49 protein-coding genes and 1 pseudogene (1 of these 50 running past the window's edge) are annotated in these 57,671 nt (G+C 65.8%); 25 read left to right on the forward strand and 25 right to left on the reverse strand.

The window, feature by feature from the left end:
* Positions 1-241: 241 nt before the first annotated feature.
* The 4 genes from AC07VS_RS25175 to AC07VS_RS25190 are packed head-to-tail and all read right to left on the reverse strand — an operon-like array spanning position 242 to position 3,688.
* Entirely contained in the window at positions 242-568 is a 327-nt protein-coding gene (locus AC07VS_RS25175; protein ID WP_492348714.1) for a helix-turn-helix transcriptional regulator, read from the reverse strand.
* A gap of 37 nt (positions 569-605) precedes the next feature.
* On the reverse strand, positions 606-1,907 hold the full coding sequence (locus AC07VS_RS25180) for a mechanosensitive ion channel family protein (RefSeq protein ID WP_494752334.1): 1,302 nt from the start codon (positions 1,905-1,907) through the stop codon (positions 606-608).
* A gap of 7 nt (positions 1,908-1,914) precedes the next feature.
* A complete protein-coding gene (locus AC07VS_RS25185; protein WP_494752335.1) occupies positions 1,915-2,718 on the reverse strand; it encodes an enoyl-CoA hydratase in 804 nt (267 codons plus the stop codon).
* A 16-nt stretch (positions 2,719-2,734) separates the two neighbouring features.
* A complete protein-coding gene (locus AC07VS_RS25190) occupies positions 2,735-3,688 on the reverse strand; it encodes a histone deacetylase family protein (protein WP_492348711.1) in 954 nt (317 codons plus the stop codon).
* Positions 3,689-3,733: 45 nt separating this feature from the next.
* Between AC07VS_RS25190 and AC07VS_RS25195 the strand changes: the two genes are divergently transcribed.
* The 4 genes from AC07VS_RS25195 to mltB all read left to right on the forward strand — a co-directional run bounded on the left by AC07VS_RS25195 (position 3,734) and on the right by mltB (position 8,935).
* Positions 3,734-4,654, forward strand: coding sequence for an AAA family ATPase (locus tag AC07VS_RS25195; RefSeq protein ID WP_492348710.1), 921 nt, complete (start codon positions 3,734-3,736; stop codon positions 4,652-4,654).
* Positions 4,651-5,664 carry a DUF58 domain-containing protein gene (locus AC07VS_RS25200; protein WP_492348709.1) on the forward strand — a complete coding sequence of 338 codons (1,014 nt, stop codon included), beginning with the start codon at positions 4,651-4,653 and terminating at the stop codon, positions 5,662-5,664. Before AC07VS_RS25195 ends, AC07VS_RS25200 begins: the two co-directional genes overlap by 4 nt.
* A gap of 14 nt (positions 5,665-5,678) precedes the next feature.
* Entirely contained in the window at positions 5,679-7,712 is a 2,034-nt protein-coding gene (locus AC07VS_RS25205) for a transglutaminase TgpA family protein (protein ID WP_494752336.1), read from the forward strand.
* Between the two features lie 80 nt (positions 7,713-7,792).
* On the forward strand, positions 7,793-8,935 hold the full coding sequence (gene mltB / locus AC07VS_RS25210; protein WP_494752363.1) for a lytic murein transglycosylase B: 1,143 nt from the start codon (positions 7,793-7,795) through the stop codon (positions 8,933-8,935).
* A gap of 35 nt (positions 8,936-8,970) precedes the next feature.
* On the opposite strand, the gene AC07VS_RS25215 is transcribed toward mltB, so the two are convergent.
* From AC07VS_RS25215 to AC07VS_RS25230, 4 genes are all read right to left on the reverse strand, one after another.
* Complete coding sequence (locus tag AC07VS_RS25215) at positions 8,971-9,852, reverse strand: pirin family protein (RefSeq protein WP_492348707.1); 882 nt, start codon at positions 9,850-9,852, stop codon at positions 8,971-8,973.
* Between the two features lie 57 nt (positions 9,853-9,909).
* Positions 9,910-10,233 (reverse strand): putative quinol monooxygenase, encoded by a 324-nt coding sequence (locus AC07VS_RS25220; RefSeq protein WP_492348706.1) that lies wholly within the window; start codon positions 10,231-10,233, stop codon positions 9,910-9,912.
* Positions 10,233-10,979 carry an SDR family NAD(P)-dependent oxidoreductase gene (locus AC07VS_RS25225; RefSeq protein ID WP_494658452.1) on the reverse strand — a complete coding sequence of 249 codons (747 nt, stop codon included), beginning with the start codon at positions 10,977-10,979 and terminating at the stop codon, positions 10,233-10,235. The genes AC07VS_RS25220 and AC07VS_RS25225 overlap by 1 nt, the downstream gene beginning before the upstream one ends.
* A 66-nt stretch (positions 10,980-11,045) precedes the next feature.
* Complete coding sequence (locus tag AC07VS_RS25230) at positions 11,046-11,807, reverse strand: isochorismatase family protein (protein ID WP_492348704.1); 762 nt, start codon at positions 11,805-11,807, stop codon at positions 11,046-11,048.
* Positions 11,808-11,993: 186 nt separating this feature from the next.
* Here AC07VS_RS25230 and AC07VS_RS25235 point away from each other — a divergent pair, with 186 nt between their 5' ends.
* Complete coding sequence (locus AC07VS_RS25235) at positions 11,994-12,929, forward strand: LysR substrate-binding domain-containing protein (RefSeq protein WP_492348703.1); 936 nt, start codon at positions 11,994-11,996, stop codon at positions 12,927-12,929.
* Here AC07VS_RS25235 and AC07VS_RS25240 read toward each other — a convergent pair.
* The 6 genes and pseudogenes from AC07VS_RS25240 to AC07VS_RS25265 form a co-directional block, all read right to left on the reverse strand.
* Entirely contained in the window at positions 12,914-16,141 is a 3,228-nt protein-coding gene (locus AC07VS_RS25240; protein ID WP_494658451.1) for an EAL domain-containing protein, read from the reverse strand. The two genes, AC07VS_RS25235 and AC07VS_RS25240, sit on opposite strands and share 16 nt — an antisense overlap.
* 118 nt (positions 16,142-16,259) lie before the next feature.
* Positions 16,260-17,219, reverse strand: a complete 960-nt coding sequence (locus AC07VS_RS25245) for an alpha-E domain-containing protein (protein WP_492348701.1) — start codon at positions 17,217-17,219, stop codon at positions 16,260-16,262.
* 17 nt (positions 17,220-17,236) lie between these two features.
* Positions 17,237-17,359, reverse strand: coding sequence for an alpha-E domain-containing protein (locus AC07VS_RS25250; protein ID WP_494658450.1), 123 nt, complete (start codon positions 17,357-17,359; stop codon positions 17,237-17,239).
* A 71-nt stretch (positions 17,360-17,430) separates the two neighbouring features.
* A pseudogene (locus AC07VS_RS25255) lies at positions 17,431-17,499 on the reverse strand (alpha-E domain-containing protein); the annotation flags it as partial.
* A 13-nt stretch (positions 17,500-17,512) separates the two neighbouring features.
* Positions 17,513-18,958 carry a circularly permuted type 2 ATP-grasp protein gene (locus AC07VS_RS25260; protein WP_492348700.1) on the reverse strand — a complete coding sequence of 482 codons (1,446 nt, stop codon included), beginning with the start codon at positions 18,956-18,958 and terminating at the stop codon, positions 17,513-17,515.
* 91 nt (positions 18,959-19,049) lie between these two features.
* On the reverse strand, positions 19,050-21,641 hold the full coding sequence (locus tag AC07VS_RS25265) for a DNA internalization-related competence protein ComEC/Rec2 (protein ID WP_494752337.1): 2,592 nt from the start codon (positions 21,639-21,641) through the stop codon (positions 19,050-19,052).
* 315 nt (positions 21,642-21,956) lie between these two features.
* Between AC07VS_RS25265 and AC07VS_RS25270 the strand changes: the two genes are divergently transcribed.
* From AC07VS_RS25270 to AC07VS_RS25285, 4 genes are all read left to right on the forward strand, one after another.
* Complete coding sequence (locus AC07VS_RS25270; protein WP_494752338.1) at positions 21,957-25,469, forward strand: transglutaminase family protein; 3,513 nt, start codon at positions 21,957-21,959, stop codon at positions 25,467-25,469.
* An 88-nt stretch (positions 25,470-25,557) separates the two neighbouring features.
* Positions 25,558-28,188, forward strand: coding sequence for a circularly permuted type 2 ATP-grasp protein (locus AC07VS_RS25275; RefSeq protein ID WP_494752339.1), 2,631 nt, complete (start codon positions 25,558-25,560; stop codon positions 28,186-28,188).
* A gap of 4 nt (positions 28,189-28,192) precedes the next feature.
* Positions 28,193-29,107, forward strand: coding sequence for a transglutaminase family protein (locus tag AC07VS_RS25280; RefSeq protein ID WP_492348696.1), 915 nt, complete (start codon positions 28,193-28,195; stop codon positions 29,105-29,107).
* A 153-nt stretch (positions 29,108-29,260) separates the two neighbouring features.
* The gene (locus AC07VS_RS25285; protein ID WP_492348695.1) at positions 29,261-29,719 is read left to right on the forward strand and encodes a RidA family protein; all 459 of its coding nucleotides are present in this window, start codon (positions 29,261-29,263) and stop codon (positions 29,717-29,719) included.
* A gap of 93 nt (positions 29,720-29,812) precedes the next feature.
* Here the strand turns inward: AC07VS_RS25285 and AC07VS_RS25290 are convergent, their stop codons facing one another.
* The 4 genes from AC07VS_RS25290 to AC07VS_RS25305 all read right to left on the reverse strand — a co-directional run bounded on the left by AC07VS_RS25290 (position 29,813) and on the right by AC07VS_RS25305 (position 36,879).
* On the reverse strand, positions 29,813-31,555 hold the full coding sequence (locus AC07VS_RS25290) for a methyl-accepting chemotaxis protein (RefSeq protein ID WP_494752340.1): 1,743 nt from the start codon (positions 31,553-31,555) through the stop codon (positions 29,813-29,815).
* 155 nt (positions 31,556-31,710) lie between these two features.
* Complete coding sequence (parC, locus tag AC07VS_RS25295; protein ID WP_492348693.1) at positions 31,711-34,053, reverse strand: DNA topoisomerase IV subunit A; 2,343 nt, start codon at positions 34,051-34,053, stop codon at positions 31,711-31,713.
* Positions 34,050-34,922: a lytic transglycosylase domain-containing protein gene (locus tag AC07VS_RS25300; protein WP_494658443.1), complete on the reverse strand. Its 873-nt coding sequence runs from the start codon at positions 34,920-34,922 to the stop codon at positions 34,050-34,052. Before AC07VS_RS25300 ends, parC begins: the two co-directional genes overlap by 4 nt.
* Entirely contained in the window at positions 34,900-36,879 is a 1,980-nt protein-coding gene (locus AC07VS_RS25305; protein ID WP_494658442.1) for a DNA topoisomerase IV subunit B, read from the reverse strand. Before AC07VS_RS25305 ends, AC07VS_RS25300 begins: the two co-directional genes overlap by 23 nt.
* A gap of 121 nt (positions 36,880-37,000) precedes the next feature.
* On the opposite strand from AC07VS_RS25305, the gene AC07VS_RS25310 reads away from it, so the two are divergent.
* From AC07VS_RS25310 to AC07VS_RS25340, 7 genes are all read left to right on the forward strand, one after another.
* A complete protein-coding gene (locus AC07VS_RS25310) occupies positions 37,001-38,221 on the forward strand; it encodes an MFS transporter (protein WP_494752341.1) in 1,221 nt (406 codons plus the stop codon).
* A gap of 10 nt (positions 38,222-38,231) precedes the next feature.
* Positions 38,232-38,399, forward strand: a complete 168-nt coding sequence (locus AC07VS_RS25315; RefSeq protein ID WP_494658441.1) for a hypothetical protein — start codon at positions 38,232-38,234, stop codon at positions 38,397-38,399.
* 55 nt (positions 38,400-38,454) lie between these two features.
* Positions 38,455-39,270, forward strand: coding sequence for an SDR family oxidoreductase (locus tag AC07VS_RS25320; protein WP_494752342.1), 816 nt, complete (start codon positions 38,455-38,457; stop codon positions 39,268-39,270).
* Between the two features lie 3 nt (positions 39,271-39,273).
* Positions 39,274-39,840, forward strand: coding sequence for a class I SAM-dependent methyltransferase (locus AC07VS_RS25325; RefSeq protein WP_492348687.1), 567 nt, complete (start codon positions 39,274-39,276; stop codon positions 39,838-39,840).
* A gap of 67 nt (positions 39,841-39,907) precedes the next feature.
* On the forward strand, positions 39,908-40,804 hold the full coding sequence (gene dapA, locus AC07VS_RS25330; RefSeq protein ID WP_492348686.1) for a 4-hydroxy-tetrahydrodipicolinate synthase: 897 nt from the start codon (positions 39,908-39,910) through the stop codon (positions 40,802-40,804).
* Positions 40,805-40,848: 44 nt separating this feature from the next.
* The gene (gene bamC, locus AC07VS_RS25335; RefSeq protein ID WP_492348685.1) at positions 40,849-41,967 is read left to right on the forward strand and encodes an NlpB/DapX family lipoprotein; all 1,119 of its coding nucleotides are present in this window, start codon (positions 40,849-40,851) and stop codon (positions 41,965-41,967) included.
* A gap of 116 nt (positions 41,968-42,083) precedes the next feature.
* Positions 42,084-42,857, forward strand: a complete 774-nt coding sequence (locus AC07VS_RS25340; protein ID WP_494752343.1) for an MBL fold metallo-hydrolase — start codon at positions 42,084-42,086, stop codon at positions 42,855-42,857.
* A gap of 88 nt (positions 42,858-42,945) precedes the next feature.
* On the opposite strand, the gene AC07VS_RS25345 is transcribed toward AC07VS_RS25340, so the two are convergent.
* The 4 genes from AC07VS_RS25345 to AC07VS_RS25360 form a co-directional block, all read right to left on the reverse strand.
* A complete protein-coding gene (locus AC07VS_RS25345) occupies positions 42,946-43,203 on the reverse strand; it encodes a hypothetical protein (RefSeq protein WP_494752344.1) in 258 nt (85 codons plus the stop codon).
* Positions 43,204-43,459: 256 nt separating this feature from the next.
* Complete coding sequence (locus AC07VS_RS25350; RefSeq protein WP_494752345.1) at positions 43,460-43,972, reverse strand: hypothetical protein; 513 nt, start codon at positions 43,970-43,972, stop codon at positions 43,460-43,462.
* Positions 43,973-43,977: 5 nt separating this feature from the next.
* Positions 43,978-45,111 carry a JmjC domain-containing protein gene (locus tag AC07VS_RS25355; RefSeq protein WP_492348681.1) on the reverse strand — a complete coding sequence of 378 codons (1,134 nt, stop codon included), beginning with the start codon at positions 45,109-45,111 and terminating at the stop codon, positions 43,978-43,980.
* 108 nt (positions 45,112-45,219) lie between these two features.
* Positions 45,220-46,899, reverse strand: a complete 1,680-nt coding sequence (locus AC07VS_RS25360) for a diguanylate cyclase domain-containing protein (RefSeq protein WP_494752346.1) — start codon at positions 46,897-46,899, stop codon at positions 45,220-45,222.
* A 366-nt stretch (positions 46,900-47,265) separates the two neighbouring features.
* On the opposite strand from AC07VS_RS25360, the gene AC07VS_RS25365 reads away from it, so the two are divergent.
* Positions 47,266-47,790 carry an FKBP-type peptidyl-prolyl cis-trans isomerase gene (locus AC07VS_RS25365; RefSeq protein WP_492348679.1) on the forward strand — a complete coding sequence of 175 codons (525 nt, stop codon included), beginning with the start codon at positions 47,266-47,268 and terminating at the stop codon, positions 47,788-47,790.
* Positions 47,791-47,864: 74 nt separating this feature from the next.
* On the opposite strand, the gene dut is transcribed toward AC07VS_RS25365, so the two are convergent.
* From dut to AC07VS_RS25380, 3 genes are all read right to left on the reverse strand, one after another.
* On the reverse strand, positions 47,865-48,311 hold the full coding sequence (dut, locus tag AC07VS_RS25370; RefSeq protein ID WP_492348678.1) for a dUTP diphosphatase: 447 nt from the start codon (positions 48,309-48,311) through the stop codon (positions 47,865-47,867).
* Between the two features lie 29 nt (positions 48,312-48,340).
* Positions 48,341-49,552 (reverse strand): bifunctional phosphopantothenoylcysteine decarboxylase/phosphopantothenate--cysteine ligase CoaBC, encoded by a 1,212-nt coding sequence (gene coaBC, locus AC07VS_RS25375; protein ID WP_494752347.1) that lies wholly within the window; start codon positions 49,550-49,552, stop codon positions 48,341-48,343.
* Positions 49,553-49,724: 172 nt separating this feature from the next.
* Positions 49,725-51,248 carry a CoA-acylating methylmalonate-semialdehyde dehydrogenase gene (locus AC07VS_RS25380; RefSeq protein WP_494752348.1) on the reverse strand — a complete coding sequence of 508 codons (1,524 nt, stop codon included), beginning with the start codon at positions 51,246-51,248 and terminating at the stop codon, positions 49,725-49,727.
* A 111-nt stretch (positions 51,249-51,359) separates the two neighbouring features.
* Between AC07VS_RS25380 and AC07VS_RS25385 the strand changes: the two genes are divergently transcribed.
* The 8 genes in view from AC07VS_RS25385 to AC07VS_RS25420 are tightly spaced (at most 47 nt apart) and all read left to right on the forward strand, a layout consistent with a single transcriptional unit that may run on beyond the window.
* On the forward strand, positions 51,360-52,367 hold the full coding sequence (locus AC07VS_RS25385) for a LysR family transcriptional regulator (protein WP_494658433.1): 1,008 nt from the start codon (positions 51,360-51,362) through the stop codon (positions 52,365-52,367).
* Between the two features lie 45 nt (positions 52,368-52,412).
* Positions 52,413-54,059: a CTP synthase gene (pyrG, locus tag AC07VS_RS25390; protein ID WP_492348674.1), complete on the forward strand. Its 1,647-nt coding sequence runs from the start codon at positions 52,413-52,415 to the stop codon at positions 54,057-54,059.
* Between the two features lie 17 nt (positions 54,060-54,076).
* Entirely contained in the window at positions 54,077-54,931 is an 855-nt protein-coding gene (kdsA, locus tag AC07VS_RS25395; RefSeq protein ID WP_494752349.1) for a 3-deoxy-8-phosphooctulonate synthase, read from the forward strand.
* The gene (locus AC07VS_RS25400) at positions 54,928-55,215 is read left to right on the forward strand and encodes a DUF1330 domain-containing protein (RefSeq protein ID WP_494658432.1); all 288 of its coding nucleotides are present in this window, start codon (positions 54,928-54,930) and stop codon (positions 55,213-55,215) included. Before kdsA ends, AC07VS_RS25400 begins: the two co-directional genes overlap by 4 nt.
* A gap of 47 nt (positions 55,216-55,262) precedes the next feature.
* Entirely contained in the window at positions 55,263-56,546 is a 1,284-nt protein-coding gene (gene eno, locus AC07VS_RS25405) for a phosphopyruvate hydratase (protein ID WP_492348671.1), read from the forward strand.
* A 31-nt stretch (positions 56,547-56,577) separates the two neighbouring features.
* On the forward strand, positions 56,578-56,853 hold the full coding sequence (gene ftsB / locus AC07VS_RS25410) for a cell division protein FtsB (protein WP_492348670.1): 276 nt from the start codon (positions 56,578-56,580) through the stop codon (positions 56,851-56,853).
* A 34-nt stretch (positions 56,854-56,887) separates the two neighbouring features.
* Positions 56,888-57,535: a nicotinamide riboside transporter PnuC gene (pnuC, locus tag AC07VS_RS25415; protein WP_494752350.1), complete on the forward strand. Its 648-nt coding sequence runs from the start codon at positions 56,888-56,890 to the stop codon at positions 57,533-57,535.
* Positions 57,528-57,671, forward strand: partial view of an AAA family ATPase gene (locus AC07VS_RS25420; protein WP_494752351.1) — the 5' portion only. It continues 537 nt past the right edge of the window; 144 of the gene's 681 nt are visible here — the first part of the coding sequence; it begins with the start codon at positions 57,528-57,530; its stop codon lies beyond the right edge, outside the window. Before pnuC ends, AC07VS_RS25420 begins: the two co-directional genes overlap by 8 nt.

Below are 57,671 nucleotides of genomic sequence, written 5' to 3' on the forward strand. Positions count from 1 at the left end.
CAAAACCTTCATTGCTGCGGCTCCAAATTGATTAGTTGAATTGACGTGCACGTAAACCAGATGATTCTATGCGGCACAACGTCGATTGACAGAGATGGTCCTCGAATTCGAGACACCATCGCGGCAAGCACAAAAAAGTACGACCGTGCTTTTTTCGGATTATACAAGGGGAAGATTGACGTTACGTCAATCACCAGCGCAAATTGAAGGGGCTTTCAGAAGGAGGCCTGGCAGGCCCCGATCAATGGGATGGGGTCGCCGTGGCCTGGGCGGCGGCGGCTTCGATGGCCCGGCGGCCGGTTTCGTCTGCTGCATCAAATTGCCTCAGCAAGGCCTGCTGACGCGGGCCTGGCATCGAGTCTTTTTGCGGCAGGCGCTCGCCAGTGACCACATACAACACGTCCAGGCCCGAGCGAGCCCAGACCGCCAGGGCTTCGGTAGCCACATGGCCCGCCCCCGACTCCCAGTTGAACATGGTCTTGCGGGTGACCGGCACCAGGGCGGCAAAGTCGTTCTGGCTGAAGCCCAGCCGTTCGCGCTCTTCGCGCAGGCGTTGACCTGAGTTCATGAGAAACCTCCTGATGGATCCAGTGCCCGCGATGGGCTCAACCCCCAGACACCGGCGCTGGCGCCGCCGCAGCAACGGGCACCAGCGCGGCGACCTCGGGGCCTTGCACCCGCAGCACCCGCTGCGGATAGGGAATATCGACCTGCGCCGCGCGCAGACCCGCCAGCATGGCCAGGTTGACGGCGGAGCGGACATTGACCTGCCCGCTGGCCGGATCATTGATCCAGAAGTGCAGGCTGAACTCCAGCCCGTCAGGCACGAAATTGACCAGATACGCCACGGGCGCCGGATCGGCCAGCACCCGAGGCTGTGCCTTGGCCGCATCGCACAGGATCTGTTGCACCAGGCTCACGTCGCTGTCATAGCCCACCACCACATTGGTCGTGATGTTGAACCGCAGGTCGGCCGCCGACAGGTTCTCGACCCGCTGCGACACCATGGTTTCGTTGGGGACGATGGATTCGCGTCCATTGGTGGCGCGCAGCAAGGTGTAGCGGGTTTTGATGTCGGTGATCTTGCCCTCGAAGCTGTCGACCCGCACGTTGTCACCGATGCGCAGCGAGCGCTCCAGCAGGATCACAAAGCCGCTCACGTAGTTGGCCGCCAGCTTCTGCAGGCCGAAGCCCAGCCCCACCCCCACCGCACCGCCCAGCACCGACAGCGCCGTCAGGTCGACCCCCACGGCCGACAAGGCGAACAGCAAGCCCATGAGCAGCAGCACCGCCCGCATGGCATTGACGGCCACCCGCCGCATCGACAGGTCGCTGATGGCATGGCTCAACACCTTGCGCTCCAGGGTGGACGAGACCCACAGGGCCACCACCAGCACCAGACCCGAGCTCAGGCAGCCCTCGATCAGGGTGCGCAGACTGATCGAGGTCTTGCCAAAGGCCAGGTGGATGGCGTCCAGTTCTTCGAGTACCGAAGGCAGCAGATCAACAATCCAAAGCACCGCGGCCAACCAGGCCACCCACGAAAACAGTCGCTCGACCAGGCGCATGGCCCCCGACTCCGGGAAGGCAGCCGACAGCACCCGGGCAAAAAAGCGGATCACGGCCAGCGAGACCAGCACCGGGATCGCGATCTTGAGCAGAAAAACGCTTTGATGGTGGGCCACCACGGCCTTGGCCGCGTAGACCAGGGCCAGCGCCAGCGCAGGGAAGAGCAGACCGTCCAGGGTGCGGCGGCCAAACCAGACGGAGTCACCGGTGCCCCGCGCCCGCCGGCCGGCCCAGAATGAAATTCCAAAGGCCACGACCAGGCTGCCCAGCAGACAGGCCAATTCGATCCAGGCACGCGAGGTCTGGAACTCGGCCTGCAGGTTGTCCAATAAATCCATCAACGCTTCAATCTCCCTGTGGTGCCCAGCGGGGCACCCGTTTCTCGGCAAAAGCCCGTGCGCCCTCCTGGGCATCCGGGTCCATCATGTTGAGGGCCATGGTCTGGGCCGCCAACTGGTAGGCGGCCTCGACACCGGCTTCGCGCTGGCGATAGAACAAGGCCTTGCCCATGGCCAGCGCGGCCCGCGGCTTTTGCAGCAGGCCTTGCACCAGAGTCTCCAAAACCGCATCGAGTTCCGCTGGCGCGGCCACCCGATTGAGCAAGCCCTGGGCCAAGGCCTCGCGGGCGTCGATGAAATCACCAGTGAACAGCATCTCCAGCGCCTTCTTGGCCGACACGTTGCGTGCCAGCGGCACACTGGGGGTGGCACAGAACAGGCCGTAGCGGATGCCGCTGGTGGCAAAACTGGCCTCGGTGCTGGCCACCGCCAGATCGCATTGAGCCACCAACTGGCAGCCCGCCGCCGTGGCCATGCCCTGCACCCGCGCCAGCACGGGCACCGGCAAGCGCTGCAAAGACAGCATGAAGCGGCTGCAGCGGTCGAACAAGGCCTGGTGGTCAGCCTGCGCCAGGCCGGGTGCCGCCATGGCCTTGAGGTCATGGCCCGCGCAAAAGGCCCGGCCAGTGGCCGCCAGCACCAGCACACGCAGGCCTTCGTCGGCAGCGGCCGCGTCCACCGCGGCCTGCAAAGCGATCAGCATCGGCTCACTGAGCACATTGAAGCGCTCCGGCTGGTTCAGGGTCAGGGTCAGCACACCGCGGGCATCGCGCCGGGTGAGCAGCAGGTCGGGCTGCGGGGTGTCAGGCATGTGATGGGCCCCAGGCTCAGAGGTCAGCCAGCACGCGCACGTGCGCCTCGACGCTGCGCGCCAGGGCGGCCGGGTTGTAGCCCCCCTCCAGACAGGACACGATCCGGCCCTTGGAGAAGCGGCGCGCGATGTCCTTGACCCGCAGGGTGATCCAGGCAAAGTCTTGCTCGGTCAGGCCCAGTTGGCCCATGTCGTCCTCACGGTGGGCGTCAAACCCGGCGCTGATGAAGATCATTTCGGGCTTGAAGGCCTCCAGCCGCGGAATCCACATCATCTCGATGATCTCGCGCAGGTCCATGCCGCGGGTGTAGGCCGGCACGGGGATGTTGAGCATGTTCTCGGCCGGGTGCTGGTCTCCCGAATAGGGGTAGAACGGGTGCTGGAAGAAGCTCACCATCAGGGCCCGCGGGTCACCGGAGAGGATGTTTTCGGTGCCATTGCCATGGTGCACATCAAAGTCGACGATGGCCACGCGCTGCAGTCGGTAGCGCTCCAAGGCGTAACGGGCCGCGATGGCCACATTGTTGAAGAAGCAGAAGCCCATGGCCTTGTCGCGGCAGGCGTGGTGGCCCGGCGGGCGCACGGCGCAGAAGGCGTTTTCGAGCTCGCCGGCCATGATGGCGTCGGTGGCCGCCAGGGCGGCACCAGCCGAGCGCAAGGCGGCTTGCCAGGTGAAGGCATTGATGCTGGTGTCCTGGTCCAGTTGGGCGTGCGGCGGGCCCCCGGCCTGGATTTCGTCGACCAGGCGATCGGTCAGCCCCCGCAAGGCGGCGATGTGCATGCGGTCGTGCGCCAGCTCCACATCGGCCAAGGCGGCAGTCGGGGCCTCACGCCGGTCCAACGCATCACCGACGCCCGTCATCAACAGGCGATCCTCGATGGCGTCCAGCCGGGCCGGGCATTCTGGGTGATCATGGCCCATCTCGTGTTTCCAGCAGTCACGGTGGGTGTAGTAACCGGTTTTGTTCACAGGCGATCTCGTGTCTCTCATATTTTTGGGATAACGTCTCGGGCCATGCACACTCAGCAAAAACTCAAGGCGCTGCAAGATCAGCTTAACACGGTGATTGCGGGCAAACCCGCCCAGATCCAGGACAGCCTGGCCTGCCTTTTGGCAGGTGGACACCTGCTGATCGAGGACGTTCCGGGCGTGGGCAAGACCACGCTGGCCCATGCCCTGGCCCGCACCCTGGGCCTGCAGTTTGCGCGCGTGCAGTTCACCTCCGACCTGATGCCCAGCGACCTGACCGGCGTATCGATCTACGAGCGCGGGCGCGAGGATTTCGTCTTCCACCCGGGCCCGGTATTCGCCCAGGTGCTGCTGGCCGACGAGATCAACCGCGCCAGCCCCAAGACCCAGAGCGCCCTGCTGGAAGCCATGGAAGAGCGGCAGGTGACGGTCGAAGGCCAGACCCGCCCCCTGCCCGCCCCGTTCTTCGTGATTGCCACCCAGAACCCGCACGACCAACTGGGCACCTATGCCCTGCCCGAATCGCAGTTGGACCGCTTTCTGATGCGAATTTCGCTCGGCTACCCCGAGCGCGATGCCGAACGAGCGTTGCTGGCGGGGCAGGACCGCCGCGACCTGCTGGAACAACTGCAACCTTTGCTGACATTGCCAGAGCTGCAATCGCTGCAGCAACAGGTGCTGGCGGTGCATGCCGCCCCCTCCCTGCTCGACTATGTGCAAGACCTGCTGGCGGCCACCCGCAACGGCCGCTGGTTCCTGCAAGGCTTGTCGCCGCGCGCCGGTCTGGCCCTGCTGCGCGCGGCCAAGGCCCAGGCCCTGCTCTGCGGCCGCGACTACGTGGCCCCTGACGACGTGCAGGCCGTGCTGCCGCAGACCACGGCCCATCGCCTGGTGCCGGTAACCTCCTCCGGCCGGGGCGCCCTTGAGCAGGTGCGCGCCCTGCTGGAGGCCGTGCCGCTGCCATGAGCACCCCCCAGGCAGCCTTGCCGGGCGGTTGGGCCCGATTCAACCCCGCCAGCCAGGCCCGGGCCCGATTCAGGCGCTGGTGGCAGGGGCGCCTGCCCTTGAGCGATCTGATGACGCTAAGCCAACGCAACGTCTACATCCTGCCCACGCGACCCGGTTGGATGCTGGCGGCCACCCTGCTGATCCTGCTGCTGGCCTCGATCAACTACCAACTCAATCTGGGCTACCTGCTGACGTTTTTGCTGGCCGGTTGTGCCGTGGCAGGCATGCATGTAGGCCACGCCACCCTGAGCGGCCTGTCGATGCGCCTGCAGCCCCCGGCCCCGACGTTCTGCGGTCAGGCCGAGACCCTGGAAGTGGTGCTGGACAACCCCCGCAAAACCGCTCGCCACGGCATCGGACTGGCCGTGCTGGACAGCGCCGACTGGGTGTGGACCGATGTACCGGCCCAAGGCCAAAGCGTGCTGCACCTGGCCTTCTGCCCACGGCAGCGCGGTCTGCAACGGGTGCCGGTCCTCAGCGCGGAGACCCGTTTTCCCCTGGGCACTTTCAGAGTCTGGACGATCTGGCGGCCGGCCGCACAAGTGCTGGTGTACCCGCAACCGGAGGCGGCCCCTCCCCCGCTGCCCCCGGGCCAGGCCCGAGACCAGGCCCCAGCCTTGGCGGCCGGCCTGACCCGCGGCCAGGAGTTCGACGGCGTGCGCACCTATCGGCGGGGCGACCCGATGCGGCAGGTGGTCTGGAAGAAGGCGGCCACGGCGCTGGCCACGGGCTCGGCGGCCCTGGTCAGCCGAGACAGTGCGCCGGCCCCCTTGCACGAGTTGTGGCTGGACCACGCCAGCCTGACCGCCCTGCCGCCCGAGGCGCGATGGTCCAGGCTGTGCGCCTGGGTGCTGGCCGCCGACACCCTGGGCCTGAATTTCGGGCTGCGACTGCCCCAGAGGGAGATCCCGCCCGGCACGGGCCCGGCCCACCGCCAACAATGCCTGGAGGCCCTGGCCCTGTGCTGAAGCACCCACTCCCCATGTCCCAATTGCCGCGCGACAGCCGCGACACCCTTTTTCTGCTGGCTGTGGTCGCCTGGGTGGTCCTGCCGCACGCCAGCAACCTGCCAGCCTGGACCTTGCTGATGGTCTGCCTGACGCTGGGCTGGCGTGGCTGGCTGGCCTGGCATGCCCGCCCACTGCCGGCCCGCTGGTGGCTGATGGGCCTGCTGCTGCTGGCCATGACGGGCACCTTCTGGAGCCACAAGACCTTGCTCGGACGCGACGCGGGGGTCACCCTGGTGGTGGCTCTGCTGGCACTCAAGACGCTGGAAATGCGGGCCCGGCGGGACGCCTTTGTGGTGTTCTTCCTGGGTTTCTTCACCTTGTTGACCCACTTCTTCTTTTCTCAGAGTCTGCTGGTGGCGCTGGCCATGTTGCTGGGCCTGCTGGGGCTGCTCACCGCCCTCATCAATGCCAATCTGCCGGTAGGCCGCCCGCCCCTGGCCACCTCGGCCGGCCTGGCACTGCGCATGACGGCCTGGGGCGCGCCCGTGATGGTCGCCCTGTTCCTGCTGTTCCCACGGGTGGCGCCACTGTGGGGTCTGCCGGCCGACGCCCAAGGCGCCCGCAGCGGCCTGTCCTCACGCATGAGCGTGGGCGACGTGACCGAACTGGCGCTGGACGATGCCATTGCCTTCCGACTGCGCTTCTTGAACGCCAACGGCGCCGCCCCGGAGCAAAGGCAGCTTTACTTCCGTGGGCCGGTGTTCTCGAACTTTGATGGCCGCGAGTGGAGGCCGCGTCAGCCAGAAGACCTGATGAACCAGGTGCTTTACCGACGCCCCCCCGCCAGCCTGAAGACCCAGGGCACGCCGGTGCCCTACGAACTGACCCTGGAGCCCAACAACCGCCCCTGGCTGCTGACCCTGGATGCGACCGCCGAGGCGCCCCGCCTGGGCCCTCAGGTCGCCTATGCCACCCCCGAGCTGCAATGGGTGATGGCGCGCCCCGTCACCGAGTTGCTGCGCTACCAGGCCGTGGCCTACCCCGAGTTCAGCTACGGCCCCGCGGCCAACGACCCTTTGCTGCGGCAGGAGACCGAGCTACCCGCTGGCTACAACCCGCGCACCCTGCAACTGGCCAGTGAAATGCGTCGCGACCCGAAGCTGGCCGGGGCCGACGACGCGGCCCTGGTCCAGCAGGTGTTGAACCGCCTGGCCACTGGCGGCTACAGCTACACCCTGGAGCCCGGCCTGTATGGGCGCGACACCGCCGACGAATTCTGGTTCGACCGCAAGGCCGGCTTTTGCGAGCACGTGGCCTCATCGTTCGTGGTGCTGATGCGGGCGCTCGACATCCCGGCGCGCGTGGTCACTGGCTACCAGGGGGGCGAGCGCAACCCGCTCGATGGCTACTGGACCCTGCGCCAGAGCGATGCGCATGCCTGGTCAGAGGTCTGGCTCAAGGGGCGGGGCTGGGTGCGCGTCGACCCCACCGCGGCCATCGCCCCTGGGCGCGTCGGATCGATGCAACGCCTGGTGGCCCCGCGCGGGTTGGTGGCGAACGCTCTGGTGACCATGAGCCCCGGGCTGATGCAAAGCCTGCGTGGCATCTGGGACGCCACCAACAACCGCTGGAACCAATGGGTGCTCAACTACACCCAGGGGCGCCAGCTTGACCTGCTGCGCCAGTTGGGCTTCGAAGCCCCCAGTTGGGAAGACCTGGCCATGCTCCTGGGCGGCCTGCTGGCCGCGGCCGCCCTGGGCGCCAGTGGCTGGCAGTTGTGGGACCGCCGCCAGCATGATCCGTGGCTGCGCCTGCTGCACCGAGCCCAGGCCCTGGCCCATGCCCACGGCCTGCCAGCCACGGGCGTGACCACACCGCGCGCCCTGGGCCAGCAGGCCCTGGCGCACTGGGGCCCGGCCGGGCAGGCCCTGAACGACTGGCTGTTGCAACTGGAGCGGCTGCGTTATGCCGCACCGGCATCGACGGGCGCGCCGCGCATGGCAGTCCCCTTGAAAAAACTGGAGCAGCAACTCAGGCAGTTGAACTGGCCGCCCCGCCCTACCTGAGGACACGGCGCACCAGCAGTTCCTTTTTTTGAGGCCCAGGTCGGCTGCGGCGCCTTGATGCCGGCTTGACTGCTGTGACAATGACGGCCATGCACGCACTGACCCGAACCCTGGCCACCCTGATCACCGCCAGTCTTCTCAGCCCCCTGGCCATCGCGGGTCACGAGACCAAGACCGGCAAAAAGCACCACGCCGGCAGCAAGGCGGTCAAGGCCGTCAAGCCGACCCCGACAGCCCGCAAAAAGGCCGAATCAGTGGTCGGCACCTTGCCCTATGCCCAACGCAGCGAAGCCATGGCCTTTGCCGACGACGTAGCAGATCGCCGCCAGCTGGATCGGGTGGTGCTGCGCGAGACCCTGGGCCAGGCCCGGCTGCTGCCCGGAGTGCCCAAACTGATGTTGCCCCCCAGCAGCCCCAGCGCCAAAAACTGGCAGGCGTACCGGGCACGCTTTGTGGAGCCTGTGCGCATCGGCGCCGGGGTGGCTTTCTGGCAGCGCCACCGCGACACCCTGGAACGGGCCGAACGCGAGTTCGGCGTGCCGGCGTCGGTGATCGCGGGCATCCTGGGGGTCGAGACCCTGTACGGCCAGCACATGGGCAACTACCGCGTGATCGACGCACTGGCCACCCTGGCCTTCGACTTCCCGGCCAGCCACCCGCGCGCGGCCGAACGCCAGGCTTACTTTCGCGGCGAGTTGGAACAATTTCTGGCCTACCACCAACGCAGCGGCACCGACGCCCTGCAGCCACGTGGCAGCTACGCCGGCGCCATGGGCATGCCCCAGTTCATGCCCAGCAGTTGGGCGCGCTATGCGGTGGACTTTGACGGCGATGGCCGCATCGATCTGTTCAACAGCCCCGCCGATGCCATCGGCTCGGTGGCCAATTACTTCAAAGCCTATGGCTGGCAGACGGGCCTGCCGGTGCGCTATGCCATGCACTTCGACCTGGAGCGGCTCGACAAGGAGGCCCTGCTGTTGCCCGACATCCTGCCCACGTTCAGCCCGGCCCAGTTTGCCGCCAAGGGGGCAGTGATCGACGAGGGTCCGGTGGCGCCAGGCACCAAGCTGGCCCTGATTGAGTTGCACAACGGCGGCGCCCAGCCCAGCTACGTGGCCGGCACCGACAACTTCTATGTGATCACCCGCTACAACTGGTCGAGCTACTACGCGATGGCGGTGCTCGAGTTGGGCGAAGCCATCCAGGCCGCACTGCCCCACTGAGAACAGCGGCCGTCGGCTCTTGAACACGGCCCTCGTCAGGAGGGCATGACCAACTGGCCGAACTTGCCAGCCTGGAAGTCGCGGATGGCTTGCTGCATCTGCTCGACGGTATTCATCACAAACGGGCCCTGCTTGACCAGAGGCTCGCGCAGGGCCGGGCCGCTGAGCAACGCAAAGTGCAGGACCGCCGAACCCTGAGCCTGCAACTGCAAGGTTTCCTGGGCGGTGGCCGACTCGGCTGGCAATTGCAGGCCCAGGCCATGCTCGGCCGTCAGGGTGCGCTGCTCGCCAGCGGCAGACAGGAGCAACTCGCCCGCGAGCACGTAGAGCAAGCCCCCCCAGCCCCGCGGCAGCACGTGCTCGAAGTGGGCGCCTGGCTGAACAAAGCCGTCCAGCAGGGTGAAGGGTTCGGGCAATTGGGCGGTCGCTGGCGAGGCCACGCCCTGGCTTTCGCCCAGCACCACGCGCACCCGCACACCGGGGTGGCGGATCTCGGGCACCTCGGCGGGCTCCAGGTGGACGGCAAACGGGGCATGGCCCTTTTTGGCAGCCGGCAGGTTGACGAAGATCTGCAGCGCATGCACGTGCGGATTCAGGCCCTCGGGCTGCTCGGTGTGCACGGCACCGCGTCCGGCTGCAAACCAGTGCAGTGCGCCGGGGTGGATGGGCCCGTTGTTGCCCATCGAGTCGTAGTTCACATGGGGCGAGGTCGAATCCTCGAACATGTAGGTGACGGCCGAAATGCCCGCGTGGGGGTGCGGCTGGAAGGTGGGCGAGGTCATGTGGAAGTGATCCACCATCACCACCGGGTCGATCAGGCCCTGGAACGCATCTTCAGGCAGGTGCTTGGCCGTGAAACCCGTGCCAATCCGCATGTCGTGGCCCGCCACAGGCTTGGAAATTTTCAATGAACTCATCAAGGACTCCAGTCAGATTCGAAAGCAGAAGATCGGATCGGCGGTGCTGAATCAGCCTCAGGCCTGGCGGGCCAGGGCCTGCCAATGCCGGATCGGGCGCACACCATCAAGCCAGGGGTCGATGCGCTCGAAGTAGGGGTCGTAATAGGCCTTCTTCAGTTGCACCTCCTGCACGAATTCACGGCTGGGCCAGACCTCGTACAGCAGCAATTCGTTGGCTTCTTCGGCATTGGCCAGCACATCAAAGCCCAGGCACACCCCCTCTTGCAGGATCTGCTGGCGCAGGGCCAACAGCTCGCCCAGCAGCTGGTCCCGGCAACCAGGTTTCACGCGCAAGGTCACCGTGATGACCCAGGGCTGGGCAGCATCGCTGGATGGCATCACAAGGCGTCGGTGAGACCACCGTCCGTCAGCAAGGTTCGGCCCGTCATCCAACGCGAATCATCGGAGGCCAGAAAGGCCACCACATCGGCCACATCTTCGGGCTCACCGATGCGCCCCAAGGGGGTGGCGGCCATCACAGCCTCACGGCGTGCCGGCGGTGTTGCAGCGGTCATGTCGGTGCGTGTCATCGATGGGGCCACGGCATTGACGGTGATGCCACGCGGACCCAACTCTTTGGCCAGCGCGTTCGTCAGCACCGACACCGCTGCCTTGCTGGCCGCATACAGACCGGAGCCCGGCCGGGGCTGGTAGATCAGGTTGGTGGAGAAGTTCACGATCCGCCCCCCGCGCAGCGGAAAGTGCGGCAAGGCGCTCTGCACCATGTAGATCACGCTGTTGAAGTTGACGTTGAAGGCCCGCGCCACACTGGCAGCGTCCATCTCCGCCAGGGTGCGCATCTCCAGCATGCCGGCACAGTTGACCAAGGCATCCACCTGCCCGAAGCGTTCGACGATGCGCGTCATGGCGGCTTTCACGCTGGCTTCATCACTGACGTCGGCCGCAAAGGCCTCGGCCACGCCGCCAGCGGCGCGGATTCGCTCCAGCACCTGTTCGGCGGCTTGGGCATTGCGCTGGTAAACGATGGCCACCGCCAGGCCCTGGGAGGCCAGTTTGACGGCGACGGCGGCGCCGATGCCGCGTGAGCCACCGGTGACGATGGCGATTCTGGGAGAGGCTTGCATGGGCTGGGTCCTGTCATGCCGAAGCCCGCGGGCAGCGGGCTTCGGCGTCTTCTTGGGCTGGGTGGCTTACTTCTTGGCAGCCGAACTGGTCACCTGCCACACCAGGGTGGCAAAAGGCATGTCGAGGGCGCCATAGACGTCATGGGCCTTGGGGTCGTTGTTGTCGCCCAGCATCTCGACCGCCACGCTGGCGTAATCCATCACCGGGATGCCTGCGCCGGCCAGGCGGGCCAGACCGGCCGTGCGCTTGGGTTCAGAGAAGGTCCCCGAAGCGTCCAGCACCACGCGCGAGTCATAGCCAGCAGCCTTGGCCGACAGCGCCGGGTAGGTGGCGCAGATTTCGAGCGACACGCCGGCCACCACGAGTTGCTTGCGGCCGGTCTTGGCCACGGCCGCCACCACGCGGGCATCTTCCCAGGCGTTGATCTTGGAACGCACAATGGGTTGCACGTCGGGCACGGCCGCCAGCAGTTCAGGGATCACGGGGCCCCACATGCCGTCGGTCATGGTGGCGGTCAGGATGACCGGCACACCCAAAATGCGGGCGGCCTTGGCCAGCGCCACCACGTTGTGCTTGAGGTCACCGACGGTGATGTCGCGCACGCCGGTGTACAGGCCCACTTGATGGTCGGTCAGCAGCAGCACGGTGTTCTCGCGGCTGAGCAGGTTCAGGTAGGCATTCTGGGCATTGGACATGGCGTTGCTTTCTTTGCTGGAGGAGGAGGTAGCGGCAGAAGCCGGCAGTGCGGCGGCGGCCATGCCAGCGGCCAGGGGTGCCAAGGCGACGGCGCTGACCGAGCCTGTGCCAAGAAAATGTCGTCGATCCATGCTGTTTTCCTGAGAGGTTGAATGAACAGGACTGGACTGTGAAAGGTTTCAGGCCCAAGAAAAAGGGGCTTGCTGATAACGTAAAGTTCCACATATAGAACGATCTACAAAAATTGTTTATTTCAATGGAACAACAGAACAAATCTGTCATATATGATAAATATGAGTGTCGAGTGGAATGATTTGTTGCTTTTTTTACAAGTTGTGGAGCGCAAAGGTTTCACCTCTGCAGGAGAAGCGCTGGGTATTCCGAAGTCACGCCTGTCGCGCCGGGTGACCTTGCTGGAGGCGCGCCTGGGCACCCGCTTGCTGCAACGCAGTTCGCGCAGGCTCAGCCTCACAGATGCCGGTCAGGCCCTGTACGCCCATTGCCAGGTGATGCTGAAAGAGGCCGAGGCCGGGATCGCGGCCGTGCAGCAGCGCAGCACCCGGCCCATGGGCAAGGTGCGCTTGAGCTTGCCCGTGGGTTTGTCAGAAATGATTGCCGGCACCCTGCTGCCGCGCTTTCTGCAATGCTTTCCAGAGGTCCAGGTGGCGGTGCAGGCCACCAACCGCAGCGTGGACCTGATCGCCGAACAGGTTGACGTGGTGGTGCGCGGCGTCGGTACGGCGCTGCGGCTCGACACCTCCAGCCTGGTTCAGGCCTGTGTCTGCACCGTGCCCTGGAAGCTGGTCTGCAGCCCCGCCTACCTGGCAAAAATCGGCCCGCTGAACAGCCTGGGGGATCTGGAGCAGGCCGCCCTGTTGCTCTACACCCCCAACGATGAAGGTGACACCGACCTGCGCCTGATCGACGAGCAAGGTGTGGTCCACGCGCTGCCCATGCCCATCCGCCTGCAAAGCGACAACCTGGGGGTGCTGCGCCAGGCGGCGCGCAGCGATCTCGGCCTGTGCGGACTGCCCGGCTACCTGTGCGCCGACGACCTGGCCAGCGGACGGCTGGTCAGCGTGCTGCCGGGCTGGCGCCCGATGGCGGGCCACCTGGTGGTGCTCTTCCCGAGTCGGCGCGGCTTGGCCCCCGCGGCACGGGCCCTGGTCGACTTTCTGAAGACCGAGTTGCCGATGCTGATGACGAGCGAGCCAGAGCGCCCTCGGGCCCTGCCCGCTCAGACCCGAGGCTGAGACCGCCGCCGCTCCTGGGGCACCCCCCGGTCGGCCAGCCACGCGGGCAACTGAGCCGGCGACATGGGACGGGCAAAGTGATAGCCCTGAAGCTCGTCGCAGCCCAGGGCCTTGAGCAGTTCGCTGGCCTCGCCGGTTTCCACGCCCTCCGCCACCACCACCAAGCTCAGGCTGTGGCCCAGAGCGATGATGGCGCGGACGATGGACAGGTCGGCCGGATCGGTCAGCAGGTCACGCACAAAGGACTGGTCGATCTTGAGCTTGTCGATCGGAAACTGCTTCAGGTAGGCCAGGCTGGAGTAGCCGGTCCCAAAGTCATCGATCGACAACTGCACCCCCAGGGCCTTGAGGTTCGTCAGCAGCCGACCCGAGACCGCCGCATGCTCCATCAGCTGCGACTCGGTCAGCTCCAGCTCCAGCCGGCCTGGGTCCACGCGGTTGGCCCGCAGGCAGGTCTGCAGGTGCGACACCAAGCCCTCATCCGTGAGCTGGGCCGCAGAAAGATTGACCGACACCACCAGGGGTGGCAGGCCCTCGTCGCCCCAGCGGGCAATCTGCTCGCAGGCCTGCTGGATGACCCATTGCCCGATCGGATGGATCAGGCCGGTCTCCTCGGCCACCGGAATGAAGCGCGCTGGCGACACCGACCCCAGCACCGGGTGCTGCCAACGCAGCAAGGCCTCCAGCCCCACCACCGCCAGGGTGTTGGCATCGATGCGCGGCTGGTAATGAACAGACAGCTCTTCGTGGGCCAGGGCCTGCCTCAGGTACTGCTCGATCTCTTGCCGCTCCCGGGTGCTTTGGTCGATCTCGGGGCTGAAGAAGCGCGCGGTGTCACGCCCCGAAGACTTGGCCTCGTACATGGCCGCATCGGCCTGTCGCATCAACTCGTCCAGATCGGTGCTGTCATCGGGGTAGATGGCCATGCCCACGCTGCAGGACACCTGCAGGCTGTGCCCCTCCACCGGGTGCGCCTGGCGGATCAGCGGGATCAGGCGGCGCTCGACCACCGAACGCACCTCGTCGCCGTCGGCCACGCCTTGCATGATGACCACAAACTCGTCCCCCCCTAGACGGCTCACGGTGTCGCCACCGCGCACAGCCTGGGTCAGGCGATGGGCCACGGAACGCAACAAACCGTCTCCGATGTGATGCCCCAGCGAATCGTTGATGTTTTTGAACCGGTCCAGATCGATGAACAGCACCGCCACTCGCCCACCCGACTGTTGGGCAGCGCTCAGGGCCTCACCCAGCCGGGTGATGCACAGAGAACGGTTGGGCAGTTCGGTGAGCACATCGTGCTCGGCCAGGAACTGCACACGCGCCTCGGTGCGCTTGCGGTCGGTGATGTCGACCGAGATCCCGATGTAGTGCGACACCTCGCCCTGGCGCGAGGCGTCGCGCACCGCCGAAATCATCAGCCAGGCCGGATAGCTTTCGCCCGAGCGCCGACGGAAATGCACCTCGCCCTGCCAGGCATCGCGGTCACCCAGCAAGGCAGGCAGGCTGGCGGGCCAGTGCTCCACCTCGCCGGGCAGGATCAACTGACTGAGCTGTTCCCCGATCACCTCGTAGTAGTCGTAATAGGTGCTGCGGCAGAAGGCCTTGTTGACGCTCAGGATGCGCTGGCGCTCATCCATGATGATGATGCTTTCGGACGAGGCCTCGAACACCTTGGCCCACAGCTCCAGGCGCTGCTCCATGAGCTTGAGCATGTTGATCGGCGTGAAGGCCGTCAGCACCGCATCCTGCCCCTGGAACTGCAGGCGCCGCGCCGACAGCACGGCCCAGGACGGCGTCTCGCCGCCCAGCCAACGCACCTCGAACTCGTCCACCGCCCCCTGATCAGCGAGGCGCTGGAAGAAGCGGGCCCGCACACCTGGTTCGAGCCCGGTGGCCCAGGGGTCTTCGCTGCGGCCGGCCAACCAGGGCTGCGCAGGTGCGTTGGCATGCAGCACCTGATGCCGAGGCACGGATGTCACCACCATGGCGATGGGAATCGCTTCCACCATGTCGTGCTGGGTCTGGGCCGCGCGAGCACTGGCCGCCAGTTCCTGCTGCGTCAGGCGCTCGCGATCCAGCTGCGCCAGCATGTCATTGAAGGCCGTCACCAATTGCCCGATCTCGTCGCGGCTGTGCCAGAGCGCTCGCTGGCTGTGATCGCCAGTGCGACTCACCTCGTCAGCCACCTCGGCCAGGTGACGCAGCGGGTGAGAGATCAGACGCGCCACGGTGTAGACCAGGCTCAGGATGCAGCCCAGCAGCAACAAGGCCGTGCCCAGGTGCAGCCACATGCGCAGGAACAAGGCCTCGACGCGCTTGTGAAGCATGGCGTCCAGCGCGCCCAGCACCTGGGCCCAGGCCTGATCCAGCCGCAGCAGGGTCTGACCATAGCCGTCGCGGAAAGCCGCCAGATCAGGAGGCGGCGGGCCGCTGTCGTCAGACAGCGCTCGCACCACCGCCAACAGGGCCTGCAATTGCTGCTGAAGCTGCGCGGGCGAATCGCCCAAAGCCTGCCGCAAGGGCAACTGGCCAGCCGCCAGCGCCTGTTGGTAGTCTGCGGCGACCCCCAGCGAGACCGCATCCAGTCGCCCGGCCAGGATCAACAACTCGGTGCGCCGTCGGCCCGAGCGAAGTGCCTGCTCAGAGACGCCATCAAGGGCTTGCGCCGTGTCGTACAGCACCTCCAGCAATTCGGGAAATCTCAAAACCCCGAGCGACATGGCGTAATAGCTGTCCAGATCGGGGTCCAGGATGAGGTTGGACTGGTTGCCTACCATGGTCAGCAGCTCACGCCCCTGGCGGGCCACGGCCCCCAGCAGCTTGCGCGTTTCAGGCTGGGCCTGGGCCGCCGCGAGCGCCTTCACCCAGGCTGCGCTGAGTTCAGCGGCCCCCAGCGACTCATCGTGCTGCTGGCGCAACTCGTCCAGCAGCCCTTGCCGGGCCTGGCGAGTGTCAGCGGGCTCAACAGCGGCGGCCTGATTCCCGGGCGCCGCATCACGGAAAGGCGGCAGCAACAGGTCACGCACCGCAACGCTGTAGCGGGTGCCCACGATCTCTTTGCGGGCGAAGTCAATCGCGAGGTACTTCTCGTGGATCAGGATGCCCGACACATAGATCACCGCGGTCAGATCCAGCAGGTAAATCAGGGTGAGCTTGCGCCCGACGCTCAAACGCCCCAGCCAGCCAATCAAGGGCTTCAACAGTCTCACCCACGAACCTCCTGTGCCAAGAACGGCGCCATGACCTCAGATACCTTCCTGCGATGCACTTCGGCCACGCTGGGGCCCAGGGCCTGCTCAAGGGCCCAGGGCCTGACGGCGAAGCCCCTCAGGCCGCTGCCGGGATCAGGAAGTCTCGGCTGATGCGCCCACCCAGTTCATTGACCCGGTCCAGGAACTGGGTCAGGAAGGCGTGCAGACCGGTGGCCAGGATCTCGTCGATGCGGGCATATTGCAGATCAGCCCGCAGCTTGCCCGCACGGCGCAGCGTCTCGTCCGACTGGTCGTTGGACACCATCTCCAGGTTGTGCACCACCTCATTGAGGCTGGCATGCAGGGAGCGTGGCATGTCAGCACGCAGAATCAGCAGTTCGGCCACCCGCTCGGGCTTGATCACGTCGCGGTACACCTTGCGGTAGATCTCGAAGGCCGACACGCTGCGCAGGATCGCGCTCCAGTGGTAGAAGTCGTACTCCTGATCCTTCTCGCTGGCCGCGCCGAAAAAATCGCTCTGCACGGCATGGAACTTCACATCGACCAGACGCGCCGTGTTGTCGGCTCGCTCCAGGAAGGTGCCCAGGCGCATGAAATGCAGCGCCTCGTCCATCAACATGGTGCCCACGGTCACACCGCGAGACAGGTGGGATCGAAACTTCACCCACTCGAAGAACTGACCCGGATCGCGCTCGAAATCGCCCTGGCGCAACATGCGGTTGACCTCCAGCCAAGTCTGGTTCTGGATCTCCCAGGCCTCGGTGGTGAGAGAACCGCGCACCGCACGGGCGTTCTCGCGCGCCGCACGCAGACAGGACATGATCGACGAGGGGTTGTCCTCATCCTTCACCATGAACTCCAGCACGCGAGCAGGCGTCACCTCGCCATACAAAGCCTGGTAGGACGGCAACAACTCGCTGATGGACAGCAGGCCCTGCCAACCCACCTGGGCCACGGCGGCCGACTGGGGCAACAGAGAGGTCTGGTAGTTCACGTCCAGCATCCGGGCGGTGTTTTCGGCACGCTCGGTATAACGAGACATCCAGAACAAATGATCAGCGGTTCTTGACAACATTCAGTGACTCCTAAGCCTCAAACACCGCAGGCGCTGCGCGCCCGGCTGCATTTTGTAGAAAGCATGCCTGCGGCCTGCTTTTCGGCACACTCGGTATAACGAGACATCCAGAACAAATGATCAGCGGTTCTTGACAACATTCAGTGACTCCTAAGCCTCAAACACCGCAGGCGCTGCGCGCCCGGCTGCATTTTGTAGAAAGCATGCCTGCGGCCTGCTTTTCAGCACGCTCGGTATAACGGGACATCCAGAACAAATGGTCAGCGGTTCTCGACAGCATTCAATATCCCCTCTCAAACTTCCAGAATCCAGGTGTCCTTGGTGCCCCCGCCCTGTGACGAGTTGACCACCAGAGAGCCCTCCTTCAAGGCCACGCGGGTCAGGCCACCGGGCACCATCTGCACCGTCTTGCCCGACAGCACAAAGGGCCGCAGATCGATGTGGCGCGGCGCGATGCCGGACTCGACGAAGGTCGGGCAGCTCGACAGGCTGAGCGTGGGCTGGGCGATGTAACCACTGGGGTTGGCCAGCACCGCGGCGCGGAACTCTTCGATCTCGGCCTTGGTCGAGGCAGGGCCGACCAGCATGCCGTAGCCGCCGGCACCGTGCACTTCCTTGACCACCAGGTCCTTGAGGTTGTCCAGGGTGTACTGCAACTCGTCCTTGTTGCGGCACATGTAGGTGGGCACGTTGTTCAGGATCGGCTTTTCGCCCAGGTAGAACTCGATCATCTTGGGCACGTAGGGGTAGATCGACTTGTCGTCGGCCACGCCCGTGCCCACGGCATTGCAGATCGCCACGTTGCCGGCACGGTAGGCGTTCATGAGCCCGGCACAGCCCAGCGTGGACGTGGGGCGGAACACCTGCGGGTCGAGGAAATCGTCGTCCACCCGGCGGTAGATCACATCCACCCGCTTGAGGCCACGCGTGGTGCGCATCCACACGAAGTCGTCCTTCACCAGCAGGTCCTGCCCCTCGACCAGCTCAACGCCCATCTGCTGGGCCAGGAAGGCATGCTCGAAATAGGCACTGTTGTACATGCCAGGGGTCAGCACCACCACGGTCGGCTCGGCCGTGGCCGGAGGTGCCGAGGCGCGCAAGGTTTCCAGCAGCAGGTCGGGGTAATGCGCCACCGGGGCCACCCGGTGCTGGCTGAACAGGTCGGGGAACAGCCGCATCATCATCTTGCGGTCTTCGAGCATGTAGCTCACGCCGCTGGGCACGCGCAGGTTGTCTTCGAGCACGTAGTACTCGCCGTCGCCATTGGCATTGGGGGCCCGCACGATGTCGATGCCCGAGATCTGCGAGTAGATGTTGTTGGGCACATCGACGCCCATCATCACGCTGCGGAACTGCGCGTTGTTGAGAATCTGATCGGCCGGGATGACACCGGCACGGATGATGTCCTGATCATGGTAGACATCGTGGATGAAGCGGTTCAGCGCGGTGACCCGCTGGACCAGCCCTTTTTCCATCGACTGCCATTCGTGCGCCGGGATGATGCGCGGAATCAAGTCGAAGGGGATCAGGCGCTCGGTGCCTGCACCATCCTCATCCTTGGCGCCATAGACCGCGAAGGTGATGCCCACACGGCGGAAGATCATCTCTGCTTCTTCGCGACGGGCCTTCATCATCTCGGCCGGCTGTCGGGCCAGCCAACGCTCATACGCCTCGTAGTGGGTTCGCACGGGGCTGCCCGCGATGGGCAAACGGGTGTACATCTCGTCAAATTTCAGCATGGACCATCTCCTGCTTTCAGCATAGCAATTTCCGGGCCCAATCTGCACTTGTTTTGTGCACAGCGCTGATCCAAAACGAAAATTTTCCACATCAAGGTAACTGCGGCCACTGCCAGTAGCGGCGATCCAGCACCCGCTGGCAGGTCCAGCGATCCGGATGGCTGCTGGACCAATGCACGGCCCCACATTCAGGGGTGGCTGCCCAGGCGATGTTCAGCCCGGCATATCGGTCCACCACCCGCGTGGCCGGGTGACCGAAGCGATTGCGGTAACCGGCCTGGGCCACCGCCACCGAGGGCTGCACAGCCCGCAGGAACTCTTCACTGGAGGACGTGGTGCTGCCGTGGTGCGGTACCAACAGGAAATCGGCCTTCAAGGGTGCCCCGCGCGCCAGCAGGGCGCGCTCCTGATCCCGCTCGATGTCGCCGGACAGCAAGGCGGTCTGGCCCTGCGCGTCCTGCACGCGCAGCACGCAACTCAGGGCATTGCTGCGCGCCCCCGGCACCACGTCTGCTGCAGCAGGGTGCAGCACTTCAAAGCCCACGCCATCCCATTGCCAGCGCTCACCGGCGACACAGGCTTGTGCCGGGCGCCCTGCCCAGGCGGTCAACCCGCTCCAGGTGGCCCTCAAGTGGGCTTCTGGGTAGGCCTGCAGCACCGCCGAAGCCCCACCGGTGTGATCGGTGTCGCGGTGGCTGAGCACCAAAGTGCTCAGGTCAGCGCCCTGCGCCCGCAACAGCGGCACCAGGACCCGCTCGCCCGCATCACTGTCGAGGGAGTACCGGGGCCCCGCGTCATACAGAAGGCTCCGAGTGGCCGTGCGCAACCACACGGCGGTGCCCTGCCCCACGTCAACGGCCAGCAGGTCAAAACGCCCCGGTGCTGGGGCGCCCGGCTGCCACAGCAACACCGGCACCAGCAAGGGCAGCCCCAGACAGCGCCAGGCCGGAGGCCAGGGGCCGACACACAGGAGGCCACCCAACCCGCCCGCCAGGACCGCCCAAACCGGTGCCACAGCCGTCGACCACGTCGCGCCAGGCCATTGCGCCATCCACTGCAAGGCCCACAGCAACAGTTGCAGCGCCTGCTGCGCCAGCCACCACAGGGGCGGCAGCAGGCAGCCCAGCAGGGCCAGCGGCGTGACCACCGCCGTCACCCACGGCACCGCCACCAGGTTGGCCACCAAGCCGACCACCGACACCTGACCAAACAGCAGGAGACTCAGCGGCGCCAGGGCCAGGCCCAGTACGCCCTGCTCGCGCAGCAGACCCAACAGGGGCCTCAGCGCCCTGAGAGACAGCGCCGTGGCCGCCACCTTCGAGGAGGTGGGGCGCCCGACATCCGTGGCAAACAGGACGCCTACTGCCACAAAGCTGAGCCAGAAGCCCGGCTGCAGGCAGGCCCACGGGTCCCACAGCAAGACACCCGCCACCATCACCGACCAAAGCGCGGGCCAGGGCCAGCGGCGCCCCCCCGACTGCAACGCACAGACCAGCGCCAGCATGCCCACGGTGCGCTGGGCCGGAATCCCCCACCCACAGAAGACCGCATAACACAGCGCCACCAGCAGGCCAGCCCAGCGCCCCAGCACCGGCGCCGGACACCACAGGCAGCCCCGCCCCCAGGCGCCAGGCCAACGCGCAGTCTGGCGCCAGAGCCAGGCCAGAACCCGCGCCGACAGCCAGGCCAGCAGGGTGATGTGCAAGCCCGAAATGCTCATCAAATGCGCCACGCCGGTCTGCCGGAACAGCAACCAATCCTCGCGGCGGATGGATCGCTGGTCCCCGGTGACCAGCGCCACCACCACCCCGGCGCCGGTTCCGGGGTCGGCCGCAGCGCCCAAGGTGCTCACGATGGCCTCACGCACTCGCAGCCGCAACCGTTCGACCGGGTAGGCCGCGGTCACGGCCAGCAGGCGTGGCGCCTGCGCAGCCGTGCGGGCGCGCACCCAGCCCGAGGCCAGGATGCCTTGCTCCCACAGCCAGAGTTCATGATCAAAGCCCCCCGGGTTTCGCGCACCATGCACGCGCTTGAGCCGCACCGTGAAACGCCAGCGCTGGCCCGGCACCGGGGCCTCGGGCGCGGCGACGGCCAGGCCTGAGGCCGCAACGACACCGCCCATCAGCCCCTCGACCAGATCGCGCTCACCCTCCTCGTCCGCACCTGGGGGGCTGGCGGGGTGTTGCAGCGGGTTCCAACCCAACAACAGGTCGGGCGGCAACGCCACGGGTTGCCCCTGCAGTGCAGCGGATTCAACCCGCAGGACAAAGCGCCAACCCCAGGGCCCCGCCTGCGGCAGGCTGGCCACCTGTCCCACCAGCACCAGATCCCGCCCCTCCAGCTCAGGCGCCAGCGCCTGCTGCAGCAACTGAGCCGCCCGCAAGCCCGCGCCGCCCCAGGCCACGGCCCCCGCCAGGGCCGCCACCAGCGCCAGCCGGGCCGGGGACGCCACGGCGGCACGGCGTCGGCCCCAGGCCACGCCAAGCAAGCCGAGCAGCCCGAAGAACAGCACCGCAACATACACGCCAGAGGCTGACAGCCGGCCTTGCTGCACCTGCAGCAGGGTTCCGGCCAGGACCCCCAGCCCCAACACCCCCCAAGCCCGCCAGGGCAGACGCCAGCGCGCGCCGGCCTCGCGGCTCAGGTGCAACGACGCTGACTCACGCCGGGAAATCCAGTTCATCAAGCATCCTAGGGACGACCACCGGCAGCCCACCGGGGTCACAGGGGGTCCCCGTGCATTTGCGGCCCCCTCGGTGCACTCGGTCGGGCCGCCGGTCCTGCCCTCACGGGAAACTGTGGTGACCGGATTGCATCAAACTCAAAGAAGTGACCCGGCACCGTCGAATTGACACACACAGTGGCGCGGCTCTTGCTAGGATGAGCTTAGAGCCTGTTCAATGTCTCCCTCGGTCCGTGCGAGACATTGAACAGGCTCTTAGAGGCTGCCAACCCGAGGCGGCCGTTTCCCGGCACTTTTGCCAGAGAGACAAGACGAATGTCGATCCACGCTGCACTGAACCACGTCACCCACTACCGCTATGACCGGCCCGTCAACCTGGGCCCCCAGGTGGTCCGCCTGCGCCCGGCACCGCACTGCCGCAGCAAGGTCATTTCCTACTCGCTGCGCATCGAACCCGAAAACCATTTCATCAACTGGCAGCAAGACCCGTTTGCCAATTACCAGGCCCGCCTGGTCTTCCCCAACCCCACCACAGAATTCAAGGTCACGGTCGATCTGGTGGTCGAGATGGCGGTGTACAACCCCTTCGACTTTTTTCTGGAGCCTGCGGCCGAGAACTTCCCGTTCCAGTATGAGGAGCTGGTCAAGCAGGAACTGGCGCCCTACCTCGCCACCGAGCCCCCGACACCGCTGCTGAAGAAATACCTGGCCGAAATCGACCGCAGCGAATGCCGGACCATCGACTTTCTGGTGCGCCTGAACCAGAAGCTGCAAAACGACATCCGCTACCTGATCCGCATGGAACCCGGTGTGCAAACGCCTGAGGAAACCCTCGGCAATGCCTCGGGCTCCTGCCGTGATTCAGGCTGGCTGCTGGTGCAATTGATGCGCCACTGCGGCCTGGCGGCCCGTTTTGTGTCGGGCTACCTGATCCAGCTCAAGCCCGACGTGAAGGCGCTCGACGGCCCCAGCGGCACCGAAGTCGACTTCACCGACCTGCACGCCTGGTGCGAGGTCTACCTGCCCGGCGCCGGCTGGATCGGCCTGGACCCCACCTCGGGTCTGCTGGCCGGCGAGGGCCACATTCCGCTGGCCTGCACGCCGCAGCCCTCGGGGGCCGCCCCCGTTGAAGGGGCGGTCGACAAGTGTGAAGTCGAGTTCAGCCACCACATGGAAGTCACGCGCATCTACGAATCGCCGCGTGTCACCATGCCCTACACCGACGAACAATGGGCCCGCGTGCTGGCCCTGGGCGAAGCGGTGGATGCCGAACTGGTGGCGGGCGATGTGCGCCTGACCCAGGGCGGCGAGCCCACCTATGTGGCCACCGACGACCGCGAAGGCGCCGAATGGAACACCGACGCCTTGGGCCCCACCAAGCGCGCCTACGCCACCGAGCTGGTGCACAGGCTGCGTGACGAATATGGCCAGGGCGGCTTCCTGCACTTTGGCCAGGGCAAGTGGTACCCGGGTGAGCAGTTGCCGCGCTGGGCCCTGTCGATCTGCTGGCGGGCAGATGGCCAGCCGGTCTGGAACAACCCGGCCCTGTTCGCCGACGAACGTGTCACGGCCCACTACACCGCCGCCGACGCCCAGCGCTTCACCAGCACCCTGGCCGGCAAGTTGGGCATGACCGACCAGTACATCGAAGCGGGCTACGAAGACACCTGGTACTACCTGTGGCGCGAGCGCCGCCTGCCCGTCAACGTCGACCCCTTCAACTCCAAGCTCGACGACGAGATGGAGCGCGTGCGCCTGCGCCGCGTGTTCGATCAGAAGCTTGACTCGGTGGTGGGCTATGTGCTGCCACTGGATGTGAACCCCGACGCCGACAACCCGGCCATGGTCGGCCCGCGCTGGCAGACCGGCCCGTGGTTCTTCCGCGACGAGCGCATGTACCTGATCCCGGGCGATTCGCCCATGGGCTACCGCCTGCCCCTGGACTCCCTGCCCTGGGTCAGCAGCGCCGAGTACCCCTACATGGTCGAGACCGACCCGATGGCCCCGCGCTCCGCCCTGCCGGCTGCCCAGGCCCTGCACAGCCGCTACGCCAGCGGCAGCACCGACCTGCGCGGCGTGCCCTACATCGCGGGCACGGCCAGCCCGGGCGAAGCCCAGCGCCGCGTCCAGGGCCTCGGCACCGGCCCAGGGGGCCAGAACGGCCAGGGCGATGGCGACGCCGCCACCCAGCCCGGCCAACCCCAACCCGGCCGATGGGACTTGGCGCCCGCCCGTGGTACCTCGGCCCACTGGATCACCCGCACTGCCCTGTGTGTCGAGGCGCGCAACCCGGCGCGCGCCAACGGCCCCAAGGTTGAGGCGGCCAGCGTCAAATCGAGCCTTCTGTACATCTTCATGCCCCCGCTTTCGCGGCTGGAAGACTACCTGGACCTGTTGGCCGCCATCGAGGCCACAGCCGAAGAACTGGGCGTTCAGATCGTGCTGGAGGGCTACCCGCCACCACGCGACCCGCGCCTGAAGCTGCTGCAGGTCACCCCGGACCCGGGGGTCATCGAGGTGAACATCCACCCGGCGCACAACTGGAAACAATTGGTGCAGCACACCGAGTTCCTGTACCAAGCGGCCTTCGAGTCGCGCCTGACGGCCGAGAAGTTCATGACCGACGGTCGGCACACGGGCACCGGGGGCGGCAACCACTTTGTACTGGGCGGCGCCACGCCGGCCGACAGCCCCTTCCTGCGCAAGCCTGAGCTGCTGGCCAGCCTGATCCTTTACTGGCACAACCACCCCTCGCTGAGCTACCTGTTCTCGGGCATGTTCATCGGCCCAACCAGCCAGGCCCCGCGCGTGGACGAAGCCCGCAATGACCAGCTCTACGAACTCGAGATCGCGCTGCGCGAGATCGAGCGCAACCGCGAGCTGTACGGCCAGGACATGCCGCCCTGGCTGGTGGACCGCACCCTGCGCAACATCCTGGTCGACGTCACCGGCAACACCCACCGCAGCGAGTTCTGCATCGACAAGATGTACTCGCCCGACAGCAGCACCGGCCGGCTCGGCCTGCTGGAACTGCGGGCCTTCGAAATGCCGCCGCACGCCCGCATGAGCATTGCCCAGCAACTGCTGCTGCGCGCCCTGATCGCCCGCTTCTGGAAGCAGCCCTACAAGGCGCCCGTCACCCGCTGGGGCACCCAGTTGCACGACCGCTGGCTGCTGCCCACCTTCGTGCGGCAGGACTTCAACGACGTGATGGCCGAGATGCGCCAGGCGGGCTACGCCTTCGACGACGCCTGGTTTGCCCCGCATTTCGAGTTCCGCTTCCCGCTGGTCGGCAACGTGCAGTCCATGGGCATCGAGCTGACACTGCGCAACGCGCTGGAACCCTGGCACGTGATGGGCGAGGAGGGCTCGGCCGGCGGCACGGTGCGCTACGTCGACTCGTCACTGGAACGCATCGAGGTGCATGTGAGCGGCTTCAACGATGCGCGCCATGTGGTCACCGTCAATGGCCGACCGCTGCCGCTGCAGCCCACCGGCATCGAGGGCGAATTTGTCGCCAGCGTGCGTTACAAGGCCTGGAACCCACCTTCGGCCCTGCACCCCAGCATCGGCGTGCATGCGCCCCTGGTGTTCGACATTGTCGACAGCTGGATGAAACGCTCGGTTGGGGGCTGCCAGTACCACGTGGCCCACCCGGGCGGGCGCAATTACGTGACCTTCCCGGTCAACGCCTACGAGGCCGAAAGCCGCCGCCTGTCGCGCTTCTTCCGCATGGGCCACACCCCGGGCACCCTGCAGGTGCCCGAAGCCACCGTGGGCGTGCCGGGCAGCCGTGAGTTCCCCTTCACGCTCGACCTGCGGCGCTGAGCTGGCCTGGTGTTTCGTGAAATCGTCCTGCCTCAACAGCATGACGGTTTCATGACTTGCATCAGGTCAACAAGCCGCTCATGGGACAATGACGCCCGTGGAACCGACCTCCCCCCTCTCGTCCGAGCCCTCTGACACGCGCCCGCCCCAGCAGGCGCGTGATCTGGTGCTACCCGCCACCCAAGGCCATTACGACGAATTGCGCGGCGAAGAAGCCACGGCGGCCGAAGCGGCCGACGGCGGCGCAGCCCCCGGCTTCACCGGCCCCTGGAGCGACTTCTTCAAGCACCTGGGCAGTGAAGGGCTGGCCGACCTGGACCACCGCGAGGCCAGCCTCAAGCGACAGATCCGGGACAACGGCGTCACCTACAACGTCTATGCCGACGCCTCGGGCCCCCAACGGCCCTGGTCGCTGGACCTGTTTCCGCTGATCATCAGCCCCGAAAGCTGGCAACAGATCGAAGCCGGCGTGTTGCAACGCGTGCGCGTGCTTGATCGCGTGATGGCTGACGTCTACGGCCCGCAGCACCTGCTGTCCAGCGGCCTGCTGCCCGCCGCGCTGGTGCAAGGGCATCCGGGCTATCTGCGCGCCATGAAAGGCGTCAAACCCGTGGGGGGCAGCCACCTGCACATCGCCGCTTTTGACCTGGCCCGTGGCCCCGACGGCAACTGGTGGGTGGTGTCTCAGCGCACCCAGGCGCCTTCAGGTCTGGGCTACCTCCTGGAAAACCGGCTGGCCGTGTCGCGCCAGTTCCCCCAGGCCTTCGAGGCCATGCACGTGCAGCGCCTGGCGGCCACCTACCGCGCGCTGATCGAAGGCCTGAAGGCCATGAGCCCGGCCGGTGCCGACTCGCACATCGCCCTGCTGACCCCGGGCCCGTACAACGAAACCTATTTCGAGCACGCCTACCTGGCGCGCTACCTGGGCCTGACCCTGGTCGAAGGCAGCGACCTGACGGTGCGCGATCAGCGCCTTTACCTCAAGACCCTGCAGGGCCTCAAGCCCGTGCATGGCCTGCTCAAACGGCTGGACGACGAGTTCCTCGACCCGCTGGAACTGCGTCCCGACTCCACCCTGGGCGTGCCTGGCCTGTTGCAGGCGATCCGCGCCGGCCACGTGCTGGTGGCCAACACCCCGGGCTCGGCCTTCCTTGAATCCCCCGCCTTGCTGGGCTTTCTGCCCGCCCTGGCGCGGCATCTCCTCAACGAAGAACTGCAACTGCCCGCCCTGCCCACCTGGTGGTGCGGCGAGCGCGCAGCCCTCGAAGAGGTGTTGCCCCTGCTGAGTGAGTCGGTGATCAAGCCCACCTACCCGGCCAGCGCCGGCCGGCACTGGTTCGAATCGGTGTCGGGTCCCACGTTGTCGCAGCGCCAGCTCGATGAATGGGCAGGCCGCATCCTGCGCCAGAGCGACGAGCACACGGTACAGCAGCGCCTGCCTCTGTCGCAGATGCCGGTGTGGCGCCAGGTCAAGGGCCAGGGCCGGCTGGCCCGCCGCTCGGTGATGCTGCGCGTCTTCGCGGTCGCCGATGGGCCGGGCTCCTGGCAGGTGTTGCCAGGCGGCATGGCCCGCATTGCCAGTGCCAATGCCGAGATTGCCTCGATGCAACGCGGCGGCAGCAGTGCCGACGTGTGGGTGCAGACCGAGGGGCGCGTGGACAGCACCAGCCTGCTCAACCCCCACCCTGGCGTGGCCGCCGTGGTGCAACGCAAGCGCCTGGTCACCAGCCGGGCGGCCGAGAACCTGTTCTGGCTGGGCCGTTACACCGAACGAACCGAGAACACCTTGCGCCTGGCCCGGCTCACGCTGGCCTGTCTGAACGGCGACGACCAATCCGCCCAACCCTTGCTGGCCTGGCTCAGCGACATGGCCGTGTTCGGTGGCCTGGTGCTGCCCAGTGTGCCGCCCGCCACCCAGGCCCGCCGCGTGTTCGAGCGCTCGCTGATCGATGGCCTGGACAAGACCAGCCATGCCAGCAGCGTGGGTTTCAACCTGCGCGCCTTGCGCCAGTCGGCCTCGGCCGTGCGCGAGCGGCTGTCGCAAGAACACTGGAACGTGATCATGCAGGCCGAAGACGAATTCTTCAGCCGATGCAAGGCAGCGGCATCCACAGGCGCCATGGGATCGACGGATGCGCTTCAGACCCTGGAGATCACCAGCGGGCACCTGGCGGCCATCACCGGGGGCCAGACCGACCGGATGACCCGCGATGACGGCTGGCGCCTGCTGTCCATCGGGCGCCACATCGAACGCCTGGCCTTCCTGGCGTCGGCGCTGTCGCTGGGCCTCAAGGCCGGCGCCCTGCACGACGATGCCGGCTTTGAGGCCACGCTGGCCCTGTTCGACAGCACCATCACCTTCCACGCCCAGTTCCAGCAAAGCCGCGAGTTGCCTGCCCTGCTCGACCTGCTGGTGATGGACCGCGACAACCCCCGCTCGCTGGCCTGGGTGGCCCAGACCCTGCGCGGACGTCTGGCCCGCCTGGCCGGCAGTGCGCCGGGCCAGTTGAGCACGCTGTCACTGCTGATCCCCAACCCCGACATCTGGAGCCTGGAACAGCTGTGCAGCGAAGAGCCCCACCCTGCGCCCAGCGAGACCCAGCCACCGCTGGCCGAGCTGCTGGCCCTGTGCACCAGTTCGGCCTACAACATCTCCGACGAGATCAGCGCCCAGTACTTCACCCACTCGGGCGAAGCACGGCAAAGCCTGGGAGCCTGAAGCCATGCGACTCGGCATCACCCACGAGACCCGCTACGACTACAGCCCCCAAGTGGAAACCGCGCAGCACATGGCGCATCTGAAGCCGCTGCAGACGGCCACCCAGACCCTGGTCAGCCATCGGCTGGCCATTGAGCCTGAAGCCGCGCAAACCAGCGAGACCCGTGATGTGTTCGGCAATGCGCGTGCCTTTTTCTCGTTGCAGACGGCCCATGCCGAATTGTGCGTGCTCGCCCACAGCGTGGTCGAGACCCGCGAGCCGCCACAGCCGCCCCTGGGGCCGGACGGCAGCCTGCCCTGGGAACAGGTGCGCGAACGCTTCCGCTACCGTGCCGGTGGCCGCTACGACCCAGCCGCCGAATTCGTGTTTCCATCGGTCTATGTGCCGCGGCACGACGATTTTCTGACCTACGCCCGCCCCAGCTTCGGAGCCGGCGTCAGTGTGCTCGATGGGGCTCAATCGCTGATGCAGCGCATCTTTGAAGACTTCACCTACGCCTCCAACAGCACCGAGATCAACACGCCGGCCGTCGAGGCCCTGGCCCAGCGCAAGGGCGTGTGCCAGGATTTCGCGCACATCATGATCGCCTGCCTGCGCGGCCTGGGCCTGCCGGCCCGCTATGTGAGCGGCTATCTGCTGACCACCCCGCCGCCGGGCCAGCCGCGCCTGGTGGGCAGCGACGCCTCCCATGCCTGGGTGGCGGTGTACTCACCCGGCGAGGATGGTGGGCTCGGCCAATGGTTCGATTTCGACCCCACCAACAACCGTTCTCCGGGCGAAGACTACGTGACCCTGGCCATCGGCCGCGACTATGCCGACGTGTCGCCCATGCGCGGGGTGATCCATGGCGGGGCCAACCACCGTTTGAACGTGGCCGTGACCGTGGAGCCCTTGGAGGGTGCTTTCGATCTCGCATGAACTCGCGACAAATCGTCTGCACGTTCTTAGAAATTCAATCACTTCTTTTCAAGCCCCAGAAGGGCGGCTCACGGCACGGCTGCGGCGGCAAGGCGGCACAATGCGTCTTTCGGCTTCGGCCGGCCCGCCCAACCCTTTTCAGGACGCCTTTCCATGAGCATTTACGACAAGCTGCAAGCGCTGAACATCCAACTGCCGCCCGTGGCCGCCCCGGCTGCGGCCTATGTGCCCTTTGCCCAGACCGGCAATCTGGTCTTCCTCTCGGGCCACATCGCCAAGAAGGACGGCAAGCCCTGGGTCGGACAGTTCGGCCGCAACATGGCCACCGAAGAAGGCAAGGCCGCTGCCCGTGCCGTGGCCATCGACCTGATGGGCACCCTGCACGCCGCCGTGGGTGACCTGAACAAGGTCAAGCGCATCGTCAAGGTGATGAGCCTGGTCAACTCCAGCCCCGATTTCACCGAGCAGCACCTGGTCACCAATGGCGCCAGCGAGCTGCTGGGTGAAGTGTTCGGCAGCGAGCGCGGCGCCCACGCCCGCAGCGCCTTTGGCGTGGCCCAGATCCCGATGGGTGCCTGCGTCGAGATCGAACTGATTGCCGAGATCGAGTAAGCGCAAACTCTGGTGCCCCATACAAAAAGCCCGGCATCGCCGGGCTTTTTGTCTTGCACTTTCAAGCAGGGAGCCGGTGACCGCGACAGTCGCTCAAAAGCTTTCCCAATCATCCTGAGCACCGGCGGCCGGAGCCGAGGCAATGCGGGGCGCCGCGGGCGCCGGGGCCTTTGCGGTCTTGACCGCCGACAAGGCCGGCGCCGGGGTCGATCGGGCCACGGGCTTGGCGGGCTGAGGCAGGGGTGCCCTGGCTGGCGCGCTTCGCATCGGCGCCAGGCTGGCACCACCGTGCCCAGCCATCTTGAAGGTGCCCACCACCTGGGCCAGTTGCTCGGCCTGCTCACGCAGGCTTTGCGCGGCGGCCGCACTTTGCTCCACCAGGGCGGCATTCTGCTGGGTCATCTGGTCCAGGCTGGCCACCGCCTGGTTCACATGGGCGATGCCGCCGCTTTGCTCGTTGGCCGCGGCCGTGATCTCACCGATCATGTCGGTGACGCGTCGCACCGAGCTCACGATGTCGCCCATGGTCTGGCCCGCATCGGTGACCAACCGGGTACCGTTCTCGACCCGTTCGACCGAGGCACTGATCAGGGTTTTGATCTCACGCGCGGCTTCGGCACTGCGCTGGGCCAGGCTGCGCACCTCGCCAGCCACCACGGCAAAGCCACGGCCCTGCTCCCCGGCACGGGCCGCTTCAACAGCCGCGTTGAGGGCCAGGATATTGGTCTGGAAGGCAATCCCGTCAATCACGCCGATGATGTCGGCGATGCGTTTGCTGCTGGTCTGGATCTCATCCATGGTGGAGACCACCTGCTGCACCACGGCACCGCCTTTTTCGGCCACCAGCGAAGCGCTGGCCGCCAGGCTGCTGGCCTGCTGCGCCGATTGGGCGCTGTGCTGCACGGTGTTGGTCAGGTTGTCGAGTGCCGACGCACTTTGCTGCAGGTTGCTCGAGGTCTGTTCGGTGCGCATCGACAGATCGTTGTTGCCGGCGGCAATCTCGCTGCTGGCCAGGGCAATGCTGTCGGTGCTCTGGCGCACCCTCGCCACGGTCTGGGCCAGCGATTGGCTCATGGCCACCAGCGAACGCAACAGTTCGCCAAACTCGTCCTGCCGATCGGTCTCCAGCGTGGTGCTCAAGTCGCCTTCGGCAATGCGTGCAGCGAGACGATTGGCCTGGCTCAAGGGCTTCACGATGCTGCGGATCAAGCCGTAGGCACCCCACAGAATGGCGATCACGATGAGGGCAATGCACACCGCAGCCACCTTCACGGTCAGCAGGCGGGACTCGGCGATCTTCTGCTGGCTTTCCTGGGCGTGCTGGTGCTGTAGCGTGACAAAACCGCCGAGGTCTTCGAGGTACGCGGCCAGCGCCGCCTTGAAGCGTCCGTTGGCCAGCTCCGCCACCTCATTGGCCTGCCCTGCAGCCCGCAGTTGCCGCCCCTGCTCACGCAAGTCGAGCATCACTTGGCGGCTGGCCGCGATCTTGGCCAGTTGCGCCTTGTCCGAAGGCTCGTCGGCCACGGCTTCAATGGCCTTTTGCAACTCGCCGATCTGGGCCGTCGTGCTGGCAATGGCCTCTTTCAAAGCCACGGCCAGCGCCGGGTCCGAACTCAACAGCACCGAATAGGTGCGCGCCGAGTTGGCCTGGGTCAGGCCGGCCCAGCGCGTGGCCTTGTCGATGCGCGCCGCATAGGCGGCTGACTGGCGATCGCTTTCAGCCTGGACTGCCGCTGAGCGGTACGCCGCAAAGCCGATCACGCCCAACAAGGCAGCAATGATCAAGGCCACCGCGAGCCACAACTTGGTGGCCATCTTCAAATTGGCAATTTTCATGTTCTGCTCCTCAGAGTCCGACGCGCCGACCTCCTGGTGAGCATAGACCCAAGCAACAAACGGATGGCCATGCCAAGGTGCAGATCGGGGTTTACACCTTGTTAACAGCAGTCATTGTAATCATATTTATCGAAATTTATTGATAAATAACAATTTCATTCGATTCTGGTGATCACTTCCGGCTTGAAACCCAGGTCGGCCGCTTTGCCTTTTCGACCTCGCAAGGCCCGCGCGTTGTTGAGCGAGCGGATCTCCAGGGTTTCCTCCCGGGCCTTGCCGCCGCGGCCCGTGCCAGCGATGCGGATGCTGCGGGTGTAGGCCGCGGCACCGGCCAGGGTGTCCTTGGGTTCCAGATCGATCAGCATCAAGCCACGGCCCCCCTTTTCCATGTTCTTGAGTTCGGCCATCTCGAAGCTCAGGATGCGCCCCCCGGTCGAGGCGCACACCACATGGGTGGCGGGGGCCAGCGGCTGGGCGCCGCTGCTGTGGGCCACATGGGAGGGCTTGCACACCGTCTCACCCTCGCCCAGCGTGACAAAGGCCTTGCCACTCTTGTTGCGCGAGACCAGGTTCTCCAGCGTGGCCAGGAAGCCATAACCACCCGAGCTGCTGAGCAGCACCGTGGCCTGGGCCGGCCCGGCGAAATAATGGGCCGGCTGGGTTCCGGCTTCGAGTTCGATCAGGGTGGTGACGGGCTGGCCATCGCCCCGCGCGCCCGGCAAGGTGGACACCGGGACCGAGTACACACGCCCATTGCTGCCCAAGACCACCAGCAGATCGACCGTGCGGCACTCGAAGGTGCCGTACAAGCCGTCACCGGCCTTGAAGGCAAAGCTGCCAGGCTCATGCCCATGGCCATTGCGGGCCCGCACCCAGCCCTTTTCAGACACCACCACGGTGACCGGCTCGTCGATCACCTTGACTTCGGCCACGGCACGCTTTTCGGCCTGGATCAGGGTGCGACGCGGGTCGGCAAACTGCTTGGCATCGGCCTCGATCTCCTTGATCATCAAGCGCTTGAGCGAGCCGGGGTTGGCCAGGATGTCTTCCAGTTTTTGCTGCTCGCCGCGCAACTCCGACAGCTCCTGCTCAATCTTGATGCCCTCCAGTCGAGCCAGTTGGCGCAAGCGGATTTCAAGAATGTCTTCGGCCTGTCGGTCGGACAGATTGAAGCGCGCGATCAACGCGGCCTTGGGCTCGTCGCTGTGCCGGATGATGGCAATGACCTCATCGATGTTGAGCAGCACGATCTGCCGCCCCTCCAGGATGTGGATGCGGTCCAGCACCTTGTCGAGGCGATGCTGCGAACGACGCTTGATGGTGCCCTGGCGGAACTCGATCCACTCCTCGAACATCTGGCGCAGCGATTTCTGCACCGGACGGCCATCAAGGCCGATCATGGTCAGGTTGATCGGTGCAGTGGTCTCCAGGCTGGTGTGGGCCAGCAGGCTCGTGATCAGTTCGGGCTGGCTGATCTTGCTGGTCTTGGGCTCGAACACCAGGCGCACCGGCGCGTCCTTGCTGGATTCGTCGCGCACCGCGTCCAGCACGGCCAGCACCGTGGCCTTGAGCTGGGTCTGCTCCTGGGTGAGGGCCTTCTTGCCAGCCTTGACCTTGGGGTTGGTCAGCTCTTCGATTTCTTCGAGCACGCGCTGGCTGCTGACCCCGGGGGGCAGCTCGTTCACCACCAGTTGCCATTGGCCGCGGGCCAGCTCTTCGATCTTCCAGCGCGCGCGCACCTTGAGCGAACCGCGCCCGCCGCGGTAGGCGTCGGCAATGTCCGTGCTGCTGCTGATGATCTGGCCGCCGCCCGGGTAGTCGGGGCCTGGCACCAGGGTGAACAGCTCGGCTTCGCTCAGCTGGGGGTTGCGGATCAGGGCCACGCAGGCGTCGGCCACTTCGCGCAGGTTGTGGCTGGGGATCTCGGTGGCCAGGCCGACGGCAATGCCGCTGGCACCATTGAGCAGAGCAAACGGCAGACGCGCCGGCAGGTGGGTGGGCTCCTGGGTCGACCCATCGTAGTTGGGGACGAAATCCACCGTGCCTTCGTCGATCTCATCGAGCAGCAGGCTGGTGATCTTGGACAGGCGCGCCTCGGTGTAACGCATGGCGGCGGCACCATCGCCGTCGCGGCTGCCGAAGTTGCCCTGCCCGTCGATCAAGGGGTAGCGCTGGTTGAAATCCTGCGCCATGCGCACCAGGGCGTCGTAGGCGGCCTGGTCGCCGTGGGGGTGGAAGCGGCCCAGCACATCGCCGACCACGCGAGCGCACTTGACCGGCTTGGCCGCCGTGTTGCCACTGAAGCCCAGGCCCATGCGGTCCATGGAATACAGAATGCGGCGCTGCACGGGCTTTTGCCCATCGCACACATCGGGCAGGGCGCGGCCTTTGACCACACTGAGGGCGTACTCCAGGTAGGCGCGCTGGGCGTAGTTGGCCAAGCTCAGGCCGTCATCGCTTTCGCCGGTGGATAAATCTAGGGTCGGTTGATCACTCATGGGGTCTCGATGGCAGACGGTTGCGAGGGCGCGAACGACAACTCGTTCAGGCCCGGGGAAAGGCGGGGTTCGATCATGTTGGCGCGGCCGATGGCGCCGCCGGGCACCGGCAGCCACTCCAGGCGAGGCCGGGCCTGGCTGCGGCGTTGCTCTGCCACCTGAGGCGGCGGCTTGAGCAGCGCATACAACTGGGTCACGGTGCGCACGTAGTTCTGGGTTTCACGGATGTTGGGCACCTGCTGGCCGGCGCGCTGCACCGCGCTGACGCCCGCGTTATAGGCGGCCAGGGCCAGGTCGAGCCGGTTGTCGAACAGGTCCAGCAGATGACGCAGGTAGCGGGTGCCGGCCTGCAGGTTGATGCGTGGGTCGGTCAGTCGCTTCTCGATCGGTTGGCGAGGGTCACCCACCACACCGTATTGCTCGGCGGTCGGAGGCATCACCTGCATCAGGCCCACAGCCCCGCGCGGCGACACCACATTGGCGTCAAAGCCCGACTCGGTGGCGATCAAGGCCTGCAGCAACTCGAAATCGACCCGGTGCAACTGGGCCGCCTCGCGCATTTGCAGCTTGACGCGCTTGTAGCCCGGCGACACCTCGAAAAAAGCCAGCAGGCGGGGCTGCAGCGTGGGCACGGCCACCGCGCGCGGCGTGTCGGCCCGGGCCGGCTCGCCCTCCTGGGCGGCATTGCCGCGGTAGAAAAGCGCGTAGCGATCATCCAGGCGCTCGGCCGCAAAATGGGGCGTGCCGTGGGGGTCCACATAGCCCCACACCTCCGCGCGGGCGGGCGCCAGCCAGGAGGCGGCCAGCCCCCCAGCGATCAGCAGCAGCCGGGCCAGACGGCGCGGCTCAGATGTCGATCTCGACCGCATCGCCATGCAGTTCCATGAGCTCGCGACGCGCCGCGGCCTCGCCCTTGCCCATGAGCTTGGTGATCAGGCCCTCGGTGTCGGCAAAGCTCTGGTCGCCCAACTGCACCGGCAGCAGGCGGCGCGTGTCGGGGTTGAGCGTGGTGTCCCACAACTGCTCGGCGTTCATCTCGCCCAGGCCCTTGAAGCGGCTGATGGTCCAGCTGCCCTCACGCACGCCTTCCTTGCGCAGCTTGTCCAGAATCGAGGCCAGCTCGCCCTCGTCCAGCGCATACACCTTGGAGGCCGGCTTTTTGCCACGCGCCGGGGCATCGACCCGGAACAGCGGCGGGCGCGCCACATACACGTGGCCGGCGTCGATGAGCTTGGGGAAATGGCGAAAGAACAGCGTCAGCAGCAGCACCTGGATGTGCGAGCCGTCCACGTCGGCGTCCGACAGGATGCACACCTTGCCGTAGCGCAGGCCCGACAGATCGGGGCTGTCGTTGGGCCCGTGCGGGTCGACCCCGATGGCCACCGCGATGTCGTGAATTTCGGTGTTGGCAAACAGGCGATCGCGCTCGACCTCCCAGGTGTTGAGCACCTTGCCACGCAAGGGCAGGATGGCCTGGCATTCCTTGTCACGGCCCATCTTGGCGCTGCCGCCGGCCGAGTCACCCTCGACCAGAAACACCTCGTTGTGACCAAGGTCGCGGCTCTCGCAGTCGGTCAGCTTGCCGGGCAGCACCGCCACGCCCGAGCCCTTGCGCTTTTCAACCTTCTGACCGGCACGCTGACGGGTCTGGGCCGCCTTGATGGCCAGTTCGGCCAGCTTCTTGCCGTATTCGACGTGCTGGTTCAGCCACAGCTCCAGCGCGGGGCGCACAAAGCTCGACACCAGGCGCACGGCATCGCGCGAGTTCAGGCGCTCCTTGATCTGGCCCTGGAACTGCGGGTCCAGCACCTTGGCACTGAGCACATAGCTGGCCCGCGCAAACACGTCTTCGGGCAGCAGCTTGACGCCCTTGGGCAGCAGCGAATGCAGTTCGATGAAGCTTTTGACGGCATTGAACAGGCCATCGCGCAGGCCGCTGTCGTGGGTGCCGCCGTTGCTGGTGGGGATCAGGTTGACGTAGCTCTCGCGCACCGGCTGGCCTTCTTCGGTGAAGGCCACGGCCCAGGCCGCGCCCTCGCCATCGGCAAAGCTGTCGTTGCTGCCATCGGCAAAGCCCTCGCCTTCAAACAAGGGGATCACCGGATCGGTGTTCAGCGTCTGCATCAGGTAGTCGCGCAGGCCGCCCTTGTAGAGCCAGTTCTGGCTTTCCTTGGTCTTTTCATTCACCAGCGTGACGGACACGCCGGGCATCAGCACCGCCTTGCTGCGCAGCAGGTGCGTCAACTCGCCCATCGGCAGGTTGGGCGATTCGAAGTACTTGGCATCGGGCCAGACCCGCACCGTGGTGCCTTGCTTGCGGTCACCTTCAGCAGCACCGCCGCCCGCGCGGGTGACCAGGGGCTCGATCACATCGCCGGCCGCAAACACCAGCTTGGCCACCTTGCCTTCACGGTATGAGGTGGCCTCCAGACGCACTGCCAGGGCATTGGTGACGCTCACCCCCACGCCGTGCAGGCCGCCAGAGAAGCTGTAGGCCCCTCCCTTGCCCTTGTCGAACTTGCCGCCCGCATGCAGGCGGGTGAAGACCAGTTCAATGACAGGGGCGTTTTCCTCGGGGTGCAGGCCGAAAGGAATGCCGCGGCCATCGTCTTCCACACTGACCGAGCCATCGGCATGCAGCGTGACCTTGATCTTCTTGCCATGCCCTGCCAGGGCCTCGTCGGCGGCGTTGTCCAGCACCTCCTGGATGATGTGCAAGGGGTTGTCGGTGCGGGTGTACATGCCCGGCCGCTGCTTGACGGGTTCAAGCCCCTTCAGGACGCGGATTGAGCCTTCGGAATATTCGGTCGTAGGTTTGACTGCCATGGCGCGGATTGTAGTGTGCAGACTCGACCAAACTGGATGTGCATACAGGCACCCAGGCCGAGGTTTGTCACGGTCACCCGCGTGATCTGCAAGCAAACGTTGAATTCGCTACATTTCTGGCATGAGTTCACAACCCAAAAATCTTTCGATGGCCCAGGTGCTGATCTGTGGAGCGGCCATCGTCACCCTGTCGATGGGCATCCGCCATGGCTTTGGCCTGTGGCTGCAACCCATCACCCAGGACCAGGGCTGGCCGCGCCAGACCTTTGCGCTGGCGATTGCCATCCAGAACCTGTCCTGGGGCTTGTGCGGGATCTTTGCCGGCATGGCCGCAGACCGTCTGGGCGCCTTCAAGGTGTTGCTGGGCGGCGCCCTGCTGTACGCACTGGGCCTGGCAGGCATGGCGCTGTCAACCAGCACCCTGACCTTTGCACTGACCACCGGCGTCTTGATTGGTGCGGCCCAGGCCGGCACCACCTATGCCGTGATTTATGGCGTTCTGGGTCGGCAGATATCGGCCGAAAAGCGGTCGTGGGCCATGGGCGTGGCCGCGGCTGCTGGTTCGTTCGGGCAGTTCCTGATGGTGCCCGTGGAAGGGCAGCTGATTGCCCAGCTGGGTTGGAAGGAGGCCTTGCTGGCCCTGAGCCTGCTGGTGTTGATGATCGTGCCGCTGGCCTTCGGCCTGCGTGAGCCGGGCTTTCAGGGTGGCGCCCCCGCCAAGCGCCAGCAGACGGTGGTTCAGGCCCTGGCCGAAGCCTTCAAGTACCCCAGCTTCCAGCTGCTGATGGCGGGCTATTTCGTCTGTGGCTTCCAGGTGGTGTTCATCGGCGTGCACATGCCGAGCTATCTGAAGGACAAGGGCCTGTCGCCTCAGGTGGCCAGCTATGCACTGGCCCTGATCGGCCTGTTCAATGTGTTCGGCACCTACATTGCCGGCACCCTGGGCCAGCGCATGGCCAAGAAGAACATCCTGTCCTTCATCTATTTCGCGCGCGCCGTGGTGATCACCATTTTCCTGCTGGTGCCGCTGTCACCCGTCAGCGTGTATGTGTTTACGGCCGTGATGGGCACCCTGTGGTTGTCCACCGTGCCGCCCACCAACGCCACGATTGCCCAGATCTTTGGCGTGCAGCACCTCTCCATGCTGGGGGGCTTTGTCTTCTTCAGCCACCAGATCGGGTCGTTCATGGGGGTCTGGCTGGGCGGCTACCTGTATGACCGTACCGGCAGCTACGACATCGTCTGGTACCTGGCCATCGCCTTGGGCGTGTTCGCCGGCCTGGTCAACCTGCCGGTGCGCGAAGCCCCCATCCACCGCCCCCACCGCCCGGCGGTGGCCTGAGCCTGCCGCCATGGAAGCCACTTCCCCCCACACTGCCACCAGAACCCCCTGGTTGACCCGGGCCGCCCATGCACTGGCCTGGGTGTTGATGGCCGCCGTGCTGGCAGCGGTGTTTGCCCTCTATGCTCAAGGTGATTTCTTATTGACACTCGCCAACCAGCTCTGGGCCTGTTTCTGAGTGCATCCGGTGGGTGCCGGGCCCGGACCGCTTCAATGATTCAGAGGGGAATGGGATGAAGACCATGGTTGTGACCGGTGCTTCCGATGGCATCGGGGCCGAAGTGGCAAGACAGCTGGCACGCCAGCATGGCCGAGGCCTGGCCTTGGTGTTGGCCGCCCGCAGCGCGGCCAAGCTCAACGAGGTGGCCCTGCAGTGCGCCAGCCATGGTTGCGACACCCTGGTGGTCCGCACCGATGTGTCGGACGAAGAAGCCTGCCGGCACCTGATCGAAGCCACGGTGGCACGCTTTGGACGCCTGGATGTGTTGATCAACAACGCCGGCATGTCGGCCCACGCCTTGTTCGAGGATGTGGCCGACAACGATCTGCATTGGTATGAAGACCTGATGCGCATCAACCTCTGGGGCAGCGTGTGGTGCACACACGCTGCCCTGCCCCACCTGAAAGCCACCCAGGGCAGCATCGTGGCTGTGTCGTCGCTGGCCGGACTGATCGGCGTGCCTGGACGAACCGCCTACAGCGCCAGCAAATTCGCCATGACCGGTTTCTTTGAAGCCTTGCGGGCCGAACTCAGGCACAGCGGCGTGAGCGTCACCACCGCCTACCCCGGCGTGGTGGCCACCGACATCCGAGTCCGCGGCTACAACGCGCAGGGCAAGGCTGCCGGGCGCAGCGGCCTCAAGGAAGACAAGGCCATGTCGGTCGAGGAATGTGCCCGCCTGATCCTGAGTGGGCTGGCCCGCCGTGATCGCGAGGTCGTCATGAGCCTGCAGGGCAAGGTGGGGCGCTGGCTGCGCCTGCTGGCCCCAGGCCTGGTCGAAAAGATGGCCCTCAAGGCTTTGCACAACGACGTGCGACCGGGGCATTGAGCCATGGCGCCTTCACCCCATGCCCTGCTGCCGGCCTCTGCCTGGGTGCAACGCTGGAGCCACCTGGTGCCCCTCGGTGGCCGTGTGCTGGACGTGGCCTGCGGCCACGGGCGCCACGCGCACTGGTTTGCCGGGCGCGGCCATCCGGTCACCATGGTCGACCGCCATGCCGAGGCCATTGCCGCCCTCGAAGGCCTGGGCGAAGCCGTGTGCGCCGACATCGAAGCAGGGCCCTGGCCCTTTGCGGGTCGGGTGTTTGAAGCCGTGGTGGTGACCCACTACCTGTGGCGACCCTTGATGCCCACCCTGCTGGCCAGCCTGGCCCCGGGCGGGCTGTTGATTTACGAAACCTTTGCCCAGGGCAACGAGACCGTGGGCAGGCCTTCGCGGCCCGACTTTCTGCTGCAACACGGCGAACTGCTGCGCCATTGCGCCGGGCTGCGGGTGGTGGCCTACGAGGACGGATTCCTCCCCGAGCCGGCGCGCTTCGTGCAACGCATCACCGCCATTCGCGAGACCGGACAACCCGATGGGGGGCTGGTGCGTTATGCGCTGACCGACCTGCCCTGACCCCCGAGCGCGCCCGGGGGCCCGGCAGCCTAGTTAGAATGCTCTTTTACCGTTTGAGACTGCGGACATGACCTCCCCAACCGGCCCTATTACAGGCAGCATCGTCGCCCTGGTGACTCCGATGCACGAAGACGGCAGCGTGGACTACCCCACCCTGCGCAAATTGATTGACTGGCACATTGCCGAAGGCACCGATTGCATCGGTGTGGTGGGCACCACGGGTGAATCGCCGACGGTCAACGTCGAAGAGCACTGCGAGATCATTCGCGTGTCGGTCGAACAAGCCGCCAAGCGCGTGCCCATCATGGCCGGCTGCGGCGCCAACTCGACGGCCGAGGCCATCGAACTGGCCAGGTTCGCCAAGGGCGTGGGCGCCGACTGCCAGTTGCAGGTCGTGCCCTACTACAACAAGCCCACCCAGGAAGGCCAGTACCGCCACTTCAAGGCCATTGCCGAAGCCGTGGGCGACCTGCCCACCGTGCTCTACAACGTGCCCGGCCGCAGCGTGGCCGACATGGCCCACGACACGGTGCTGCGCCTGGCCCAGGTGCCTGGCATCGTCGGCATCAAGGAGGCCACAGGCAACATCGAACGCGCCCAGTGGCTGATCCGCGAAGTGCCCAAGGGCTTTGCCGTCTACTCGGGCGATGACCCGACCGCCGTGGCCCTGATGCTGTGTGGCGGCCAAGGCAACATCAGCGTGACCGCCAACGTGGCGCCCCGCCTGATGCATGAACTCTGCGTGGCCGCGATCGCTGGCGATGTGAAGCGCGCCATGGAGATCCAGTTCAAGCTGATGCCCGTGCACAAGCACCTGTTCGTCGAAGCCAACCCCATCCCCGTCAAATGGGCCATGAAGCGCATGGGCCTGTGCGGTGGCGCGATGCGCCTGCCCATGACCGAGCTGACACCGGCCAACGAGCCGGTGGTGGAAGCCGCCCTGCGCGCCGCCGGCCTGATCTGACCGCCGTCGAACGACACCCTATTCCTGCCTTGGAAGGACTTCCCGTGACCCCAACCACACGACTGGGCCCTTGCAGCCTGCTCAGCCTGCTCAGCCTGTCTGTCGCCCTCAGCGCCTGCTCGTCGCTGGAGAGTGACAAGATCAACTACAAAAGCGCCACCAAGGCGCCCACGCTGGAAGTCCCCCCTGACCTGACCCAGCTGAGCGGTGACACCCGCTACGCCCTGGGCGGCGGCAGCAGCGTATCGGCCACCGGGTTCCAGGCCGCCATGGGCAAGCAGCCTGTGTCGGCCATCCAGACCGCGGCCAGCAACCTGGGTGATGTGCGCGTGGAGCGCTCGGGCAACCAGCGCTGGCTGGTGGTCAAGCGCTCGGCCGACCAGCTCTGGACCCCGGTGCATGATTTCTGGGTGGAAAACGGCTTCAGCCTGGTGACCGAGGACTCCCGCCTGGGCATCATGGAAACCGACTGGGCCGAAAACCGCGCCAAGCTGCCCCAGGACTGGATCCGCAACACCCTCGGCAAAGTAATCGACTCGCTGTACGACACCGGCGAGCGTGACCGCTTCCGCACCCGCCTGGAGCGGGCCGCCGACGGCAGCACCGAGATCTACATCAGCCATCGCGGCATGGTGGAAACCTACACCACCAACAACAAAGACACCGCCCAGACCGCCTGGCAACCCCGGCCCGCCGACCCCGAGCTGGAAGCCGAATTCCTGCGCCGACTCATGGTCAAACTGGGTGGCGGCACGGCTGAACAAGCCCGCGCCCAGACCGCGGCCGCAGCGCCAGCCCCCATGGCTCGCGCCGCCCAGGTCAACAACCTGCCGGTGGTGCAGATGGACGAAGGCTTCGAGCGCGCCTGGCGCCGCGTCGGGCTGACCCTGGACCGCACCGGTTTCACGGTGGAAGACCGCGACCGCGCCAAGGGCCTGTACTTTGTCCGCTATGTCGCCCCCAACCCCGACAAGAAGGAACCCGGCTTCATCAGCAAGTTGTTCAGCAGTTCAGATGCCAACACCGCCCCGGTGAAGTACCAGATCGCCGTGCGCAGCGAAGGCAATGCCACCACCGTCTCGGTGCTGGATGCCAACGGCGCACCGGAAACCTCCGGCACGGCACAGCGCATCGTCAAGGTGCTGGTCGACGACCTGAAATAAGACCCACCGGCCCTCAGGTCGGGACGACAGCAGGGCAGGTCCGATGACCTGCCCTTTCTTTTGTCTGCGCCCGTGGTCCGCGCCCACTCACCGACTCCGAACCTCCTGTTTTTTCGATGCGATTCAAGAATCTGGCCAGCGGCAGCACTGGCAACGCCACGGTGGTCGAAGCTGGCGAAGGCAGCCACTGTCGCAGGCTGTTGGTGGACTGCGGGCTGGGCATCAGGCAGTTGGAAACCCGGCTGACTCAGGCGGGCCTGAACAGCAGCGAACTGCATGGCATTTTCATCACCCACGAGCATTCGGACCACATCGGTTGCGCCCTCGGCCTGTCAGCGCGCCACCATTTGCCGGTCTGGATGAGCGAGGGCACCTGGCTGGCCCTGGGCCAGCCTGATCTCGGGGATTGCCTGCGGCTGGCGCGCGATCAGCAAGTGATCGATTTCGGCAGCATGAGCCTGCACCCCTTCACCGTGCCACACGATGCCCGCGAGCCCCTGCAGCTGCGTTGCGAAGACGGACAGTCGCGGCTCGGCTTGCTGACCGACCTGGGCCACATCACACCCCATGTGCTGGCCCAGCTGGCCCAATGCCAGGCCCTGTACCTGGAGGCCAACCACGATGCCGACATGCTGAGCCGATCGCGCTACCCGGCCTTTCTCAAGCGGCGCATCAGTGGCCCCTGGGGCCACCTGGAAAACCAGGCCAGCGCGCAGGCCCTGGCTCAACTCAAGCACCCTTCATTGCGCCACGTGGTGGCCGCCCACCTGAGCGAGCAGAACAACCAGGCCGCCCTGGTGCGGCACACGCTGGCCCAAGCCCTGGACTGGCCCGAAGACGCCATTGGCATCGCCAGCCCGACCCTGGGATCGGATTGGTACAGCCTTTGAGGCTCAACGGGACGCCACAAGGCAGCCCTCACCGAAGCCAGACGAAAAAAAGCCACCCGAAGGTGGCTTTTTGAGAAGCAAGGAGAGCTTACTTCTTGGCAGCAGCGTCTTCAGCGGCCTTCTTGGCAGCGTCAGCAGCGGCGTCGGCAGCCGGAGCGGCCGGGGCAGCAGCAGCCGGAGCGGCAGCGTCAGCAGCCGGAGCGGCCGGAGCAGCAGCAGGTGCTTCAGCCGGAGCGGGAGCAGCAGCGGGAGCCGGTGCCGGAGCAGCAGCCGGTTCTTCCTTCTTGCCACAAGCGGCGAGGGCGGCAGCAGCGATCAGGGTCGCCAAAACGAGCGATTTCTTCATTTCAAGTTTCCTTGTTGGACAGAGAGAATTCCGTTGCGTCAGACCATCCCTACGAACGGCTCTGACTGAGCGTGCGCTGCTTTAGCCGCGCTTTTTCACTCAACTGCAAATTATAGAAGGGAAACGTCAATCCCAACAAATACTGACAAGGGCAATTCAGTGGCCGGATGTATCCGTTACGTAAAGTTCAGGAACCATTCCTGAGCACCCATGAGTGCCGGCGTCACCCATCCTCAGATTCGAATCACTTCCAGCTTCACAATCCCAGGGTAGAGGCCGGAAACGCCGGTGATCCTCGGCGCCAGCATTCGTCAAGCATCTCGCGCAGCGCCACCCGACGCTCAGGCGCCTGGCTGCAGACCCCCGTGCTGCGTTGCAGATCCAGGCGATGCAGGGCCCAGGCGGATGTCCAGAAGGCACTGGGCCATTCGGTGACTGATCGACCTCGGCAGGCACGCGCCTCAATCAGGTGGTCCCAGGTCTGGCGCCAGTGCACAAAGCGGTGATGACGCCGCCTGAGCTCTTCGTAAGAGGCGGCCAGCAGCAGCATCCGACGGCCACTGCGCGACCAGGCCGACAGCGACTCGATCACGCTGCGCTCCCCCAGCGGCCAGTCCTCAAAGCTTTCGTCGCACAGAAACAGTTCGCGCCAGCCCTCGCGGGCTGCGGCAGCCAGGGCCTGGCGAATGCGCTCAGCAAAGGCCTCGCGCCCCTCGAAACGCCCTTCGAAGGGCCACGTGGTGGAACCGGAGGCCTGATCGCCCGTCATGGGGTTCAGAGCTCGGTGGGCAGCGGGTGCAGCCAGCCGGCCTCACACCATTCGATCAACAGATCCCGGGCGCCAGCACTCAAGCGACCCACATCGCGTCCACCCAGCACGCGCAGGCTGGCCAGTTGGCGCATCAACGTGGCGTCGCGCCCGGCGGCGCGAAAGCCCTCGCCGTTGATGAAAATGTGGCGCTCGTCGTGCATCATGCGGGTACGGCGATCCAGTCGGACCCCGGCCGACACATCGACCTCGGTGCTGCTGGCCTCGAACCAGACCTGAGGCTTGGGGTCGGTGAGCGCTTCACCAATCACCCGGGCCAGGGCGTCAGGGTCGTTGAGCACGCTCTGCAGCGCATCGGCCGCGAATTCATGCAGGCCGCCCGGGATGGCCGCCGGGTCGGCCACCGCTGGCTGATGGGCGTCACGGTACAGGCCCTCGCCGGCCAGGTCGTCCGCGTCCTCGGCCAGCCGTTGCAAGACCTCGCGAGCCAGTTCACCCCGCTTGGGCGAGCGAAAGCCGATCGAGTAGGTCATGCACTCGCCTTCGGCAATGCCGTCATGGGCATAGCGCGGAGGCAGGTAGAGCATGTCGCCGGGCTCCAGTACGTACTCTTCCTCGGGCTCGAAATTCGCCAGCACCTTGAGCGGCGTGTCCTCACGCAGACTCAGGTCGGTCTGGCGCCCGATGCGCCAGCGGCGCTTGCCGTGGGCCTGCAGCAGAAACACATCGTAGCTGTCGAAGTGGGGCCCCACGCCGCCGCCGTTGCTGGCGTAGCTGATCATCAGATCGTCCAGCCGGGCGTCGGGCACAAAGCGAAACCCCTGCATCAGGTGGTGCACCGCTTCATCGTGCAGGTCGACGCCCTGCACCAGCAGGGTCCAGTCGGGCTGATTCAGTGCCGGCAGGCTGCGCCGGGCAAAGGGGCCAGAGCGCACGTCCCAGCCCGGGTGGGTCTGGCGCACCAGGCGCGACTCCACTTCCTCGCGCGACGCCAGCTCGAACAGCTCGGCGCGGTCCAGCAAAGGCTGGAAGCCCGGCACCGCCTGGCGCACCAGCAAGGGCTTGCGTTGCCAGTGGCGCTTCATGAATTGCTGCGGGCTGAGGCCGCCCAGCAGCGTGAGAGGTTGGGTGATGTCCATGAGAAAAAAGGCTCCGGTCGGGCCGGATGGTTGCTCCAAGTGGCGCGATTTTCCTACGGAACCGACATCGCGGTCCGTGACGCGCCGCAAGGAAGGGCGATTGCCGCGTCAGTGGACAGCAAAGGCGTAGCCGCTGCCCAGGCGCTTGGCCTGGTACATGGCCCGGTCGGCCGCCAGCATCAGCTCCTTCAGAGCCCGCCCGTCACCAGGCGGCAGGGCCACCCCCACACTGGCCCCCACTTGCACATGGGCCTCGCCCAGCACCATGGGCCGCGAGACGGCCTGCACCAGGCGCCGCGCCAAGGCCTCCAGTTGAGCCAGGTCCAACACCTGGGCCAGCAGCAGAACAAACTCGTCGCCGCCAAGCCGGGCCACCACATCCGACTCACGCACAGCGGTGCGCAGGCGCGCGGCCACCTCGACCAACACCTGGTCGCCGACCTCATGACCCAGGGTGTCGTTGATGGGCTTGAAACGATCCAGATCGATCATCAGCACCGCCTGCTGCCCCGGCCGATCCAGCAGGCCAGCGGCGGCCTGCTCCAGACCGTGGCGGTTGGCCAGGCCAGTCAGGGGGTCGGTGGCGGCCACCAGGGCCATCTGTTCGGCGTGGATGCGCAACTCGGCCCGCTGCAGTTGCAGCTCACGCACCCGGGCACTCAGGGCAAGGGCAAACACCACCGTCTCGGCGCAGACCCCCATTTGCATGCCATTGGCCAACCAGAATGGCAAATTGAACCAGCCCCGGCTGATGGCCACCGTCAGCAGCACCGAGGCAAACAGCGTCAGACGGCCGGCCAGGTACCAGAAGGCTGGCTGAAAGCCACGCCGCCATCGCACAAAGGCCAGGCCCGTGAGCAGGACCACCCCCACCACAGCCGAGGCCTCAAGGAGGTTCTGCGCGGTCTCCATCCAGCCCGCCACGCCACTGGCCAGGATGGCCACGGCACATGCCACCAGCCCTGATTTGAGTGCCACCCACCCCGTCCGGCGGGCCGGCGCGCCCTCCTCCAGGAAAGCGGCCCCGAACAAAGCACTGAAACCCACCCAAAGGGCCGGCGCCAACACATAGCTGCGCTCGATCCACCAAGGTGAATCGGGCCAGAAATAGTGGGCCGTGTGGCCGTTGTAGGTGGCCAGGGTCAGAAAGGCGGCCACACCGGTCAGCACGTAGTAAACCGTGCTGCGGTCACGCCAGCCTCGAACCAGGGCCAGGTTGTAGAGCACCAGCGCCAGCAAAACGCCATAGCAAAGGCCATCGAACAGCAGCTTCTGCGGTCGGGTTGCCAGGTAGCTGGCCGTGTCCCAGATCCGCAGATTCAAGGTCTTGGCGGTGTTGGTCTGCACCCGAAGGTAGACGGTGTAGACCCCGGGTGCCGGCAGCCTGAGGCGCTGCGCATAGCGTTCGCTGGCCAGCGGCCGGGTGCCGTAGGGCAGACTCAGGCCCGTGTAGACCGGTTCAGCCAGGGCCTCACCGGCCTGATTGAAAGGCCCATGGAAGGTCAAGGCATGCATGGCCGTGCTGGGAAACAGCAGCAGCCAGTCACCCTGAGCCTCTTTCTGCTGCACCTGCAAGCGCAGCCAGAGCACCTGATGATCGCCGGGAGTGCGCAGCACCTGAGCGGGTTGAGCGAAATCCTGAGAAGCCTGCACCGCCGGCAGATCAGCCCGACCGGTCGGATCGATCAGCACCTGCACCTGCCCCGTCAGGGATTGCCCGTCTGCCAAGTTCTGCAGCAATAGGGGTGCCGCCTGGGTTTGCCAGGGGGCGGTGATCAGACACAGCATGACCAACGCCCACCGGCCGCGCTGGGCCAGCAAGACACCTAGCCCAGACAGAAAAGAAAAAACCTTGAACATGCACAAATCGGTGGATAGGTGGACAACCTAGCGATAAAAGGCCACGGCTAAGGCATGAAAAGCACGTTGCACCCAGCACCCACCATGGTAGCCCCGACTCATGGCAGGTGCGAGAAAACCCGGCGCCGGGCCTGCTGTGCCTGCCGCAGGCGGGCCCGTCGCATACACTCGGGCCCTCGACGCCGGTCACGCCCCTGCCCTGCAGCACCTGCAGGGCCCCGGCGCCCCCGGCCCCGGGCCGCCCGCAACGAGCCCGCCCGCCCCCCAATCACTGCATCTATCAAGGCAGACGCCATGGAAATCACTGAACAATGCGTGGTCGCACTGACCTGGACCCTCACTGACACCCTGAATGAAGAACTCGACGTGCTCGACGAGCCGGTTGACTTTCTGGTGGGTGGCGACGACCTGCTGAAGAAGATTGAAGAGGTGCTGCAAGGCCATGAGCCCGGCGCCAGCGTCAAGCTGCAGATCGAACCCGAAGAAGGCTTTGGCGAGTACAACGAGAACCTGATCTTCCTGGAGCCGCGCACCCTGTTCCCGAAAGAGCTGGAAGAAGGCATGACCTTCGACGGCACGGCCCTGCCCACAGGCTGCAACCCGGACGCCCCCCGTGATGCGCTCTACACCGTGACCGAGATCTACCCCGAACATGTGGTGCTGGATGGCAACCACCCCTTGGCCGGCATCGCGATCCGCCTGCACCTGAAGGTGCATGCCGTGCGCGAAGCCACCGAAGAGGAGATCGGCAGCGGCACGGCGGGCACCGGCTTCTTCCGGGTACAGCCCCTGGCCCCCGGCAATCAGCAGTTGCACTGACCTGAGCGATCAAAGACAAAGCCCGTGTGCCTGCCAGGGCCACGGGCTTTGTCATGCCTGCCAGGCAGGCCGGATCAGCCCTTGCCGGTCGAACCGTAGCCGCCCTCGCCGCGCTGGGTGGGCGGGAACTCGGTCACCACGTTGAAGCTGGCCTGCAGCACCGGCACGATCACCAGTTGCGCGATGCGCTCCATGGGCTCGATGGTGAAGGCCACGTCGCTGCGGTTCCAGGCGCTGACCATCAACTGGCCCTGGTAGTCGCTGTCGATCAAGCCCACCAGGTTGCCCAGCACGATGCCGTGCTTGTGCCCCAAGCCCGAACGCGGCAGGATCATGGCGGCATAACCGGGGTCTTTGAGCCAGATGGCGATGCCCGTGGGCACCAGTTGCCAGGCGTTGGGTGCCAGGGTGAGCGGCTCGGCCAGGCAGGCACGCAGGTCCAGGCCGGCACTGCCCGGGGTGGCGTAAGCAGGAAGTTGGTCCGCCATGCGCGGATCGATGATCTTGACGTCGATGTTCATTGGGTAAATTCAACAGGCCTCAACAGGCATCAGCAGGCCTTGCGGCGGGAAATCTCGGCCACCAACTGGCGCGCCAGCGCCAGCTTGGAAGCCCGGGGCAGCTCCTGGACGCCTTGCGCATCCACCAGCAACAGCTGATTGTCGTCTTGCCCGAAAGCCGTGGGCCCGATGTTGCCCACCAGCAGCGGCACGCCCTTGCGCGCACGCTTGGCCTGGGCATGGGCCACCAGGTCGTGACTCTCGGCCGCAAAACCGACACAGTAAAGTGCCCCGCTGCGGGCACGATCGCCCTGGGCGACGGTGTGCAGGATGTCGGGGTTTTCGACAAAGCTCAGTTGGGGCGTCTGGCCCGAACCGTCTTTCTTGATCTTCTGGTCGCTGGCGCTGGCCGGCCGCCAATCGGCCACGGCGGCCGTGGCAATGAACACATCGGCCTGCTCGCTGGCCGGCACGGTGGCGGCCAGCATGTCGCATGCCGACACCACGTTGAGGCGGCGCACCCCGCGCGGGGTGGGCAGGTGAACCGGGCCGGCAATCAGCGTCACTTCGGCCCCGGCCTCGCGGGCAGCACGCGCAATGGCAAAGCCCATCTTGCCCGAGGAATGGTTGGTGATGCCGCGCACCGGGTCGATGGACTCAAACGTGGGGCCCGCGGTGACCAGCACCCGCTGGCCGCGCAGCGTCTTGGGCTGGAAGAAGGCAATCACCTCTTCGGTGATCTCCAACGCTTCAAGCATGCGACCGTCGCCGGTTTCGCCGCAGGCCTGGTCGCCCCGCGCCACCCCCAGCAGAACGGCGCCATCCGCCTGCAGCTGGGCGAGATTGCGCTGGGTGGCCGGGTGAGCCCACATCTCGCGGTTCATGGCGGGGGCCACCAGCAGCGGCACGCGCTCGATGGGGCGGGCCAGGCACAGCAGGCTCAGCAACTCGTCGGCACGTCCCTGCACCAGGCGCGCCATGAAGTCGGCACTGCACGGGGCCAGCACGATGGCATCCGCCTCGCGGCTGAGGTTGATGTGGGGCATGTTGTTGGCCTCGCGGCCATCCCACTGCGAGGTGTAGACCGGCCGGCCCGACAGGGCCTGCATCGTGACGGGGGTGATGAACTGGCAGGCGGCCTCGGTCATCACCACCTGCACCGTGGCGCCCTGGCGGATCAGTTCGCGGCACAGTTCGGCCGATTTGAAACAGGCCACCCCGCCGGTGAGGCCGAGCACAATGTGTTTTCCCTGGAGGTCCATGGTGACAAGGGCCCGGCTGAGCGGGCCCGGTTGGCAAAGAATGCGGCAATGTAGCAGACCCGCAACGCCCTTCGGGTCACGCGGGTGGCCATGAAAAAAGGCCACCCGAAGGTGGTCACGAAAAAAAGGCCACCCGAAGGTGGCCTGGGCCGTCAGAGCGGGTGTCTGCCGCTTACTTGGCCGTGGGCATCACGAACTCGGCGCCCTTGCCGATGCTTTCGGGCCAGCGCTGCATCACGCTCTTTTGCTTGGTGTAGAAGCGCACACCCTCTTCGCCATAGGCGTGCATGTCGCCGAACAGGCTCTTCTTCCACCCGCCAAAACCATGCCAGGCCATGGGCACCGGGATCGGCACGTTGATGCCGACCATGCCCACCTGGATGCGGCGGCTGAACTCGCGCGCCACGTTGCCGTCGCGGGTGAAGCAGCTCACGCCGTTGCCAAATTCGTGGTCGTTGATCAGCTTCACGGCTTCGGCAAAGTCCTTGGTCCGCACACACGACAGCACCGGGCCGAAGATTTCTTCCTTGTAGATCTTCATCTCGGGGGTGACATGGTCAAACAGGGTGCCGCCCAGCCAGAAGCCCTTGTCGCAGCCGGGGCCAGCGCTCTTGCCGTCGAAGTTGCGGCCGTCCAGCAGCAACTGGGCCCCCTCCTTCACGCCGGCATCGATGTAGCCGCTGATGCGGGCATGGGCCGCGCCCGTGACGATGGGGCCCATTTCGGCGTCCAGGTTCATGCCGTCGAGCACCTTGAGGCTCTTGGCGCGCTCCAGCAGCTTGGGGATGACCTTGTCGGCCACATCACCCACCAGCACGGCCACCGAGATCGCCATGCAGCGCTCGCCCGCCGAGCCATAGCCGGCGCCGATCAGGGCGTCGACCACCTGGTCGATGTCGGCGTCAGGCATCACCACCATGTGGTTCTTGGCGCCGCCCAGGGCCTGCACGCGCTTGCCGTGGTGGGCACCGGTTTCGTAGATGTAGTTGGCAATCGGGGTGGAGCCGACAAAGGAAACCGCCTTGACATCAGGGTGCTCCAGCAGCGCATCCACGGCTTCCTTGTCGCCCTGCACCACGTTGAAAACCCCGTCTGGCAGGCCGGCCTGCTTGAGCAGATCGGCCATGAACAGGCTGGCGCTGGGGTCGGTCGGGCTGGGCTTGAGCACGAAGGTGTTGCCGGCGGCAATGGCCACCGGGAACATCCACATCGGCACCATCACCGGGAAGTTGAAGGGGGTGATGCCGGCCACCACGCCCAGAGGCTGGCGCATCGTCCAGTTGTCGATGCCGGTGGACACCTGCTCGGTGTAGTCACCCTTCAGCAACTGAGGAATGCCACAGGCGAACTCGATGATGTCGATGCCACGGCTGACCTCGCCCTGGGCGTCGGTGAACACCTTGCCGTGCTCCAGCGTGATCATGCGGGCCAGGGTGTCCTTGTGCTGGTTGACCAACTCAAGGAACTTGAACATCACGCGACCACGGCGGATCGGCGGCATGTCGGACCAAGCCGGGAAGGCGGCCTGGGCGGCAGCCACGGCGGCATTCACGTCGGCCGCACTGCCCAGCAGCACCTGGCGAGCCACTTCACCGGTGGCGGGGTTGTAGACCGGCTGGCGGCGGGTGCTGACGCCTGCCGTGGCGGCGCCACCGATGTAATGACCGACGTCGGCGGAAGAAAGGGTCTGGCTCATGGTGCCTCGCTGTTGAAAGAATGAATGCAGGACTGCAGTCTAGGCAGCGCCCCCGCCCCTGCCTAGCACTCGCCGCTGAACTCATTGTTCAAATTGATGAACAATACGAACATGGACGACCAAATAATCCACACCCTCTGGGGCCACCTGCATTGGCTGGGGGTGCTGGCCCAGCAAGGCAGCTACACCGCCGCCGCCACCCGACTGGGGGTGAGCAAGGCCGCCATGAGCCAGCGCATCTCGGAGCTTGAAAAGCTGGCCGGCGTGCCCCTGGTGCAGCGCACCACCCGCAGCGTGCGCCTGACCGAGGCCGGCCAGCGCCTGGTCGACGATACCCGTGCACCCTTCGATGCCATTGCCCACAGCTTTGCCAGCGTGCGCGACCTGGCCGGCACCCCGCGCGGCCTGCTGCGCCTGACCGCACCGGTGGCGCTGGCGCGCCAGCAACTGGTGCCCCGCCTGGCGACCTTCTTGCAGCAGTACCCTGAAGTGCGGCTGGAGCTGGACATGTCGGACCGCATGGCCTCACTGGCCATGGAGGGGCTGGACCTGGCCATCCGCCACAGCGACCAGGTGCCGGAAACCCATGTGGCCTGGAACCTGTGCCCGACCCGCTCGGTGCTGGTGGCCAGCCCCGCCTACCTGGCCCGGCGCGGCACGCCGGGCCACCCCGAAGACCTGCGCCAGCACGACTGCCTGCATTACCCGCGCCGTGGCGGCACCCCCACCTGGACCTTCGAGTCCCCGGCCACCGAAGCCCCGCCCGGCCAGCCAGGGGAGCGGGTCACGGTCCCGGTGGCCGGCCCCCTGGCCGCCAACAACAGCGAGGCCCTGCGCGATGCCGCCCTGGCTGGCATCGGCATCGCCCTGCTGCCCGACTTCAGTGCCCAGGCCGGCCTGCGCGACGGGCAACTGGTTCAGGTGCTGGCCCACTGGGCCAATGCCGGCCCATTTGCCCGGCAGCTGTATGCGATACGCCCCTATTCGGCCCATGTGCCACGAGCGGTCAGCGCACTGGTGCAGCACCTGCGACAATCTCTGGCTGGCGGGTTTGCGCTGCAGGCCCCATCCAAATCACCCCTGCTGCATGAAGGTGTCGCACCGGCGGCACCTTTATAATCTCCGTTTACCACCTCCCGGGACAACTGCTCCCGACCCCCCGACATGACCAAATTTGTCTTCGTCACCGGCGGTGTGGTGTCTTCCCTGGGCAAGGGAATCGCCTCAGCCTCCCTCGCCGCGATCCTCGAATCGCGAGGCCTCAAAGTCACTCTCATCAAGCTCGATCCGTACATCAACGTCGATCCGGGCACGATGTCGCCGTTCCAGCACGGCGAGGTGTTCGTGACCGATGACGGCGCAGAGACCGACCTCGACCTGGGCCACTACGAGCGTTTCATCGAAACGCGCATGAACAAGACCAACAATTTCACCACCGGCCGGATCTACCAGTCGGTGCTGGAAAAAGAACGCCGCGGTGACTACCTGGGCAAGACCGTTCAGGTGATCCCGCACATCACCAATGAGATCCAGGAATACGTCAAGCGCGGCGCCGGCATCGGCACCCCGGATGAGGTGGACGTGGCCATCGTCGAGATCGGCGGCACCGTCGGCGACATCGAATCGCTGCCCTTCCTGGAAGCCGCACGCCAGATGAGCCTGCGCATGGGCCCGAACAACGCGGCCTTCGTGCACCTGACCTACGTGCCCTGGATCGCTGCGGCCGGCGAACTCAAGACCAAGCCCACCCAGCACACCGTGCAGAAGCTGCGCGAAATCGGCATCCAGGCCGATGCGCTGCTGTGCCGTGCCGACCGCCGCATCCCGGAAGACGAACGCGCCAAGATCTCGCTGTTCACCAACGTGCCCGAATGGGGCGTGATCTCCATGTGGGACGTGAACACCATCTACAAAGTGCCCCGCATGCTGCACGAGCAGGGCCTGGACGGCCTGATCTGCGACAAGCTGCGCCTGAACACGCCGCCGACCAAGCTCAAGCGCTGGGACGATCTGGTGTTCGAGACCGAGAACCCCAAGGGCGAGGTCAAGATCGCCATGGTGGGCAAGTACGTCGACCTGTCCGACAGCTACAAATCGCTCAACGAAGCGCTGCGCCATGCCGGCATGAAGAACCATGTCGCGGTCAAGATCGACTACGTCGACTCTGAAACCATCACCCCGCAGGACGTGAAGCGCCTGGGCCAATACGACGCCATCCTGGTGCCGGGCGGCTTTGGCAAGCGCGGCGTCGAAGGCAAGATCTGTGCGGCCCAGTACGCTCGCGAGCACAAGCTGCCTTACCTGGGCATCTGCCTGGGCATGCAGGTGGCCACCATTGAATACGCACGCCACGTGGCCGGCCTGACCGATGCCAACAGCACCGAATTCGAACCCGACTCGCCCCACCCCGTGATCGCCCTGATCACCGAGTGGAAAGACGCCGACGGCACCATCAAGAAGCGCGACGAGAACTCCGACCTGGGCGGCACCATGCGCCTGGGCGCCCAAAGCTCCGACGTGACCCCCGGCACCCTGGCCCACAAGATCTACGGCGACGTGGTGACCGAACGCCATCGCCACCGCTACGAAGCCAACGTGAACTACCTGGACCAGCTGCGCGAAGCGGGCCTGGTGATCTCGGCCCTGACGCAGCGTGAGCACCTGACCGAAATCGTCGAGCTGCCGCAAAGCGTGCACCCGTGGTTCATGGGCGTGCAGTTCCACCCTGAGTTCAAATCCACCCCCTGGGACGGCCACCCGCTGTTCAACGCCTTCATCAAGGCGGCACTGGACCACAAGACTGCGGCCTGAAAGGCCTGGGAAACACCATGAAACTCTGCGGCTTCGACATCGGTCTTGACCAACGCTTCTTCCTGATCGCCGGGCCCTGTGTGGTCGAGTCCGAGCAATTGCAGATGGACACCGCCGGCGCGCTGAAGGAAATCACCTCGGCACTCGGCATCCCGTTCATCTTCAAGAGCAGCTACGACAAGGCCAACCGATCCTCGGGCACCACTTTCCGGGGGCCGGGCATGGAGCGCGGCCTGGAGATCCTGGCCAAGGTCAAGAAAGAGCTGAACGTGCCTATCCTCACCGATGTGCACAGCGAGGCCGAGATCCCGGCCGTGGCCGCCGTGGTCGATGTGCTGCAGACACCGGCCTTCCTGTGCCGGCAAACCGATTTCATTCGCGCCGTGGCCCAGTCCGGCAAGCCGGTGAACATCAAGAAGGGGCAGTTCCTCGCGCCCCACGACATGAAGAACGTCATCGACAAGGCCCGTGCCGCCGCCCGCGACGCCGGCCTGCCCGAGGACAGCTTCATGGCCTGCGAACGCGGCGCCAGCTTCGGCTACAACAACCTCGTCAGCGACATGCGCAGCCTGGCCATCATGCGTGAAACCGGCGCCCCGGTGGTGTTCGATGCCACCCACAGCGTTCAGCTGCCCGGTGGCCAGGGCACCAGCTCAGGCGGCCAGCGTGAAATGGTGCCAGTGCTGGCCCGTGCTGCCGTGGCGGTGGGTGTGGCCGGCCTGTTCATGGAAACCCATCCCAACCCCAGCGAAGCCCTGAGCGACGGCCCGAATGCCGTGCCGCTCAAGCGCATGAAGGCCTTGCTGGAGACCTTGCTCGCGTTGGATTTGGTCACCAAAAAGACACCCTTCCTGGAGAGCGATTTCCAGTGAGTGCGTACATCATTGCGAACGTCACGGTCACCAACCCTGCGCAGTACGACGAGTACCGCCAATGGTCCACCGCCGCCATCCAGGCCCACCAGGCCGAGGTGTGCGTGCGTGGGGGCCAGGTCGAGGTGTTGGAGGGTGACTGGGCACCAGAACGCCTGGTCATCCTGAAGTTTGCAAGTGTGGCCGCCGCCCGGGTCTTTTATGATTCGCCCGAATACGGGCAAGCCCGTGCGGCCCGTGAGGGCGCGGCCATCATGCGCATGATCGTGGTTGAAGGGGTCTGAGCACCCCGACTGCAGACCGTTTTTGTTTTGTTTTGAAAGAAGACAACATGAGTGCAATCGTAGACATCGTCGGCCGTGAAGTCCTGGACAGCCGCGGCAACCCCACCGTCGAATGCGACGTTCTGCTCGAATCGGGCGTGATGGGCCGCGCCGCCGTGCCCTCGGGCGCCTCCACCGGCAGCCGTGAAGCCATCGAACTGCGTGACGGCGACAAGTCGCGCTACCTGGGCAAGGGCGTGCTCAAGGCCGTCGAACACATCAACACCGAGATCTCCGAGGCCGTGCTGGGCCTGGACGCCTCCGAGCAGGCTTTCCTGGACAAGACCCTGATCGATCTGGACGGCACCGACAACAAGAGCCGCCTGGGCGCCAATGCCATGCTGGCCGTGTCCATGGCCGTGGCCCGCGCTGCGGCCGAAGAATCGGGCCTGCCCCTGTACCGCTACTTTGGCGGCATGGGTGGCATGCAACTGCCGGTGCCGATGATGAACGTCATCAACGGTGGCGCGCACGCCAACAACAACCTCGACCTGCAAGAGCTGATGATCATCCCGGTGGGCGCCCCCACCTTCCGTGAAGCCGTGCGTTACGGCGCCGAAGTGTTCCACGCCCTCAAGAAGATCATCCACGACAAGGGCATGAGCACTGCCGTGGGCGACGAAGGCGGCTTTGCCCCCAGCGTGGCCAGCCATGAGGCCGCCATCCAGCTGATCCTGGAAGCCATCGACAAGGCCGGATTCGTGGCCGGCGAGCAGATCGCCCTGGGCCTGGACTGCGCTGCCAGCGAGTTCTACAAGGATGGCAAGTACCACCTCGAAGGCGAAGGTTTGGTGCTGTCGGCCGAAGAATGGACCAACATCCTGGCCACCTGGTGCGACAAGTACCCCATCATCAGCATCGAAGACGGCATGGCCGAAGGCGACTGGGACGGTTGGAAACACCTGACCGAACGCCTGGGCCAGAAGGTTCAGATCGTGGGTGACGACCTGTTCGTGACCAACACCAAGATCCTGAAAGAAGGCATCGACAAGGGGATCGCCAACTCGATCCTGATCAAGATCAACCAGATCGGCACCCTGACCGAAACCTTCCAGGCCATCGAAATGGCCAAGGTCGCCGGCTACACCGCCGTGATCTCGCACCGCTCGGGCGAAACCGAAGACTCCACCATTGCTGACATCGCCGTGGGCACCAACGCCGGCCAGATCAAGACCGGTTCGATGAGCCGCAGCGACCGCATGGCCAAGTACAACCAGCTGCTTCGCATCGAAGAAGACCTGGGCGACGTGGCCGTCTATCCGGGCCGTGCTGCGTTCTACAACCTGCGCTGAGCCGCCACGGCGCTGATGGGCTGAGACCGCCATGGGCCTTCGACTGCTTCCGCTGATCCTGCTGGCCATGCTGGGCCTGCTGCATGCCCAGCTCTGGCTGGGTCGCGGCAGCATTCCCAACGTCGCCAGCCTGCAGCAGAAAATCGACGAGCAGCAGGCCCGCAACGCGGCGGCGCAGCGCATCAACGACCAGCTCGCCTCCGAGGTCAACGACCTCAAGGAAGGGCTGGCCATGGTCGAAGAACGTGCCCGCATCGAGCTGGGCATGGTCAGGCCCAACGAGATCTTCGTCCAGATCACCAAATAAGCGCCCAGCCTGATGGCTGCGGCGCCTCCTCTTCATGGATGCCCTGTTCACCACCGCGTTTGAACTCTGGGGCGCCCCCACCAGCTGGCTTGAGATCGTGGCATTTGCCCTCGCCCTGGCCATGGTGGCCTGCAACATCCGCGAAATTCATTGGGGCTGGCCGCTGGCGATACTGAGCTCGGCCCTCTACCTGCTGCTGTTCTGGCGCAACCGTCTGTATGGCGATGCCTTGCTGCAGGCTTTTTTTGTGGCGCTGGCGCTGTGGGGCTGGTCGCAATGGCTGCAAGGCCGCCAAACCCCAGACGGCACACCGCGCCAGGCGCTGCGCATCAGCTCCATGGGCACGCGCGGACGCCTGGGCGTGGTGGTGGCCTGTGTGGCCCTGTGGCCGCTGACCGGGTGGTTCCTGCAGCGCTACACCGACTCCGACGTGCCTTGGTGGGATGCCTTCCCGACCGCCGCCAGCCTGGTGGGGCAAGTGCTGCTGGGGCTCAAGCTGACCGAAAACTGGCTGGTGTGGCTGATCGTCAATCTGGTCTGCATCGGCCTGTTTGCCTACAAGGGCCTGTGGCTGACCACCGTGCTGTACGCCTTGTTCAGCGCCCTGAGCGTGGTGGGCTGGCGGGCCTGGCGGCAACAGCAAGGGCAGCAACACCAGACCGTGGTTCAAGCCCATGGCTGAAACCGGGCTGCGCGTGGCCCTGCTGGGAGCAGAAAGCACCGGCAAGACGGCCCTGAGCCTGGCCCTGGGCCAGGCCCTGAACGACTGTGGCATCGCCTGCACCGTGGTGCCGGAATACCTACGCGAATGGTGTGAG

Source organism: Curvibacter sp. GW821-FHT01G03, from assembly GCF_059422285.1.

Bases quoted from the DNA above. Each gene is read 5' to 3' on its own strand.
- AC07VS_RS25350 (WP_494752345.1), bottom strand. From the start codon at position 43,972: ATGACGGGCGATCAGGCCTCCGGTTCCACCACGTGGCCCTTCGAAGGG.
- AC07VS_RS25305 (WP_494658442.1), bottom strand. From the start codon at position 36,879: ATGGCAGTCAAACCTACGACCGAATATTCCGAAGGCTCAATCCGCGTC.
- AC07VS_RS25340 (WP_494752343.1), top strand. From the start codon at position 42,084: ATGCGATTCAAGAATCTGGCCAGCGGCAGCACTGGCAACGCCACGGTG.
- AC07VS_RS25380 (WP_494752348.1), bottom strand. From the start codon at position 51,248: ATGAGCCAGACCCTTTCTTCCGCCGACGTCGGTCATTACATCGGTGGC.
- AC07VS_RS25225 (WP_494658452.1), bottom strand. From the start codon at position 10,979: ATGCAAGCCTCTCCCAGAATCGCCATCGTCACCGGTGGCTCACGCGGC.
- AC07VS_RS25355 (WP_492348681.1), bottom strand. From the start codon at position 45,111: ATGGACATCACCCAACCTCTCACGCTGCTGGGCGGCCTCAGCCCGCAG.
- AC07VS_RS25275 (WP_494752339.1), top strand. From the start codon at position 25,558: ATGACGCCCGTGGAACCGACCTCCCCCCTCTCGTCCGAGCCCTCTGAC.
- AC07VS_RS25185 (WP_494752335.1), bottom strand. From the start codon at position 2,718: ATGCCTGACACCCCGCAGCCCGACCTGCTGCTCACCCGGCGCGATGCC.
- AC07VS_RS25175 (WP_492348714.1), bottom strand. From the start codon at position 568: ATGAACTCAGGTCAACGCCTGCGCGAAGAGCGCGAACGGCTGGGCTTC.
- dapA (WP_492348686.1), top strand. From the start codon at position 39,908: ATGACCTCCCCAACCGGCCCTATTACAGGCAGCATCGTCGCCCTGGTG.
- mltB (WP_494752363.1), top strand. From the start codon at position 7,793: ATGACGGCCATGCACGCACTGACCCGAACCCTGGCCACCCTGATCACC.
- AC07VS_RS25325 (WP_492348687.1), top strand. From the start codon at position 39,274: ATGGCGCCTTCACCCCATGCCCTGCTGCCGGCCTCTGCCTGGGTGCAA.
- AC07VS_RS25300 (WP_494658443.1), bottom strand. From the start codon at position 34,922: ATGCGGTCGAGATCGACATCTGAGCCGCGCCGTCTGGCCCGGCTGCTG.
- AC07VS_RS25220 (WP_492348706.1), bottom strand. From the start codon at position 10,233: ATGCCATCCAGCGATGCTGCCCAGCCCTGGGTCATCACGGTGACCTTG.
- AC07VS_RS25205 (WP_494752336.1), top strand. From the start codon at position 5,679: ATGTCCCAATTGCCGCGCGACAGCCGCGACACCCTTTTTCTGCTGGCT.
- ftsB (WP_492348670.1), top strand. From the start codon at position 56,578: ATGGGCCTTCGACTGCTTCCGCTGATCCTGCTGGCCATGCTGGGCCTG.
- parC (WP_492348693.1), bottom strand. From the start codon at position 34,053: ATGAGTGATCAACCGACCCTAGATTTATCCACCGGCGAAAGCGATGAC.
- AC07VS_RS25385 (WP_494658433.1), top strand. From the start codon at position 51,360: ATGGACGACCAAATAATCCACACCCTCTGGGGCCACCTGCATTGGCTG.
- AC07VS_RS25310 (WP_494752341.1), top strand. From the start codon at position 37,001: ATGAGTTCACAACCCAAAAATCTTTCGATGGCCCAGGTGCTGATCTGT.
- AC07VS_RS25230 (WP_492348704.1), bottom strand. From the start codon at position 11,807: ATGGATCGACGACATTTTCTTGGCACAGGCTCGGTCAGCGCCGTCGCC.
- AC07VS_RS25290 (WP_494752340.1), bottom strand. From the start codon at position 31,555: ATGAAAATTGCCAATTTGAAGATGGCCACCAAGTTGTGGCTCGCGGTG.
- AC07VS_RS25285 (WP_492348695.1), top strand. From the start codon at position 29,261: ATGAGCATTTACGACAAGCTGCAAGCGCTGAACATCCAACTGCCGCCC.
- AC07VS_RS25270 (WP_494752338.1), top strand. From the start codon at position 21,957: ATGTCGATCCACGCTGCACTGAACCACGTCACCCACTACCGCTATGAC.
- AC07VS_RS25345 (WP_494752344.1), bottom strand. From the start codon at position 43,203: ATGAAGAAATCGCTCGTTTTGGCGACCCTGATCGCTGCTGCCGCCCTC.
- AC07VS_RS25250 (WP_494658450.1), bottom strand. From the start codon at position 17,359: ATGTTGTCAAGAACCGCTGATCATTTGTTCTGGATGTCTCGTTATACC.
- AC07VS_RS25360 (WP_494752346.1), bottom strand. From the start codon at position 46,899: ATGCTGTGTCTGATCACCGCCCCCTGGCAAACCCAGGCGGCACCCCTA.
- pnuC (WP_494752350.1), top strand. From the start codon at position 56,888: ATGGATGCCCTGTTCACCACCGCGTTTGAACTCTGGGGCGCCCCCACC.
- dut (WP_492348678.1), bottom strand. From the start codon at position 48,311: ATGAACATCGACGTCAAGATCATCGATCCGCGCATGGCGGACCAACTT.
- AC07VS_RS25280 (WP_492348696.1), top strand. From the start codon at position 28,193: ATGCGACTCGGCATCACCCACGAGACCCGCTACGACTACAGCCCCCAA.
- AC07VS_RS25260 (WP_492348700.1), bottom strand. From the start codon at position 18,958: ATGCTGAAATTTGACGAGATGTACACCCGTTTGCCCATCGCGGGCAGC.
- AC07VS_RS25265 (WP_494752337.1), bottom strand. From the start codon at position 21,641: ATGAACTGGATTTCCCGGCGTGAGTCAGCGTCGTTGCACCTGAGCCGC.
- AC07VS_RS25215 (WP_492348707.1), bottom strand. From the start codon at position 9,852: ATGAGTTCATTGAAAATTTCCAAGCCTGTGGCGGGCCACGACATGCGG.
- AC07VS_RS25365 (WP_492348679.1), top strand. From the start codon at position 47,266: ATGGAAATCACTGAACAATGCGTGGTCGCACTGACCTGGACCCTCACT.
- AC07VS_RS25245 (WP_492348701.1), bottom strand. From the start codon at position 17,219: ATGTTGTCAAGAACCGCTGATCATTTGTTCTGGATGTCTCGTTATACC.
- kdsA (WP_494752349.1), top strand. From the start codon at position 54,077: ATGAAACTCTGCGGCTTCGACATCGGTCTTGACCAACGCTTCTTCCTG.
- pyrG (WP_492348674.1), top strand. From the start codon at position 52,413: ATGACCAAATTTGTCTTCGTCACCGGCGGTGTGGTGTCTTCCCTGGGC.
- AC07VS_RS25195 (WP_492348710.1), top strand. From the start codon at position 3,734: ATGCACACTCAGCAAAAACTCAAGGCGCTGCAAGATCAGCTTAACACG.
- AC07VS_RS25315 (WP_494658441.1), top strand. From the start codon at position 38,232: ATGGAAGCCACTTCCCCCCACACTGCCACCAGAACCCCCTGGTTGACC.
- eno (WP_492348671.1), top strand. From the start codon at position 55,263: ATGAGTGCAATCGTAGACATCGTCGGCCGTGAAGTCCTGGACAGCCGC.
- AC07VS_RS25200 (WP_492348709.1), top strand. From the start codon at position 4,651: ATGAGCACCCCCCAGGCAGCCTTGCCGGGCGGTTGGGCCCGATTCAAC.
- AC07VS_RS25320 (WP_494752342.1), top strand. From the start codon at position 38,455: ATGAAGACCATGGTTGTGACCGGTGCTTCCGATGGCATCGGGGCCGAA.
- coaBC (WP_494752347.1), bottom strand. From the start codon at position 49,552: ATGGACCTCCAGGGAAAACACATTGTGCTCGGCCTCACCGGCGGGGTG.
- AC07VS_RS25180 (WP_494752334.1), bottom strand. From the start codon at position 1,907: ATGGATTTATTGGACAACCTGCAGGCCGAGTTCCAGACCTCGCGTGCC.